Below are 57,671 nucleotides of genomic sequence, written 5' to 3' on the forward strand. Positions count from 1 at the left end.
CCCGAATAGTCGCATCGCACGCAGCAGCGCACGCGCTGGGAGCGAATTGCGATGTCCTGGCAGGTCGATCATCGGCGCCGACAGCACGATGCGGTCGAACCAGCGCTTGCCGGCATGCGCCACCCGCAGCAGCACTGCGCCCCCCATCGAATGCCCCAGTGCAAAGTATGGCGGCGGACAATCCGGCAGCACCACCTGTTTTACGAAGGCACGAACGTCGATTTCGTAGTCGGAGAAACGGCGCACGTATCCCTTGCGCGGATCGAGCAACTGCCGCGACGAAAGCCCCTGCCCGCGCCAGTCGATCATCGCCACCGCGAATCCCCGGTCGCGCAGGTCGCGTACGGTCTCGAAGTATTTTTCGATCTGCTCGCCGCGTCCGGCAAACACGCAGACGGTCCCCTTACGCCCTTGCGTCGGCGGCCAGCGCGCGAAGCGCAACTCGACCCCGTCAGAGGTTCTTACGGTGCCGCTAACGCAATTCTCCGGAACCGGATTTGCAGGGATTGAAACAAGCCTCATGACCGAACCGGCTGGAGGAGAAAGAGCGGGGCGCCTGGAAGCAGGCGTATCCCCGCTCTTGAACGTGCCTGAATTCCCTCCCATATCACTTTCGTGCAGGCCGCTACCAGTGGTCCGAAAACGGATCATCAGGCTGCACACAGACGAAAGCCCGGCCCGATTGGCGGGCGGGTTCTTTACATGTCGCTCGATGGAGGACTGAACCATGCGTACTTTCGATCTCGCCCCGTTTTACCGTTCCACTGTCGGATTTGACCGGCTCTTCAATCTGCTCGATCAGGTCAATGGCGACGCGCCAGGCTATCCGCCCTACAACATCGAGCGTACCGGCGAGAATGCGTACCGTATCAGCGTCGCTGTCTCCGGCTTTGCCCCGAACGAGCTCTCCATCGTCGCGAAGGAAAACACGCTGACGATCAAAGGCGAGAAGGTCGCCAATGAGAATGGCAAGGAAAAATCCGAGGTGCTGTATCGCGGCATCGCGGCCCGCGCCTTCGAACGCGCATTCCAGCTGGCCGATTACGTTCAGGTGAAGAACGCCTCGCTGGAGAACGGGTTGCTGCATGTCGATCTCGTTCGCGAGATTCCGGAGGCCAAGAAGCCCCGCAGCATTCCGATCTCGACCAGCACGCCCGCCGCACCGGCGGTCGAAAAGGCGGCAGCTTGATCGTTTCGACCCTCGGGTCATTAGAAACCGCAGCGCCCCGGCAAGACCGGGGCGTTTTTTTGCGCGGCCCCGGCATTTTGCCGATGGTGGACAACCCGTTCAATGGCCGCTCCAGCGCAACTTCACCGCGGAGCGATCTCGGCACCGATCGGGCGGTCCTTGAGCTGGAGCAGGGCGTGTTCGCTACAAATCCAGGGCGCCGTGCCGCATATCCGCCACGCAATCAGGGACTTTCAGACGCTTGTGTGTTAGAGAAAAATTTGGCAATGTCACAGTTAGGACAGCAACACTGTCTTAATTCTTGACTTTTGGCGTATCGGCGATCGGCTTGGCAGAGCTTTTGCCGCGAAATGCGGTCCTCCGAAGCCGGTCGGGCAGGACGGCCATAGTTGCCGGGGATTTGAGCGCCCTGGTTTGAACTCTAAAACTTCGGCTCTCGGCGTATGGGTGTTGCTCCAAAGTTGTCGATCGGTGCCACGACCGTCGACGGGCGCCAAGACGCGGATGACGTTTCGGAATGGAAAAATCCCGGCCGGGAAAGGGTACTGGAGTTAAGATGAGCGCGCCATCGTTCGAGCGGGAGAACACCGGACTGGAACCATTGACAGCGGCTTCGGTCACGAAACCGCTTGAACCTGCGCATCAGCAGGCCGTCTATGAACATACCTGGCGGCCGCCGGCGGAAGGCTTCTACGACCTCGCCCTGGAAAAGGATTCCTGCGGCGTCGGTTTCATCGCCAACATCAAAGGCAGGAAGTCGCATCAGATCGTCTCCGACGCGATCAGTATTCTCTGCAACCTCGAACATCGCGGCGCAGTCGGCGCCGATCCGCGCGCCGGAGACGGAGCGGGCATACTCGTACAGATTCCGCACGTCTTTTTTGCACGAAAGGCAACGGAGCTTGGTTTCACGCTGCCAAGGGCCGGAGAATACGCCGTCGGCGCACTGTTCATGCCGCGCGAGACCGCCTGGCGCGAGATCATCCGGAGCATCATCGCCGATCAGATCAAGGCCGAAGGCCTGACCCTGCTCGGCTGGCGCGAGGTGCCCACCGACAACTCCTCGCTCGGTGACACCGTGAAGCCGACCGAACCTGCCAACATGCAGGTGTTCATTGGCCGCAACGGCACCGCCGCGACCGAGGACGAGTTCGAACGACGGCTCTACATCCTGCGCAAGTCAATCTCGCAGGCGATCTTCGAACGCCGCGAGCGCGGTCTCGCCGGCTATTATCCGGTGTCGATGTCGTGCCGCACAGTGATCTACAAGGGAATGTTTCTCGCCGACCAGCTCGGCAGCTACTATCCCGACCTGCACGAGCCGGATTTCGAATCAGCATTGGCGCTTGTACATCAGCGCTTCTCCACCAACACCTTCCCTACCTGGTCGTTGGCCCATCCCTATCGCATGGTCGCGCACAACGGCGAGATCAACACGTTGCGCGGCAACGTCAACTGGATGGCGGCGCGGCAGGCGTCGGTACATTCCAATTTGTACGGCAAGGACATCAGCCGACTATGGCCGATCTCCTATGAAGGCCAGTCCGACACGGCCTGTTTCGACAATAGCCTCGAATTCCTGGTGCAGGGCGGCTATTCGCTCGTGCATGCGGTCATGATGATGATCCCCGAGGCGTGGGCGGGCAATCCCCTGATGGATGAAGAGCGACGCGCCTTCTACGAATATCATGCGGCACTGATGGAGCCGTGGGACGGTCCGGCGGCGATCGCCTTCACCGACGGCCGCCAGATCGGCGCGACGCTCGACCGCAATGGCCTGCGTCCGGCGCGCTATCTGGTCACCAGCGATGACCGCATCGTGATGGCGTCCGAGATGGGCGTGCTCAAGATTCCGGAAGATCAGATCATCACCAAGTGGCGGCTACAGCCGGGCAAAATGCTGCTGGTAGACCTCGAGCAGGGACGCCTTATTCCTGACGATGAGATCAAGGCCACATTGGCGAACAGCCATCCATACAGGGCGTGGCTTGGCCGCACCCAAATACAGGTCGAGAACCTGCCGGACGCGCCAGCAAAAACCGCCCGTTCGAACCTGCCGTTGCTGGATCGTCAGCAGGCATTCGGCTATTCGCAGGAAGACATCAACATCCTTTTGACGCCGATGGCGTCCATCGGCGAGGAAGCGTCGGGCTCGATGGGCAACGACACGCCGATCTCGGCGCTGTCCGACCGTCCCAAGCAGCTTTTTACCTACTTCAAGCAGAACTTTGCACAGGTCACCAACCCTCCGATCGACCCCATTCGCGAGGAACTGGTGATGAGTCTCGTCTCGATCATCGGACCGCGGCCGAACCTGTTCGATATCGAAGGTCTCGCCTCGACCAAACGGCTCGAGGTACGGCAGCCGATCCTCACTGACGCCGACCTTGAGAAGATCCGCTCGATCTCCGATGTCGCGGAATCGCACTTCGTCTCGCGCACCCTCGATATCACCTTCCACGCCAGCGTTGGCGCCGACGGCTTGGAGCAGGTGCTGGGCGCACTTTGCGCGTGCGCAGAAGCCGCAGTCCGCGAAGGCGTCAACATCATCATCCTGTCCGACCGACTGATTGGCATCGACCGGATTCCGATTCCCTCGCTGCTCGCCTGCGCCGCTGTGCATCATCATCTGATCCGCGTCGGCTTGCGCACCTCGGTCGGCCTCGTCATCGAATCCGGCGAACCGCGCGAAGTTCACCACTTCGCCTGTCTCGCCGGTTACGGTGCGGAGGCGATCAACCCCTATTTGGCGTTCGAGACCATCATAGCGATGAGGGAACGCCTGCCAGGCAGCCTTGACGACAAGGAAATCGTCAAGCGTTACATCAAGTCCATCGGCAAGGGCATGCTCAAGGTGATGTCAAAGATGGGCATCTCGACCTATCAATCCTATTGCGGCGCGCAGATCTTCGACGCCGTGGGGTTGAAGGCCGAATTCATCGCAAAGTATTTCGCCGGCACGCACAGCCGCATCGAAGGCGTAGGCCTCAGCGAAATCGCGGAAGAAACCGTGCGCCGTCATGCCGATGCGTTCGGTGACGTGCAAATCTATAAGACCGCACTCGATGTCGGTGGCGAATACGCCTACCGCACCCGGGGCGAGGATCACGCATGGACTGCCGAGTCGGTATCCAACCTGCAGCACGCAGTGCGCGGCAATTCGCAGGAGCGCTATCGCGCGTTCGCAAAGACACTCAATGAACAGTCCGAGCGCCTGCTGACGCTGCGCGGTCTGTTCCGGTTCAAAACCGCGGAAGATGACCAGCGCAAGCCCGTCGCCCTCGACGAGGTCGAGCCGGCGAAGGAGATCGTCAAGCGCTTTGCGACCGGCGCCATGAGCTTCGGCTCGATCTCGCGCGAAGCTCATACCACGCTCGCGATCGCGATGAACCGGATCGGCGGCAGGTCGAATACTGGCGAAGGAGGCGAGGAAGCCGACCGCTTCAAGCCGATGCCAAACGGCGACTCGATGCGCTCGGCGATCAAGCAGGTCGCCTCGGGGCGCTTCGGCGTCACCACGGAGTATCTGGTCAACTCGGATATGATGCAGATCAAGATGGCGCAGGGCGCAAAGCCCGGCGAAGGCGGACAGTTGCCCGGCCACAAGGTCAACGCGACCATCGCGCGCGTGCGTCATTCAACGCCGGGCGTCGGCCTGATCTCGCCGCCGCCGCATCACGACATCTATTCGATCGAGGACCTCGCACAGCTCATCTACGACCTGAAGAACGTCAATCCGGACAGTCTGGTTTCGGTGAAGCTCGTTTCCGAGATCGGCGTCGGCACGGTCGCCGCCGGCGTCGCCAAGGCCCGCGCCGATCATGTCACCATCGCCGGCTTCGAGGGCGGCACCGGCGCCTCGCCGCTAACTTCGATCAAGCACGCCGGTTCGCCGTGGGAGATCGGGCTTGCCGAAACCCACCAGACACTGGTGCGGGAGAAGCTACGCTCGCGCGTCGCCGTACAGGTCGACGGCGGCTTCCGCACCGGCCGCGACGTCGTGATCGGCGCGCTGCTCGGAGCCGACGAATTCGGTTTCGCCACTGCGCCGCTGATCGCCGCCGGCTGCATCATGATGCGTAAGTGTCATCTCAACACCTGTCCGGTCGGCGTCGCGACTCAGGATCCGGTGCTGCGCAAGCGCTTCACCGGCCAGCCCGAGCACGTTATCAACTTCTTCTTCTTTGTCGCCGAGGAGGTGCGCGAGATCATGGCCGAGCTCGGCTATCGCACCTTCAACGAAATGATCGGCCAGGTGCAAATGCTCGACCAGAGCGCGCTGGTGACGCACTGGAAAGCCAAGGGGCTCGACTTCTCGAAGCTGTTTTACCGGCAGAAGGAAGCGCCGGGTCAGAAGGTCTATCACGCCGAGGAGCAGAACCATCACCTCGACAAGGTGCTGGACCGCAAGCTGATCGCGCAGGCGAAGCCGGCGCTTGACCGTGGCGCACCAGTGACGATCGAGACCACGATCAACAACACCGACCGTTCAGCCGGCGCGATGCTGTCGGGCACTGTCGCGAAGATTTATGGCCATGCCGGCCTGCCGCTCGACACCATCCAGGTCCATCTCAAGGGCACAGCCGGGCAAGCGTTTGGAGCCTGGCTCGGGCGCGGAATCACCTTCGACCTCGAGGGCGAAGGCAACGACTATGTCGGCAAGGGCCTTTCCGGCGGACGAATCATCGTGCGGCCGCCTGCAAACTCCGGCATCGTCCCGGAAGAGTCGATCATCGTCGGCAACACCGTGATGTACGGCGCGATCGAGGGCGAGTGCTACTTCCGAGGCGTCGCCGGCGAGCGCTTCGCCGTGCGCAACTCCGGCGCGGTCGCGGTCGTCGAGGGCGCCGGCGATCATTGCTGCGAATACATGACCGGCGGCATCGTCGTCGTGCTGGGCAAGACCGGACGCAACTTCGCGGCCGGCATGTCCGGCGGCGTCGCCTATGTGCTCGACGAGGCGGGCGATTTCCCGAAGCTCTGCAATCTCGCGATGGTCGATCTCGAGCCGGTGCTGTCGGAAGAGATGATCAATGCCGGCACCTATCATCACACCGGCGACCTCGAGGCGCACGGACGCGTCGATGTGTTCCAGAATCTGCTGAGCTCCGATGTCGAGCGGCTGCACGTTCTGGTCATGCGCCACGCCAAGCTCACCGGCTCGAAACGCGCCGAAGATATTCTCGCGAACTGGAAGGCCTACTTGCCGAAATTCCGCAAAGTGATGCCAGTGGAATACCGCCGCGCGCTGAAGGAAATGAAGACCGACGCCGACGCCGAACCGAAGATCGCGATCGGTGCGTAAGAATTGATGACACGGGATCGGTTGTGGATTGTGTTTTCGACCCTAGTCGGACTTTCCGTGCCTCTCGCGATCTATCTGGTCAACGGGGCTCTAGCGCCCTGGGTGTTCATCCTCGGTGCCACGATCGGTTTCAGTTTGTGGTACTATAAGATTCCTCTGCTGTGAGTACAAAACGCCGTGGGTAAGATTACCGGTTTTCTCGAGATTGACCGCAACGACCGCAAATATGCGCCGGTCAGCGAGCGTGTGACGAACTTCAAGGAGTTCGTGATCCCGCTATCCGAGAAGGAGACGCGCGACCAGGCTGCGCGCTGCATGAACTGCGGCATCCCCTATTGTCACGGCACCGGCTCGGTCGCGCCGGGCACATCCGGCTGCCCGGTCAACAACCAGATCCCGGACTGGAACGACCTCGTCTACCAGGGCAACTGGGAAGAGGCCTCGCGCTCGCTGCACTCGACCAACAACTTTCCGGAGTTCACCGGCCGCATCTGTCCTGCGCCGTGCGAAGCCTCCTGCACGCTGAACATCGACGACAACCCGGTCACCATCAAGACGATCGAATGCGCCATCGTTGACCGCGCCTGGGACAACGGCTGGCTGAAACCGGAGGTCGCGACGCAAAAGACCGGTAAGAAAGTCGCCGTGGTCGGGTCCGGCCCCGCCGGCCTTGCTTGCGCGCAGCAGCTCGCGCGCGCCGGCCACGAGGTGCATGTCTACGAGAAGAACGCGAAGGCCGGCGGGCTGCTGCGCTACGGCATTCCCGACTTCAAGATGGAGAAGAACGTCATCGACCGCCGCCTCGCGCAAATGCAGGTCGAAGGCGTGATCTTCCACTACGGCAAGCCGGTCGGTGGTGCCGCAGCAGACGCGATCGATCCGGCGCAGCTCGTCGGAGATTATGACGCGGTGGCTTTGACTGGCGGCGCGGAAGCGCCACGCGATCTGCCGATCCCCGGCCGCGAACTCGCCGGCATTCACTTCGCGATGGATTTCCTGCCGCAGCAGAATCGCCGCAACGGCAACGAAAAATTCGACGCGGCGGACATCTTCGCGACCGGAAAGAACGTTGTGGTGATTGGCGGCGGCGACACCGGCTCGGACTGCATCGGCACCTCGTTCCGGCAGGGCGCTAAATCGGTGACCCAGCTCGAAATCATGCCGGCGCCGCCGGAGCATGAGAACAAGGCGCTGACGTGGCCCAACTGGCCCTTGAAGATGCGCACATCGTCGAGTCAGGCCGAGGGCGCCAAGCGCGACTACGCGGTATTGACACAGAAGTTTTCCGGCATCGACGGCAAGGTGACCAAGCTGCACTGCGCACATGTCGACAGCAAGTTTCAGCCGATCGCAGGCAGTGACTTCGCGCTGGAAGCCGATCTCGTGCTGCTGGCGATGGGCTTTGTGCATCCGGTGCACGAGGGTCTGCTCAAGACGCTCGGCCTCGACCTCGACCAGCGTGGCAACGTCTGCGCCAATACGCAGGACTTTCAAACCTCGCTACCAAAAGTGTTCTCGGCCGGCGACATGCGCCGCGGCCAATCGCTGGTCGTATGGGCGATCCGCGAGGGACGCCTCTGTGCTCGCGCCATCGACCAGATGCTTATGGGATCTACCACGCTGCCACGATGAGCCGCGCGGCTTGTTATTCGGCGGCATCATTTCTGGTCGTTATCAAGGCCACCCCGGCAACCGATCTCATCTTGGAATTGGCCAATTTGTAGGCACGCATCGCCAGTCATCCACACGCCGAACGTAAACCGTGCACAGTGACAATCTGTGAATTGATCACCGTCCTCCGCACGTTACTGTCATGACAAAGTGGGGGGCGACGAAGTGGCGACATCGCGTTGGGTGGTTTTCTTGATCGTCATCCTTCCGATCGCACCTGCACAGGCAATGTCCCGTTACGTCGCCGTTAGCGCCGGCTCATTCTTCGCCGCTGCCGCGCGCTGCGAGGAACAGAACCTGATTACGCCCGGTCAAGCTGAGTATCTTCTGAAAGCGCTCGATCCCTATCTTTCGAAATCCGACAAGGAAAACATGGCGACCGGCGACGCGCACGGCAAAAAGAATTCGCAGGTGTTCGTTGAGGCTGAGAAAAAATGGGTGAGATTCACGCCTGACGCAACGAGTTGCTACCGCGTGCAAGGCGTGCTCGACGACTACAGGGCACAGCTAGGAGAATAAGACCGCAGCGAACCTATCGTGCCCGCATGAAGCGAATGTGCGCGAAACAAACGCATCAAACAAAAATATAGTTGCCTTCTGATTGCTGTCCTTTTGTCAGCGCAGTTCATGAATCGAAACGTCGGGCCGATTCGGCAACTATCGCGAGAACAGATCCGAAAAGAATCCTGGTAGTCCGAAAGCAGCAGGCGGACGTGACGGCGCTTGCGATCTTCCCGCCTGCGCAGGCTGGAAGGCGCGGGGTCCCGACGATCCGTTCGACTGCGCTTGCTGAGCGGAAGAAACGGGTCGCGGCTTGTTCGGCTTCGTGACGGAAGCGGCGTTGTTACCCTCCGGTGCCCCCGCAACCGGCACATCGCCCTTGGCTGGTTCAAGGCCGACCTCGCGCCGCGGCCAGACGAAATCGTCGGCACGCCCGGCGGGCGCGGATAACGGTTCGCCCCTCACCAGCGTTCGCGCAGCCAGCGCGTCGATTGCCGCGGGGCGGCTGCCGGGACCACCGAGCAACTGGTCGGTCCCGAATGAAGAGGCCACCAACGGCACGATCGGACCAGCCAGCGGACGCGGCGTCGGCTGCCCCGGTTTGATGTCGGTATCGGGCGTGCCAGGCTCAGTGGGGATTGCGACCGGCCCCGACCGCGCCGCCAGCACGCGCGTGATCTCACGCTCGACATAATGGGCGAGCTTGCGCGCGCCCGCCCTGGTGAAGAATACGCCGTCGTATGAGCGCAGACGGCGGGTCTGACCTTCGAAATCCGGCCCCTGTTGGATATAACGGCCAGCCTCGTCGACGAACCCGTCCCAGATATCGACGTACGTGATACCCGCCTTACCCGCGGCATCCCGATAAAGCGAGTTGAGGAACAGCATCTCGGCCGTTGATTTTGTACCGCGCAAAGCAGGCAAGGCGACCCAGAACACCGGCACGCCCTTCGACTTGAGCACCGTGATCATTTCGTCGATCTTTTTGCTGTAGAGGTCCGCCCAGCGATCGCTGCGGAACTCGGCAACCCCGTTGGGCGAACGCGCGCTTTTCTCCTTGGCAATGGCGGACTGATCGCCGACGGCCTCGTCCGGAGATAGTTCGGAATCGGTCGGCTTTCCGTCGGACTCGGTGGCGGCTTCATCCGTCTTGTCGTTCTTAGCTCCCTCCTTCTTGTTAGCATCGGCCTTTTTCTTGTCGTCCGTTTTGTCGTCCGCCTTGCCGCTCTTGTCCTTTTCCGGCGCTTCGCGAATCGCCGTGCGATCGTGCAACCCGAGCATCACCACGATGGCGTCCGGTCTTTCGGTCGCAAGAATGGCTTTCGCCGCGGCCGCCCAATCCGCGGGCTCGCCCTTCGGCTGATAGTGAATGAGGCCGGAAACCGTCTTATGCTTGCGGATCACGCCCATGTCGGGCGTTTCGCTGAGAGCATCCTCGATGCCATAAGCAAGCCAGTCGGCCATGGCGTCACCGAGCACCAGCACATTACGCTCGGCCACCGTGTCCCGCTTTTCAGGCGGTGGCGCGTGTGAATTATTTTCGGCTGGCCGCTGCTGCTGCTGTTGTTGCCTTGGCGGCGGTTGTTGAAAGGGTGCGAAGAAAGGATTGTCCGAACCGAACCAGCCTCCGCCTCCGCCCCCACCTCCGCCGCGACGCGCCGGGGCTGACGCCGGGCGGTCAAAACCGAAGTTGAAAAACTGCGCCGACGCGGGCGCGGTGGCCAGCGTCGCAACAACAACCGCCAGCGCGATCCATGGTCCACGTTGGGTTAGTCGGCGAAGCAACGATTTGGGTCCGGACATACGCTCAATCGCAAAGGAAAACCTGACAATGCCATAATAACGAAATCGGGCCGCAAGCGGGCGATTTTCACGCCAAAATCGGGGTGTAAGCTTGCGGCCTCAAGTATGCAGTACCCCATTCCCTTGGCATTACCTTGATGCCCAGGCCGCCCTACCGCCGCCGCAGCCGTTCCAGCGCGTCGGACGACGCAAAACCATCGGCAGGCGCCCCGACAGAAGCCTGAAAGCCGCGCAGTGCCTCCCGCGTCTGGCTACCGATCTGGCCGTCGGGAGTTCCGCGATAAAAGCCCTGCCGGACCAATAGCTGCTGTAACTCGAGCCGCTCGGCACGGGATAGCACCCGCTCCTGCCGTGGCCACGGCTGCACGAAGGGTTCCCCGCCGCGCAACCGATCGGCAAAGTGGCCGATCGCCAGCGCATAGGCCTCCGCCGGGTTGTACTTCATGAAGACCCGGAAATTCTGCAACATCAGAAAACATGGTCCCCCAGCACCAGCGGGCGCAAGCAGATAGGCGCGGTCGGAGGAATATGGGAACGCCTTGTTGCCGGCACGCCGGATGCCGAGATGCTCCCACTGTGCAAGCGTCATCGCTTTGGCGCTGTCCGCCAGCATGTAGTCGAAGTTTTTGGGAACGACCACCTCGTAACCCCAAGCCCTGCCGGTCTGCCAACCGTCTTTCTTCAGGTTGTTGGCGGTGGATGCGATCAGGTCGGCGGGATCGTCGACCACGTCGCGTCGGCCATCGCCGTCGCCATCAACCGCGTAACGTTTGAATGCAGTCGGCATGAACTGCGTAGGGCCGAACGCGCCCGCCCATGAGCCGTGCATCTGCTCCGGCCGCAGATCGCCCCGATTGAGGATCTCAAGCGCGGCCAGAAACTCGTCCCGGAAATATGTCTGGCGGCGGCCGACGCATGCCAGCGTCGCAGTCGCTTGCAGCACGCTGCGATCGCCTATCCGCGTCGAATAATTCGACTCGATGCCCCAGATCGCCGCGATGGCGTAACGGTCAACACCATAGGCCTTCTCCGCCGCGTCGAACTGGCGCTTGTAGCTCGCGAGGACTTCGCGGCCACGCGCGAGCCGCGCATCGTTGACCAGGATATCGAGATAATCCCAGATCGCCTTGGTGAATTCCGGCTGCGAGTCCATCAGGTCCATGATGCGGAGATCTGGCGACAATCCCGCAGTGAAGCGCTCGAAATTTTCGCGCGTAACGTGACGTCGCGCCGCGTCAGGCCACATGGCCGCAACGCAGTTCTGGAAATTCGCCGCGGCTTGACGAATCGCGCTCGCAGTCATCAGCGGATGACCAGACGCACCGTCCTCGCCGCTCCAGGGTAACGCCTCCGAACCTGCGGCCTGCTTCGGGGCGGGCTGAAGCTGCTCCGATCCGCCGCGCGGCGGCAGGGACGCGCCCTGCCCGCCATTCTCGACCGACCCGGTGAAAAGGTTGTCAAGGAAACCCTGGATGCCGTTGCCATTCGATGCCTGGGCGCGCGCCTCGCCTGGCGGCACAAGCACTGCAAGCGCTAAAACGGCCGCCATACCTATTCCGCGCATCCATCCTTGCATCACAGTCGCAACCATTCCGGACCTTTATCTGACCTATATTTGATGGAGTATCCTGATCTCAGGAGGGCCTGTCACGGTTTCCATCGGCTTAACAGCGAATCTTTTTCCTGCCTGCCGGGGACAGTCGGCCGCAGCTTGAACCTAACCGGTTCATGCGCCGACGGAACTCCGCTTGAAGCGGCAGGGCACCTGACCGGGAATAGAGGAACACATTCACCGCATCTTATGATGCTTCCCCACAGGGTCACCGGCAGCAACCACATATCCATCTTTGTTCCCGGCTGCAAAACCGGCTAACAACGTACCAACTGATCGTATCATCCCGCCTGCAAAACAACCCACAGAATCGATATGAAAATCCGCAAAGCCGTTTTTCCGGTTGCCGGCCTCGGCACCCGCGTTCTTCCTGCCACCAAGGCCATGCCGAAGGAAATGCTCACGATTGTCGATCGGCCGTTGATCCAATACGTGTTCGACGAAGCCAAGGAAGCCGGCATCGAGCATTTCGTGTTCGTTACCGGCCGCAACAAGAGCGCAATCGAGGATCATTTCGACCGCCAGTTCGAACTGGACGAAACGCTGAAGGCGCGCGGCAAAAAGACCGAGATGGATCTGCTGGCTCAATTCCAGGCCGAAGCGGGCGCGGTGAGTTTTACCCGACAACAGGCGCCGCTCGGGCTTGGCCACGCGGTGTGGTGCGCCCGCGACATCGTAGGCCACGAGCCTTTCGCGGTGGTGCTGCCGGACGAACTGGTGCTGAACACGCCGGGCTGCCTCAAGCAGATGATGCAGGCCGCGGAGAATCTCGGACCGAAATCCAACATTGTCGCGGTGGAAGCGGTGCCCGACGACATGACCCACAATTACGGGATCTGCGGAGTCGGCAAGCGCAACGGCAATACCTTCGAGATCGAGGGCATGGTGGAGAAGCCGCCGAAGGGCACAGCCCCCTCTAACCTTTCCATCACCGGGCGCTACATTCTCCAGCCCGAGATCTTCGAAATTCTCGGAAGCCAAGAACGCGGCGCCGGCGGCGAAATCCAACTCACCGACGCCATGATCGGCCTGTCGAAATCGCAAGCCTTCCATGGTCTCGAATTCGCTGGCGAGCGCCACGACTGCGGCTCGCGAGCGGGTTTCCTGCGCGCCAATATCGCTTACGGGATGGCGCGCCCCGACCTTCGCGAGGGCCTGCGCGCGGAAATGAAGAAATATCTCAGGACGTAATAAGGTGCCGAACTACGATGCGTTGCGCGATTACCTGAAACAACAGACGCAGATCGAATTCGTCCTGAGCTTCGCGCAGATCGAGCAAATTATCGACGACGATCTTCCGCGAGCGGCGCAGCGCGCGTCGTGGTGGGATACGACACGTGCGGAGAAGGAACGGATGCCGCAACGTGAAGCCTGCATCGAAGCCGGCTACGTCGCAACGCGTCTTGGCGACAAGGAGGGGGTGCGTTTCCGCCGAGCCGATGCAAAACGGCCGCGCTTCAAGTAGCTGTGGCGGAGAAGCGAGTCGTGCCTGCTTCCCGCGTTGGAGCCTTTCACGCGAACCGGTATCCACTTCGCTCGAAAACGCTATACCGCCGGCCATCGCCCAAAGGACGCTGCTCACGGATTCGTGGCCTGCCACGACATAACGACCGGTAACCAAACCGGCCATCTCCGCGTATCTTGAACACGTACGCTGCAAAAACGGCGCTGTTGTGCGGCATACCTTTCAACCGTGCCAAGGACTCACGCATGACCCGCAATCCGTTCTGCCGCAGGGCCTTCGCCGTCGCTACTGTCGTTGGCGCAGTTGCGCTGTCGTGGCTCCTTTCCGGAGCATCCCGCGCCGAAGACGCCGTGATCATTCCGCCGCCGGCTCTGGATGTGAAGGCTGCCGACGGCATCCAGACCGCGGTCATCGCCGGCGGCTGCTTCTGGGGTGTGCAGGGGGTGTTCCAGCACACCGCCGGCGTGGTCAACGCGGTCTCGGGTTATGCCGGCGGCGCGAAGAAAACCGCCGAATACGAACTGGTGAGCACCGGCGCCACGGGACACGCGGAGTCGGTCGAGATCAAGTTCGATCCAAAGCGGATCAGCTACGGAAAAATACTGCAAATATTCTTCTCGGTGGCGCACGATCCGACCCAGCTCAACCGCCAGGGGCCGGACACCGGCACACAATATCGCTCGGAGATTTTCGCGCTCAACGACGAGCAGAAGAAAGTCGCCGATACCTATATCGCCCAACTCAACGCCGCCAGGGTCTACAACAAGCCGATCGTGACCAGGGTTGGAACGCTGCAGGGATTTTTTCCAGCCGAGACCTATCATCAGGATTACCTGACGCTGCATCCCGACCAACCCTATATTGCATATCATGACCTTCCGAAGGTCCGGAATTTGCAGAAGGTTTTCGCACCCGACTATCTCCAGAAGCCGACGCTGGTCGGCAGCGCCAGGAACACGAACTGAAGAATAGAGGAGGAGTCATGCCAGACAGCAGGACAATGCCAGCCAAAATCACGAAGAGCGACAGCGAGTGGCGCAAGGAACTGACACCAATGCAATATGCGGTCTTGCGCGAGAAGGCGACCGAGCAGCCGTTCTCCGGCGAATACGAGCACGAGCGCCGCACGGGTACCTATGTCTGCGCCGGATGCGGGCAGACGCTGTTCGAATCCGACACCAAGTTCGATTCGGGGTGCGGCTGGCCGAGCTTCACCGCGCCTGCGGTCAAAAGTCACATTGATGAGGAGCACGACACCAGCCACGGCATGATCCGAACCGAGGTGCTCTGCTCGAGATGCAGCGGTCATCTCGGCCATGTCTTCAATGACGGTCCGGGGCCCACCGGTTTGCGTTACTGCATCAATTCAGCTGCCGTTAAACTCGAGCCCAAATAACGGCGGCGGGCCACCTCGAATTCCGCCCTTCTCGCGCCACGATGGTCCCGGCTGTGGGTGGACACTCCAATCTGACCCGACGGGGCGAGAGTAAACGGCTCACCCCGGGGCCATCTTAGTAGATTGCCGAACTTTTTATCGAAATTCTGGTTTTGGACCCCGGATTCATTATCCCGGCCCTAAAAGGTCGCAATTTCTGCCCCGCGCACCTATATAACTGTTCATCATGACATGCCGATGCTCAGCGGCCAGGGGTGGCCGGTGCCAGTGCATTGATCCGTTGCGTACACGAATTTGTAGAGGTTCCGCCATGGCCTTCAGCTTCAAGAAATCCGCCGAACTGTTTCCCGCCGCGGTTCGCAAGAAAAGGCGTGCCGGTTTTACCTACCGCCGTTTCGATACCGCGGCCGACGCCGTGCGTTTCGCAATCGAGGAACTACCGGCCGACTCACTGAACGGCGCGTATCTTCAGGTGGACGAAGCTCGCTTCGATCAGAACGGCATCCGCTCGCTCTATGACAGCCACGATTTTCCGCTGCCTCGCCGCAAATCCGAGACGGCATCCGCGGAAACAAGAGCTTCGAAGGACGCTGCTTGATGATTCCGGGTCTGATTCACCTGACTCCAACGGAATTGAATCGGACTCTCGCTTTGATGTTTTGATTAAGCACGGATCTTATCAGAACCGGTTTCTTCTGTGCGTTCGCGCGGCGCTTCGAGTCGGGCTCGTGCTCTAACGTGGCTGCCGCTCGAGCCAGCGCCTGAACATCCGCACGTTGCGCACGTTAGCGCGAAACATCACGTCGAAGGCATCGCCAGCCACGGGCACCAATCCGACCACCCCGTCAACCGCAACGTTGCTCAACATCCGTGCGGTGATGTGCCAGGGCGCACCAAGCGCCCGCGCTTCTCGCACAAGCCATAGTGAGAACGCCGTGGTTATGACGTCGCCGATCACCGGCACCAGCCCGATCAAGCCATCGATGCCGTAGCGGATGTTCGTTCCTGGAACGACGAAAGCAACGTCAAGCAGCTTCGCGATCGCGTCCAACCGTGCCAACCGCTGCTCGCGGGTGAGCGGCTGAAATGCCGCGATGAATTCAAAACCGCCGGATGCCGAGGCGCCTTGCTTAAATGCCCCGAATGCGCCGGCCTCGAAACCATCGGGGCCCGCAGGAATTTCACGACCGTCCTGATCGATGATCTTTGCGCGTGCCGATCCCCGGGATCGGGAGGTATCGCGGAAATACAAATCGTCGTTCGGCATGGATCTCATGGCGTTCACATGGGCTCTCCCGGCAATTTTCGCAAGCTACGTCACGCGGCCGCGCACGATCGTGATGAGGTCTCCTGTTCCATCGTGGCGCCTTCGCACATCATTCCATCATTCGTTGCTCACATGTAATCATCAGTGGCTTCGCATCGGAATAACGCTGCGGTCTGCCCTGACATCTCCCTGCCCAAGACGCAACTCCGCCCCATTGCGCCGCCACTTTCTCTGCTCAAGCGTCTTGCATGATCGCATCGGAAACTGGTTTTACTTTGGAGATCATGTCGATGGGGAGGGGCATTGCATGAGTCAGATTCCGCCGCAGAAGTTTGGCGCCGAATATGTCGCGCACTTGCGCGAGTTGCTCGACAACGCAGCCGAGCAGATCGGGCCAGAGCATCGCACGTTGGCGAGCCAAGCAGAGACCGCCGAGGCCAAGTCGCATCATGTCACGAGCACGGCCTCGCCCGCAGGCGAGGACCGCACCGCATAAAGGTACGTTTTCGATATCTGCTGGTCATGCGGGAGTGGTGCGGAGTATTCCCTGAGTCCGTCACCTCTGGTTCTCAGAAGCGACTCTCTACTCGCCCCACGCCGTGAAAGCCTCGTTGAACGCACGATCCCCCGGCGCGCCCTTCTCGATGGCGATGATCGCGCGACGTTGATTCGTATAGACCAGTGGCACGTCAAACCACGAGCGCTCTTTCAAGAGCTGAAGATTACGCGCCCGATCGGACTCGACGTTCGATAGCCCGACCAGGAAGAAGCCGTCGGTAACCTTGACGGCAAGTCCCGCCAGCGGCGTACCGCGGGACTGTTCGTTGGACTTCATCAGGATGCCGGGGACGTTGGAGACTCCGCCGCCGTCGAAATCCTGCGGCAACACAAAGGTCAGCTCCGCAGTATGACTGGCGGGCAGCGAGGTGTCGGTGTTGCGACGGAACGACATCGTCATCTTGAACTTACGTTCGGGAATTTCGATCTCGGCGCGCACCGCGATCTCCGGCGTGTTACCAGCCGCGCCCTTCACTTCTTCGGTGCGCCACACCACCGAGCCGACATACTGCTTGCCCTTGGGATCCGACGGATCCTCGTCATACAGCACGACGCGCTGCGCCACCGGCGCAATCGTTTCGGATATGGAAGGCTGACCGACCCGATCAGCGATCTTCGGCTTCAGTCCCGGCGTGGCCGGCTTCGCAACCTCGGCAGTTTGGTTTGAGGAATCGAACAGCCCGCGCACGGCCGAAACCGCATTCGGACCCCAGACAATTCCAGCTCCGGCGAGGATCAACACCAGGCCGACCGCGATCGCAGTCTTCAGCGGAAAGCTGCCGCCGAACACGCGCTTCGGTCTGTCGCGACCAGGCTGCGGCCACGAACGCGGCAGGGGCGGCGGTTGGTCGTCCACGGCACCGCCGAAGGACGATCCATTGGAAGGGTACGCTCCCTCGAACGCACCGCGATCCTCAAGGCTCGGTTCAAGCCGGTCGAATTCGGGTGACTGTGATCGCACATTGGCATAGGTGCGGCGGGCCGAGCGATTGGCTTGCGCCGCGGCGCGGCCGAGATCGTCAGCATCCGCGGTAACGTCTCGAAAACCCGGAACCGGCGGCGGCGGGCGATCGGGCTCGAGATTGCGGCGCGGCTGCCCCTGGCTTTGCCGCTCGCGGGCAGGCGGTGGCGGCTCATCCTGTATTGGGATTGGTGGCCCGGAAGGTCGCCAAGACGGCGGCGGATTGGCGGATGAGGGTGGATCAGATGGGGGTGAGTCAGCGCGCAGATTGCGCGGTTGCGGTGTCGCGTTGACGCGCGAGCGGGCTGACGGCGGGGCAGCCGGGTCCTGCGACTTCATCGCAGCGCGCGTCGCGGCACGGAAAGCATCGCCGGAGCGCGAACCACCGCTACGCGAGGCCTCGCGGGCGCGCTGGGCAGCCTCGGACTCGACCTTGCGCACAGCCTCTTCCAGCGCCAACCGTTCGCGGGTGATCTCGGACTCGCTTAAAGGCGGCTCGACGCCGCGGAGCTGAGCGATCAGAGCCGTCCTTGCCCGCTCATAGAGCGCGCGCCGCTGCTCGCCGGGCGCGTTGACGTCCAGTCCAGAGATAGCGCGTGCGATCAGCGGGTAATAATCAGCCATGTCTCCTCAATGCACGAATATTAACCTTGAACGCATTCCCGTAACACCCCGTTAAGTCTCGAAAGGGTTCTGAACTAAAATGGTGTCTTCGCGCTCGGGGCTGGTAGACAACAGGGCGACCGGACACCCCACCAGTTCCTCAATCCGGCGAACATATTTGATGGCCTGAGCCGGCAAGGCCGCCCATGAACGCGCGTTGGCCGTTGGCTCCTTCCAGCCCTCGATCGTTTCATAAATTGGCTCGATGCGAGCCTGCGCCCCCTCTCCGGCCGGCAGATGGTCGATGTCCTTGCCGTCGAGACGGTAGCCGGTACAGACTTGGATGGTGTCAAAGCCATCGAGAATATCGAGTTTGGTCAGTGCAAGGCCATGTATGCCGCTGGTACGCACGGTCTGCCGTACCAGCATGGCGTCGAACCAGCCGCAACGCCGTTTGCGCCCGGTGTTGACGCCGAATTCCTTGCCGCGCTGACCGATCGTTTCGCCGATTTCGTCCGTGAGTTCGGTCGGGAACGGCCCCTGGCCGACACGCGTCGTGTAGGCCTTGCAGATACCGAGTACGTAGCCGAGCGCGCTCGGTCCCATGCCGGTGCCGGTGGCCGCCTGGGCTGCAACGGTGTTGGAGGAGGTGACGTAAGGGTAGGTGCCGTGATCGACGTCCAGCAACGCGCCCTGCGCGCCTTCAAACAGGATGCGCTTGCCTTCGCTGCGCTTGTGATCGAGCAGATTCCACACGCTGTCAGCATAAGGCAGCACACGCGGCGCAATTGCGGCGAGCTCCTTCAACAGCGCGCCGCTATCCACTTCCGCGATACCGTGGCCGCGGCGCAGCGCGTTGTGATGGGTGAGCAGCCGCTCGATCTTGTGCGGCAGCGTCTGCGGGTCGGCGAGGTCCATCAGGCGGATGGCGCGGCGGCCGACCTTATCCTCATAGGCCGGACCGATGCCGCGCTGGGTGGTGCCGATCGCTGTCGCCGCGCTTGCATTCTCGCGCAGGCTGTCCAGTTCGCGATGCAGCGGCAGGATCAGCGTGACGTTCTCGGCAACGCGCAGGTTGTCGGGGCCGATTTTGACGCCCTGCCCCTTCAGCTTCTCGACCTCGCTGACGAAGGCTTGCGGATCGAACACGACGCCATTGCCGATGATCGACAGCTTCGACGAGCGGACAACCCCCGAGGGCAGCAATGCCAGCTTGTAGGTATTTCCGTCGATAACGAGCGTATGACCCGCATTATGGCCGCCCTGGAAGCGAACGACGATATCCGCCTGCTCCGACAGCCAGTCGACGATCTTGCCCTTTCCCTCGTCGCCCCATTGGGCGCCGACGACGACAACGTTGGTCATTTCCGCGGAAATTCCTTGCAAAAGTGGGGCGCGTCTCTACAGCGCCTTCGGTAACGAACCTCGAATTCGAAGGGCACCGGCAACTCGTGATTGTCGTAAATGGTGTGGGTTCGGAAACTCGCTTGAAACAAAGATCGCAGCGAAAATGAAGCGATCTTCCGGACCACCCCGCCAGCCGAAACACGACAGACGCAATACAAAGCCGCCAGCACGCGAGGCGTCTCATCGGATAAAGGATGCGTGCGGTTGACGCAAGCCGGAACGGCCCCGAACTGCCCCTCCAAGCCGTTGATTCATCCTGACAAACGTGGCGCTCTGCGGCTTCCGTGCGGTCCCGTGCCCGCCACAGTTTTCAAGGACGCTCGATAATCAATGTTCGGCTTACCGCTCAATCGCCGAGACAGGAGGAGAGATGCGCCGTCTGATAACCCGCGAGTTATGCGCGGGAGCGATGTTGCTGGCGATACTGGCTCCTTCTGCCGCTTACGCGCGCGAGGGGGCATCCGGCGCGCCATCGCCCCATGCAGAAACCACGCCTGCCGACCCGCGGGACGGCGGCGACCAGCCTGCCGCAACCGCCGACAATCGCCGCCGGCTTCCGCCGGATTCGACTACCAGGCACAAGCTCGTCCTACCGGGCCGGACGTTGGCCTTCGCCGCAACGGCGGGCACGATTCATATTTTTAACGACAAAGGCGAACCGCAAGCGGACATCGCCACCACAGCCTATCAACTCGACGGCGCCGATCCCCGTAGCCGCCCGGTGACCTTTGTTTTCAACGGTGGTCCCGGCGCCTCTTCGGCGTGGCTGCAATTCGGCAGCAACGGCCCCTGGCGCATCCCGATGGACCGCGCGATCACCAGCCCTTCCATTCCAATGCCGCTGGAGCCGAACGCGGAAACCTGGCTCGACTTCACCGATCTCGTTTTCATCGATCCGTTGGGCACCGGCTACAGCCGCATGGTGACGCACGGGGACGACGCACGAAAACGCTTCCTCACAGTCGATGGCGACGTGGACTCGATTGCTCTGGTGATCCGGCGCTGGCTGGAGAAAGCCGACCGGATGCAGTCGCCGAAATTCATCACCGGCGAAAGCTATGGCGGCATTCGTGGACCGAAGATCGCCCGTAACCTGCAGACCCGGCAGGGCGTCGCCGTCAAGGGGCTGATCCTGATTTCCCCGGCGCTTGACTTCGGCGACGTGCTGGGCGCGGGGTTGACCCGGTTCGTGGCAAGCCTGCCGAGCATGGCGGCGGTTGCACGGGAAAAGGAGAAGGACGGAACGCTGACCCGCGCGGACATGGCAGACGTTGAAGCCTATGCGCGGGGCGACTTCCTGATCGACCTCGTCAAGGGACAGGCCGATGCGGAAGCCACGCGACGGCTTGCCGACCGCTTCGCGTCGCTGACGGGAATCAATCAGGCGGAGAGCCGCCGCCTCGCCGGACGATTCGACGTCAGCGAATTCCGTCGCGCCTTCGACCGCAGCGGCGGCAAGGTAACCGGACGCTATGATGCCTCGGTGCTGGGGTTCGACCCCTACCCGGAATCAGGCGCCAGCGACTTCAACGACCCTTCGGAGGAGCCACTGCTGTCCGCGCTGACATCGGCGGCGTTCGAACTCTACGCACACAAGCTGAACTGGCGGCCGGCAGGCTCCTATGAACTGCTCAGCCGCAGCGTCAACCGGGAATGGGATTTCGGCAAGAGCCGGTCGTCCGTCGAGTCGGTGTCGGACATCCGCGAACTGCTTGCTGCGGACGGAAAATTCAAGCTGCTTGTCGCACATGGATTGTTTGATCTGGCGACACCATATCTCGCCTCCCAGATCCGCCTCGATCAATTGCCGACCTTCGGCTCACGCGATCGGGTCAAGTTTGTGGTCTATCCCGGCGGCCATATGTTCTATTCGCACGACGGCTCGCGTCAGTCGTTGCGCGACGAGGTTCGCGCGCTGATGAAGTGATGAAACGTCGGGCTAACTTTATAGTGTTTTTAGCGAAGTGGATGCCGGGTTTGCGTGACGCGTCAGATCAAAATCATAGAGCACCGCTTCTGATTTCATCAGAAGCGGAAAGGCTCTAGCCGTAGATCCATCATGATCGGGCTTCGGTCGGTCAGAAGGTCAGCACCTTGGCCTGCTTGACCTGCGGCAGCGCCTGCACCTTGGCGAGAACGTTCTCCGGCACGCTGCCGTCAACCTCGACCAGCGCGATGGCGTCGCCGCCTTGCTTGTTACGACCGAGATTGAACGTCGCGATGTTGACGCCCGCGTCACCGAGCAGAGAGGCGAACTTGCCGATGAAGCCCGGCTTGTCCTCGTTGGTGACGTAGATCATCGACTTGCCGAACTCGGCATCGACGCGGATGCCCTTAACGTCGACGAGGCGCGGCTGACCGTCGGCGTAAACCGTTCCCGACACCGAACGCTCCTGCCGTTCGGTTGCGACCGTTACCGTGATGAGGCTTTCATAATCGCTCTGCGCGGCGCGCACGACCTCGTCCACCACCATGCCGCGCTCTTTAGCGACGACCGGCGCGGACACGACGTTGACATCGCCCAGCATCGGCCGCAGCAGGCCCGACAGCGCCGCCGAGGTCAGCGCTTTGATCTTCATTTCGGCGACGTGCCCCTCATAAGTGATGGTCACCTTTGAGATTCCGGTCTCCGTGAGTTGACCGGCGAACGAGCCGAGCTTTTCCGCAAGCTCGACAAACGGCTTCAGCTTCGGCGCTTCCTCCGCCGTGATCGAGGGAAAATTGATGGCGTTGGTGATCGCACCGGTGAGCAGATAGTCCGACATCTGCTCGGCGACTTGCAATGCCACGTTCTCCTGCGCTTCGGTGGTGGAGGCGCCGAGATGCGGCGTGCAGATCACGTTGGGATGGCCGAACAGCACGTTCTTGGTGGCGGGCTCCTCGACAAACACGTCGAAGGCCGCGCCGGCAACATGCTTGGAATTCAGCGCGTCGGCCAACGCCTGCTCATCCACCAGGCCGCCACGCGCACAGTTGATGATGCGCACGCCCTTCTTCATCTTGGCGATGGCGGCAGCGTCGATGATGTTGCGAGTCTTATCGGTCAGTGGCGTATGCAGCGTGATAAAGTCGGCGCGTGTAAACAGATCGTCGAGTTCGACCTTCTCCACGCCAAGATCCTTGGCCCGCTCCGGAGACAGGAACGGATCGAACGCAATCACCTTCATCCTTAAGCCGAGCGCGCGGTCGGCGGCGATCGAGCCGATGTTACCGCAGCCGATCACGCCCAGCGTCTTGCCGGTGATCTCGACGCCCATGAAGCGGTTCTTCTCCCACTTGCCGGCCTGGGTCGAAGCATCGGCGGCGGGAATTTCGCGCGCCAGCGCCAGCATCAGGGTGATCGCATGTTCGGCGGTCGTGATCGAGTTGCCGAACGGCGTGTTCATGACGATGACGCCCTTGGCCGTCGCCGCCGGAATCTCGACGTTGTCGACGCCGATGCCGGCGCGGCCGATCACCTTCAGCTTCCTGGCATTGGCGAGAATTTTCGCGGTCGCCTTGGTGGCGGAGCGGATGGCAAGGCCGTCATAGTTGCCGATGATCTCGGCGAGCTTGTCCTTGTCCTTGCCGAGCGCAGGCTGGAAATCGACCTCGATGCCGCGATCCTTGAAGATCTGCACGGCGGCGGGGCTAAGCGCATCGGAAATGAGAACCTTGGGTTTGGTCATGATGTTGTCCTCTATCCTCCCCTTGAGGGAGAGGGACGGCGCGCTGCGCCGGGGTGAGTTGTGAGACCGTTTCTTCCCTCTCCCCTTGTGGGAGCCGAGACGAGCGAAGTTCGCTCATAGGGTGACGAAATCGAGTGAAACGAGATTGAGCGGGTGAGGGTTGAAGCGGCGACGGGAAACACCCCTCACCCGCTCTCCCTTCGTTCGGGCACCTCTCCCACAGGGGGAGAGGGAAACAAGGCATCGAGCCTAGAGACTACGCCGCCTTCGCAAGCGAAGCCTTGGCCTCGGCGAAGGCCCAATCAATCCATTGCGTCAGCAGTGCGACGTCGCTCGCCTCCACCGTGGCACCGCACCAGATGCGCAGACCCGGTGGCGCATCGCGGTAGTACCCGAAATCGTAGCCCGCGCCTTCTTTCTCAATTGCACCAACGAGTTTCTTGGCGAAATCGGCTTGCGATTCTGGCGGCAACGACGTGATCGTGGAGTCGACGACTTTCAGGCAGACCGATGTGTTGGACCGGATCGCCGGATCCTGGGCCAGAAAATCGATCCACGGCGTCTTCGCCACCCAATCACTCAACACCTTGGTGTTGGCGTCGGCGCGCGCAATCATGCCTTTGAGGCCGCCAACCGACTTGCCCCAGTTCAGCGCATCGAGATAATCCTCGACGCACAGCATCGACGGCGTGTTGATGGTCTCGCCAGCGAATATGCCGTCGATCAGCTTGCCGCCCTTGGTCATGCGGAAAATCTTCGGCATCGGCCACGGCGGAGTGTAGCTCTCAAGCCGCGCCACGGCGCGTGGGCTGAGAATCAGCATGCCATGCGCCGCCTCGCCGCCTAGCGCCTTCTGCCAGGAGAAGGTGACGACATCGAGCTTGGCCCAATCGAGCGGCTGCGCAAAAGCGGCTGACGTCGCATCACAGATCGTGAGACCTTCGCGCGTGGCGCTGATCCAGTCCGCGTTCGGCACACGCACGCCGGAGGTCGTCCCGTTCCAGGTGAAAACGATATCTGAGGCCGGATCGGCCTTGGCAAGATCGGGAAGCTCACCATAACCCGCAGTGAGCTTGGTGACATCCTTCAGCTTCAACTGCTTGAGGATATCCGTGATCCAGCCCTCGCCGAAAGACTCCCAGGCGATTGCTGTTACCGGACGCGCACCGAGCAGCGACCACAAAGCCATCTCGACCGCGCCGGTATCGGACGCCGGCACGATGCCGATCTTGTAGTCAGCCGGAATTTCCAGAACCTCACGCGTCAGATCGATGGCGAGCTTGAGCCTGGTCTTGCCGATCTTCGCGCGATGCGAACGGCCGAGGGCTGCGTCCTTGAGATTTTGGGGGGTCCAGCCGGGGCGCTTGGCGCATGGGCCGGAAGAGAAATGCGGCACGTTCGGCCGCGAAGCAGGCTTCGCAACGGTCATGATCTATCCTTCCAGATAGCAAGCCTCCCGTTGGGGGGAGGTGTCCCGCCGCTGTGGATATGGGAATCAGCCGATCCCGTCAAGGACATTCCCGGCAGTTACGCTGGATGACAACCGCGATGAACCGAACGATCAGAACCTGTAGCCCACACCAGCGCGCACTGTGTTGATGCTGGTATCGATCGGAGTGGCTAAGCGCATGTATTCCCATTCGGCGCGAAGGAACAATCCGGCAATCAGATTGAAGTCAACCCCGAGACCCGCAGAGTAGCCAACCAGAAGCCTGCTGCGCCTTACGTCGGTTGCGCTATCGTCAAACGGTACGACGTCAAAAGGTGGCGCCACATTGGGATTATTTTGAGTCCCAAACACCCGCGCCGTCTTGACGATATTCGCTTGGCCAAGTGCCAATCCACCGAACATGTAAGGCAGGAAGCTTCCAACCGCGTAGCCGGCGCGTGCGCGCAATGTTCCAATGTCCGAAATCGACATGCTTGCGCTAGCTTGGTTGGTCACCGAATCCGTATAACCCGAAGGTAGCGTGAAAAACCGGGTCATCGATCCGGTTTGCGAACCGCCAAACGAGCCGTGCATGTAATTGGCTTCGACACCGATCACGACATCGTCCCATTGGCTATTGTAGCCTACGAAGCCGCCCCAGCCATCGCCACGCGAGGAGCCCTTGCCAAGCACCGGCCACGAGGAGATATTTTGCTGCTGCTCCATTTCCGTTCCTGACAGTAGTCGCGCCACAATGTCACGCGTTGCACCGGTGAATTTCATGTCGGATTCACCGACGCCGGCCTGCCCGCCGATGTAATAGCCCTGCCACACCGTCCGCACCGTGCTGAGGCCCTCGGAATACGATCCACGCAGAACCGGAAGGTCGGGCATATCGGCTGCATATGCGCCCTGCGCCGCTCCGCAAATGACCGCCGCCAGCAGAAGTCTACGCATCGTGAACGCTCCATCGACCACAACTTGAGTGGTGTCGATTATCAGCTGTTAACCTTAACCAATCGTTGTTGCTCAGCGTGATTGCTTCATATTGTCGACAAACCATCGACGTGCCCGACCCTTCGCAACCGTCGGGGATCGACCGCACAAAAGCAAAACGGCGCGGGACATTTCCCACGCCGTTAAGAGCCGTTAAGAGGTGATAGAGCTCAGCCCTTGGTGATCAGCGGCGGCGGGGCATAGACCGGCGGTGTGTTGAAATACCAGCGCACGCCGAGTTTCACGTCATGCGACGTGATGTCGTTAAACTGCATCGGAACGCCCCGCGTGAATCCGGTGTAATCGGAAACCGCGCCCGTCGTCCCAGAACCGAGATTCACATAGCTGTAAGCCAGTTCAATCGTGAGGCCCGGATTGACCATGTAGGCCAAACCACCATGAAGTGCCCACGCAAAATTCCACCTCGACGCAGCCGGCGCGTTTGCGAAGCTTGGGAAGGCGCCGAAGCCAAATCCGTTATTGTTGACCATGCCGGTATCGGTGTAATTGGCAATCGTCACGCGCGCCGCGCCGACACCTGCACCGATGAATGGCGTGACGCCCCACCAGGTGCCGAGATCGGCATAACCGTTTGCCAACACAAGCCATTCCGATTTGGTGGCGTTGTAGTTGTTGATACCGTTTCCGACGATCCCGCCGCCTGCCGGATAGGTCAGAAGATCGGTGCCTTTGAAATTCGAATTCCCGCGATACTGGCCTGTGAAGTCGCCGCGGAACCAGTTGTTGAACTGATAGCCGACACCGACGCCGTAGATGCCGGCGGCATCGAACGCAGTCGTCTGTTGCAACGACAGCAGTTGCGCGTTGCGGCCATCCGCCATTGCGATGTTGTTCACACGCTGGTTGCTGAATCCGATATCGCCTCGCAGATACCAGCCGCCGAAACCCACGACCGGCGGGGCGTAATAGGGCGGAGGCGCGATGGGCAGGTCGGCGGCGAGTGCGGCAGATGATAATAGTGATGCCGCTCCGGCGGCTACGAGCAATTTTACACCACGCATCGGCTTCGTCCCTTTGTGCCGTGAGGCAAGTGCGGCCCCACTCCAATTCGGAGGAACGATGACACCAAATCCTTAAGAGTCGCTTAACCCTAATTTTTAAGGTTGATTTTCGGTAAGTTTATTCTGGCGTGATCGGCACGGCGAACCGTCACGATGGATGCTGCCACACGAGTCCGTGGACGAGCGATCCTACAGCGGCGACTAAGAGTGCTGGATTTTCGGCATCTTCGGCAGGAACATTGCCAGCAGACCCATCGCCGGCAGGAACGCACAGGCTTGATAGACAAACTCGATACCCTTGGCATCCGCGACCTCGCCCAGCAGCGCGGCACCAAGTCCCGCCGCGCCGAATGCAAAGCCGAAAAACATGCCTGAGATCATGCCGAGACGGTGCGGCATCAGTTCCTGCGCAAACACAATGATCGCCGGCATCGCGGATGAGAGGATGACACCGATGACGACCGTCAGCACCACTGTGCCAGCAAGATTTGCAAACGGCAGCAATAGCGTGAATGGCAGCACCCCGAGGATCGACAGCCAGATCACATAGCGGCGTCCGAAGCGATCGCCGATTGGACCGCCGAAATACGTGCCTATGGCAACCGCGCCGAGAAACACGAACAGCAAAAGCTGAGCTGTCTGCGTTGAGACGTGAAACTTCTCAATCAGATAGAAGGTGTAATAACTCGTCAGGCTCGACATATAGATGTATTTCGAGAACACCAGCACGATCAGAATCGTCAGTGCGAGCGCCGTCCGCGCGGGCGCCGGTGTCTCCGACGACCGGCGCGGCGAGGCGCTCTCGTGCGGCGAGATCCGCAGCTTGTACCACCGCCCTATTTGAAGCAGGACGACGATCGCTATGAATGCGATCGACGAAAACCACGCGATGCTGGGCTGCCCGAACGGCACGATGATCAGAGCCGCCAGGAGCGGCCCCATCGCCGAGCCGAAATTCCCGCCAACCTGAAAAACCGATTGCGCGAAGCCATAACGACCGCCGGACGCCATTCGCGCGATACGCGCGGACTCCGGATGAAACACAGCAGAGCCAAGGCCGATCAGTGCAGCGGAAACAAGGATCATTCCGTAGACATGAGCAACACTCAGCAGCAGCAACCCCACGAAAGTAAAGCCCATGCCGACGGCAAGTGAGAACGGCTGGGCTTTCTTGTCGGTGACATAGCCGACCACGGGTTGCAGCAGCGAGGCGGTCACCTGAAACGCCAGCGTGATCATTCCAATCTGCGCAAAGTCGAGCGCGTAGTTTTCCTTCAGGATCGGATAAACCGAGGGGATCAGCGACTGCATGGTGTCGTTGAGAAAATGCGAAAAGCTGATGCCGCCGAGCACCAGATAGGCGGGACCTGCAGCGGCGGCCTTATCCGTGATCCTGGAAACCACGACCGGCGTAACCAGCGTTTCCTCGGAGATGACAGGCTTGTCCACGGACGGCTTTCCGGTTGTTACAACCGGAGCCTGTTACGACGCGGGCGCCCGGCCGTCCACCAATCGTTATAGCTGGGATGCATCAGGATATTCGCCAACGCGGCCCGACGGCTCAAGGTTCTGGCTGCGGTTTCACGCCGCCGCCGGGTTTCCCAATGCAGAAACGATCGTGTCCACGACTTCCTCGACCAAGATACGGTCATCGCCCTCACCCATGACGCGAATGACAGGCTCGGTTCCCGAAGAACGGACTAACAGACGACCATGGCCATTGAGACGCTTCTCGCCCGCTGTAATGGCCGACTTCACCTCCGCGCGATCCAACGGCTTGCCGTTGCGATAACGGAAGTTCTTCAATATCTGCGGAAGCGGCTCGAACTTGTGACAGACTTCGGAGACCGGGCGTCCCAGCTTCTGGACGACGGCAAGCACCTGAAGCGCAGACACGAATCCGTCTCCAGTGGTCGCATAGTCCGACAAGATGATGTGCCCTGATTGCTCGCCGCCGAGATTGTAGCCATGCTTTAGCATCTGCTCGAGCACGTAGCGGTCGCCGACAGGTGTCCGCACCATCGACAACTCGCGATCCTTCAGGAATCGCTCAAGGCCGAGATTGGACATCACGGTAGCGACAATCCCCGGCCTGGTCAGCCGGCCGTCTTCCTTCCAACTCTCGGCAATCACTGCGAGAAGCTGATCGCCGTCGACCACATGGCCGCGCTCGTCGACGATGATGACTCGGTCGGCGTCTCCGTCGAGCGCGATGCCGATATCGGCGCGCATCTCGCGAACCTTGCGGCACAGCGCCTCCGGCGCGGTGGAGCCGCATTCCTTATTGATATTGAAGCCGTCGGGCTCGACGCCGATCGGAATGACGTCCGCGCCCAGTTCCCACAGCGCCTCCGGCACCACCTTGTAGGCTGCGCCGTGGGCGCAATCGACCACGACCCGCAGCCCCTCAAGGCTAAGTTCGCGCGGCAGCGTGCGCTTGGCGAATTCAATGTAGCGATCATGCACGCCGTCGATACGACGGGCGCGGCCAAGGTTCCCGCTCTGCGCGAGTTTCTTGTCGAGGTTTTCATCGAGCAACTGCTCGATCTTCTTTTCGACCTCGTCGGACAGCTTGAAGCCGCGCGGGCCGAACATTTTGATGCCGTTGTCCTCGAAAAGGTTGTGCGAAGCTGAAATCATGACGCCGAGGTCAGCGCGCATGGACTTGGTCAGCATCGCTACTGCGGGCGTCGGCATCGGACCGAGCAACAGTACATCCATGCCAACCGACGTAAAGCCAGCGACCAGCGCGTATTCGATCATATAGCCGGAGAGGCGCGTATCCTTGCCAATCACGACGCGATGACGGTACTCGCCGCGCTGGAACACCAACCCAGCGGCCTGTCCAACTTTCATCGCCAGTTCCGGCGTGATCAAGCCGTTAGCTCGGCCGCGAATGCCGTCGGTTCCAAAATATTTGCGGCTCATTTTCCCCCCATGACCCGCTCTTTGCTCACCGCTACGCTTGAGCTCGGCTCATCGAATCGTTGGATGTCGAGCATATCGCAAGGCCGCTTATAACGCCCCTAAAGATAAAACGACTTCAAAAAATATAATGAACCGTTACCGGAATTTGGGGGAAATGGCCAGATCGCTATTCTCTGGCATGTCAGGACGAGGCAGCCACTCTCCACCTCCGTCCTCTCAATGATCCTTGGCGGGTTTTTCCTCGGCAGGTTTTTCAGGAGCCGGCTGGGTGACGCTCAACGGGTCCGAACCGGGAAACGACTCTTTCAAGGCGCGATCGAGTTCCTTGTCCAGTTCTTCCTTGGTTTTTTGGTTCCGGTCGTCCGTCTCACCGTCATGCCGCGCCATAGCTTTCTCCCGGTGTGGGCAGCCAATGTAACGCCATCATGTAAGCGTCGGTTCCGGCGAATGTGGGATTCAGGGTCCAGCTTCGACCTGCTGTGGCCAAAAACGCCGAAGGCGCGCGCCGGACCGGCGGTCAGCCCCAACCTAAAGCCAGCGCGGTGCGATAGGTGACGAACGCCGCCAGATAAGCCATCGACAGCATGTAGAAGAATGTGATCATCACCCAGCGCCACCCGCCGGTCTCGCGCTTGATAACGGCGAGCGTTGAGGCGCATTGCGGCGCAAAGACATACCAGGCGAGAAACGCCAGCGCGGTCGCGAGACTCCATTTTCCGGCCAGCATATGACCGATCTGTTCCGCCGCCTCGTTGCCTCCTTCAATCGCATAGACGGTGCCAAGTGAAGCCACCGCCACCTCGCGCGCAGCCATGCCGGGAATAAGCGCAACGCTTATCTGCCAGTTGAACCCGATCGGCGCGAGCACAGGTTCGATCCAGCGGCCGATCATGGCTGCAAGGCTGAAATCGATCGCAGGCTCGGTGGCGCCAGCCGGCGGACGGGGGAACGACGCCAGGAACCAGATCAGAACCATCATGGAAAAAATCGTGGTGCCGGCACGCTTCAGAAACGCCATCGCGCGCTGGTAAAGATTCATCAGCACGCTGCGCAGTTGCGGCAACTTGTAATCCGGCAGTTCCAGCATGAAGGGCGGCGTCGCGCTGTCACGCCAGAAGAAGCGGTTGGCCACGAATGACACCGCGAGCGCGCTGAAGATCCCCACCGCATAGAGCCCGAACATCACGAGCCCCTGCAATCCGAGAATGCCGAGCACCGGCCGGTTTGGCACGAACGCCGCGATGATCAGCGTATAAACCGGGATGCGCGCCGAGCAGGTCATCAGCGGCGCGACCATGATCGTGGTCAGCCTGTCGCGCTTGTTATCGATCACCCGCGTCGCCATGATCCCCGGGATCGCGCAGGCGAAGCTCGACAACAGCGGGATAAAAGCGCGGCCGTGCAGTCCGGCGCCACCCATGATGCGGTCCATTAGGAACGCCGCACGCGCCATGTAGCCGAGGTCTTCAAGAAGCAGAATAAACAGAAACAGAATGAGGATTTGTGGCAGGAACACGATGACGCTGCCGACGCCAGAGATGATGCCGTTCTGGATGAAACTCTGCAGCAATCCTTCCGGCAGCACAGTCGCTGAAAAGGCGCCGAGCGCATCGAAGCCGCCGGAGATCAATTCCATCGCCGGTTGGGCCCAGGCGAACACGGCCTGAAACACCACGAACAGAAGCAGGAGCAGCGCGATCATGCCCGACATCGGATGCAGCAGCACGGCGTCTACGCGCGTGGTCCATGTATCGGGCTTAGCCGGTTCGCTGACCGCAGCGCCGATCACGCGATCAGCCTCGCGCTGCGCCGCGCGAAGATCTGATACGCCCGGCGTAGTCCAGTCGCTCCCGACGATGGCGCCTGCCGGCTTGCCGGCGATGTCGTCAATCCTGTGCAGGAGATCGTCAATGCCGCCTCGCCGCACGGCGGTCGATGTGACGACCGGCACGTCAAGTTCGGCGGAAAGCTTGTCGAGATCAATGCCGACGCCGCGACGCCGCGCGATGTCGATCATGTTCAGCACCAGAAGCATCGGCCGGTGAACACGCTTCAATTCGATCACCAGGCGCAACGCCACACGAAGATTGGTGGCGTCGGCGACGCAGAGCAAAAAGTCCGGCGGGCTTTCGCTCGCAAGTTTGCCGAGAATGACGTCGCGGGTAATGTCCTCGTCCGGGCTGCGGCCCCGCAATGAATAAGTCCCCGGCAGGTCGATCAGATCGACCCGGTGGCCGGATGCTGTGCGCAAAACCCCGGACTTCCGCTCCACGGTGACGCCAGCGTAGTTGGCCACCTTCTGCCGGCTGCCGGTAAGCGCATTGAACAAGGCGGTTTTGCCGCTATTCGGCGTCCCAACCAGGGCGATACGCCAGTCATTCACATCGATTGCGGTCATGCGATGGTTTTCGCTAGCCCGCCGACCATGACCGCCATGGCTTCGCGCCGGCGCAGCGCGATCGTCGTGCCGTTAACCCGAACCGCTATCGGATCCCGGCCAATCGGCCCTTCATGCAGGATCTGAACCGACGCGCCCTCGACGATGCCAAACTCAAGAAGACGCCTCTCGATCTCCATTGCAGACACCCCCAGGTGGTCGCCGTCGACCATGATGGCGGTCACCCGCCCGCGAAAGCCTCGCCGAGCGAGGCCGAGCGGCGTGGTTTCCATAGCTTCAGGGATGCTGGGATCGAGATTGGACATGACGTTCGCTTTGGATCAAGCGCTCCCGGGGGTCAAGACAAAGAGAGGCGATTGCGGCAAAATGGAACAATTGAAAATACCGGGCCAATCGTAAATCTCAAGTCGCGGGATGAGGGATCCGGAGATCGGCCTCGACCAGCGTGCGTAGATCCCGCGTCACCACGGGACGCTCTCCGAACCACAGCTCGAATCCGCGTACGGCCTGATGCAGCAGCATCCCGAGGCCGTCTGCGGTCCTGAGGCCCCGCGCCGTCGCCGCAGCCAGCAATGGCGTTTCCAGAGGAACATAGACCAGATCGGCGACCACCGCATCCTGCGGCAGCAGCGGCAGCTCGATGTCCAGTGGCGGCTGCCCGTTCATGCCGAGCGAGGTTGTATTCACGAGCAGACCAGTGCGCGGCAGCACGTCGCCAAGCGTGTTCCAAGCCGCTGGCATGACCGTGGGTCCGAATTGATCCGCAAGCACTTGCGCCCTTTCCATCGTACGGTTCACGAGATGGATGCGCTTGATCCCGCGTTCGATCAGACCGAACACCACGGCCCGCGACGACCCGCCGGCGCCAAGCACCAGCGCATCCTCGATGCGATCCCAGCCCGGTGCGACGGCATCGAGATTGCCGATGAAACCCTCGACGTCCGTATTGGTGGACCGCAGGATAGCACCATCATAATAGAGGGTGTTGGCTGCGCCGACGGCTCGCGCGCGCTCGTCTGGCTCCGTCAATTGCAACGCCCGCTCCTTGTGCGGGATCGTGACATTGGCGCCCACGAAGCCGTGCGTCGAAAGATGCATGACGAATTCGGCGAATCCTTCGGGCGGAATCGCTTCAATGCTGTAGCCACCCGTTATTCCGTGCACGCGCAGCCAATAGTGATGGATCAGCGGCGAGCGCGAATGCGCCGCGGGCCATCCGATCAGGCAGGCGGCCCGGCCTGTTGTCCCGGCTGTCATCATGCATCCCGTCGTGTGACGCGCCAACCATCAGGCGGCACCCGATGAAATCATGCAAGCTGACGCGCCTGTCAATGCCGCCGGTGCGGTCGCCGTGCAGCCGCACCGACCCAACCCTAAGCCGCCACCCGACGCGCAGCGATGATCTGGTCGGCGGTCCGGCCGGTGACTTCGGCCATGCGATCGAACTCCCGGGTAAAACTGCCCGCTCCCGCCGTCGCCGACCTCAGTTCGACGATGAGATCGCCGATCTCGGCTTCCGGCATCATCGCTCGCACACAGTCCCAGCCGGCCCAACTCTCGCGACTGTCGAAACCAAGAATCTGGCCGCGACGCGCCGACAGGATAGCGTTGACCTTCGCGGTCGCGTCACTCGGGCAAACGATCTCGACCACATCAATCGGCTCCAGCAGCACCGGCTGACATTTCGGCAAGGCTTCGGCTACCCCGATGCGGGCGGCGGTGCGGAACGCCTGATCCGAGGAGTCGACGCTATGGTAGGATCCATCGGTCAGCGTCACCTGCACGTCAATCACCGGAAAGCCAAGGGGACCGCGGGCGAGTCCGTCCACGACGCCGTCCTCGACTGCACCGATATAATTACGCGGCACCGCGCCGCCGACAATCTTGTCGACAAAGACGAAACCCGCGCCGCGTGCCAAGGGCTGAACCTCCAGCACCACGTCGCCGAACTGGCCATGCCCTCCGGACTGCTTCTTATGGCGTCCCCGCTGGCTGACAGGCTTGCGGATCGTTTCCCGATAGCTGATCGCGGGCGGATGTGAATCCGCATTGACCCCAAAGCGACCGTGCAACCGTTCGAGCGCAACGCGTAGATGCATCTCGCCTTGTCCCCACAGCACGGTGTCGTGAGTCTGCGTATTGTGAACGACGGCAAGCGAGGGGTCTTCCTCGTTGAGCTTGATGAGAGCCTGTCCGAGCTTGACGTCGTCCTTGCGGTCGCGGGCGGCAAGCGCCCTTGCAAGCACAGGCGCGGACGGCGCGATGCTGACCAACGAGGGCGGCGCGATCCGGGCGGTCGTTAACGTATCGCCGGTCTTGACGGCCTCGAGCTTGCCCAACGCCACCACCTCACCCGCGCACGCCGATGCGCGCTTGGTCTCCTGCGCGCCGGTAGCTGCGAGAATGCCGGAGATTTTTCCTGTTTCGCCTGACGACGCATGCACCGTCGCGGCATCGTCGAAGCGACCTGTCAGCACCCTCGCCAGCGACAGCTTGCCGCCGTGCTGGAGGTGCATGGTCTTGAACACGTAGGCCAGCGCCTCCTCGCTATCAGCCACGCCCATGCGCTTCGCCGTCTCGCTAATGCCAGGCGCTTCGTGGCGCAGCGCTTTCATCAACCGCAACACGCCGTTCTCGCGCGCAGCCGAGCCGAGCAATACAGGGCAAATCTGGCCATCGCGCAGCTCGCGTGCGAGATCGTCGAACACCGCATCCCGCGGCGGCGCAATATCCTCGAGCAGTTGCTCCATCAGCGCGTCGTCGTGATCGGCGAGTGTCTCCAGCATCGAGAACCGCGCTTCCTTCTCGCGGTCGAGATCGCCGGCGTTCAGTTGGACAACTTCGGAAGCCATATGCTCGCGGTAGACGAAGGCGCGCTCCAGCGCGAGATCGACAAATCCGGCGATCAAATCGCCGTTCCAGATCGGGATCTGCCGTAGCAACAGCGGAGTCCGCGACGCCGGCTGCAACATTGCCAAGGTTTGGCGAACGCCCTTGTTCGCCTTGTCGATCTTGTTGAGGAACAAGAAACGGGGAATGCCCAAATCTTCCAGTTCGCGCAGGATAATCTGCAACTGCGGCAACTTGCGCTCGTCCGCCTCGCACACGACCACCGCCGCATCGACCGCGGGAATCGCAGCGCGCATGTCGTGTGCGAATTCGATCGAACCCGGACAGTCGATAAAAGTATAGGCTTCGCCCATGAAGCAGGCGGTGGCCGGAGTGAGTCCGACTCCCATTTTGTGCTGGCGAGCTTCGTCGCTGGCGTCGCCGACGCTGGTTCCTTGATCGACGCTGCCTGCTTTGGGGATTGCGCCCGTTCGGGCAAGGATGGATTCGAGAAGTGTGGTTTTACCGCTCTGGAACGGGCCCACCAGCGCAATGCACCGGGGACCCGACGTTTGAGTGCCTTGAGATCCCCCTTGGGGACTTCTGAGGTCTTGTCCCATTGCCGCCTCCTGGTCTGGAAGTCGGCCCATGATTGGGTCGGCGATAGCCGATGCTCCTCCCGCAGACGGAATTTGGCAAGCAGGAAAACGCGTCGGGACATCCGCGCCGACGGTTCAGCCAACGCGCAGCCCGGCTCAATGGGGCGAAACGCCGGACGGATTCGGCGAAGCCTGCTAGAGCGTTTTCGAGCGAAGTGGCTGCCGGTTCGCGTGAAGAAAACGCGTCAGATCAAAAAGCTAGAGTCTTTCACCGTTTCCGTGAAGCGGTGAAAGATTCTAGCGGCCCGGACGCAATTCCAGCGCAGCGAGACCCGCCGCCACGTTGAGGCCGACCTGACCCTGCACGCTGAGCGGTTGCAGCGCGATCGAATTGGCGGAGCCGCCGATCAGAACGTTGCCGCCGAGACCAACGCCGACCGAAGCGCTGCCCTGCGCGCCCGCGTAGTTACCCGAGAGATCGCCAGGCCCGAGCCGCGCCACCGGAGCGTAAACGCCCCAGGCCAGCGCCGATTCCTGGGTAATGCCGAGATCGACCCCAACCTTGCGGATCGTAGCCACATAACGGTCTTCCGGCAGGCCGTCGGCGTGAAACACGCAGCCAAGATGGGTAACGGAGCCGACGACAAACCCAACGCTCGCTCCGCCGCGGCATTCGAGAACGCCGACCTTGACAGGTTGCCAGGGCTGCTGCGCAACGGCGCCCGCATACAACGCGATCAGCGCCGCCGCCGCGCCCGCCAGAGCTGAAAAACCGCGCATGGCAAAACTCCGGATGAATTTGGTGGTGTGATGCAAAAACGGCCACTCAATGAGTTGCGAAACGTGCTTTTTTATCGCACCTGCCTGCCGCTCACCAGACGCGCCCCGCCGTCATGAACGCCTCAACCATAAGCCATAAAAATGAGGCCCGCTTTCGCGGGCCTCATTGGTCGTCCGATCCGATCAGTGATGATGATGGTGGTGATGATGATGATGGTGGTGGTGCCGATGCCGCCTGTAGCGTGGCGCCGGGCGCAGATCCACCGGGCGCAGATCAACATCGACGATGCCAGCCACGGCGCTAAGGCCGGTCTGGCCCTGCAGGCTCAGCGGCTGCAGCGAGATCGAATTGTTGGAACCGCCGGCCAGCAGGTTCGCGCCGATCCCAACTCCGACCGTCGCGTTAGCGCCGACCCCGCCGAAGTGACCGGCAAGTGCTCCGCGGCCCAGCCGCCCACCCGGCGCGTGGACCATCCATGCCAAACCGGTCTGCTGAGTAATGCCAAGGTCAAGACCAAAGCGCTGAATGCGCGCGATATATGGTTCAGGCGGCGCTCCGCTGTTGCTGCGGAAGATGCATTGCAGCTCGGTTGTCGAACCAACGACATAGCTCACGTTCTGGCCGCCCGCACATTCGAGGACACCGGCCTGGACGGTATTATACTGAGCATGGGCGCTCGCAACTGACGCGACGAGCGTCACGGCGGCCACGGCGAGAAGTCTCGGGAAGTTCATGGAATAATCTCCGCTTGGAATCGGGAAAGGGGGAAAGGCGTGGAATCGGTAAAGGTGTGGGACATGATGGAATCGCCGTGTCCAAAACAAGGCAATCGCCACATTGCGGCATCAACATGCCGACACGTTGCTAAAACTTAATGAATATCAGGACATAGCTACTCCAGACTTGGGCAGGTATTGGGCAATGTATTGCTGCCGCGAAGGCGATCAGCGCAGATTGCCGCAGAACTGCTGGATGCGCTTGCAGGCCTCTTCGAGATCCGCCGTTTTAGTCGCATAAGAGATACGGAAGGCCGGTCCTAAGCCGAACGCGGACCCCTGCACCACCGCAACTCCCTCGGCCTCCAGTAACTCGGTAACGAAATCCTCATCCGTCTGGAGCTTCCTGCCCGACGGCGTGGTCTTGCCGATGGCGCCAGCGCAGGACGGATAGACGTAGAACGCGCCTTCCGGCCGTGGGCAATCAATGCCGTTGGCCTGGTTCAGCATCGCCACTACGAGGTCGCGACGCTCCTTGAATATCTTGTTATTCGCTTCGATAAACCCTTGCGGGCCACTCAGGGCTTCCACCGCCGCCCATTGCGAGACGGACGACGGGTTAGACGTCGATTGCGACTGGATCGTTGCCATCGCCTTGATCAGTTGAACGGGACCCCCGGCATAGCCAATACGCCAACCCGTCATACAGTAGGCCTTTGACACTCCGTTCACTGTGAGTGTGCGATCGAACAATTTTGGTTCAACCTGCGCAGGAGTGGTAAATTCGAACTCGTCATAGATCAGATGCTCGTACATATCGTCGGTCATCACCCAGACCTGCGGGTGCTTCACCAGCACATCGGTCAGCGCCTTCAATTCGGCCCGCGTATAGGCCGCGCCGGTCGGGTTCGACGGCGAGTTGAGGATGATCCACTTGGTCTTCGGCGTGATCGCTCTTTCCAGCGCCTGGGGCTGCAACTTGAACCCGAACTCCGCCGTGCAAACCACGGGCACGGGCTCGCCTCCCGCCAACGCCACCATTTCGGGATAGCTGACCCAGTACGGCGCAGGGATGACGACCTCATCACCCGGATTGATGGTCGCCATCAGCGCGTTGTAGAGCACCTGCTTGCCGCCGGTGCCGACAATGATCTGGTTCGGCTTGTAGGTCAGCTCGTTCTCGCGTTGAAACTTGGCGATAATCGCCTGCTTCAGTTCGGGGATACCATCGACCGCCGTATACTTGGTCTTGCCCGCCTCGATGGCATGAACCGCGGCCAATTTGATATTGGCCGGTGTATCGAAATCCGGCTCACCCGCGCCGAGACCGATCACGTTCCGCCCCTCCGCTTTGAGCCGACGTGCTTTATCCGTGACCGCGATGGTCGCGGACGGCTTCACACGATCGAGCGCAGTAGACAGGAACGACATCGTCATCTCCTAGCAAGCGTGGTCGGTCACCATTTCCACGCCATTTCAGTGATTGGGATCGCAAACACATTAGTGTGCGTTACGTTGCACCGCAAGAACAATGCTGACCGGCGCACATCTGATAGGTTTCAGAGAACCTTAAATACCAACGATTAGTGTCCGCCGGACCTCCGCATGCAGCGATTGGGACATGACCCGTTTTTGGCAAAAGATTCGAACCGGACAATGGCTGACTGCGGAGCGTCTGCAAGGCTACAGCATCATTTTGCTGGTTCTCTGCGCCATCGCGATCGTCGTGTGGGTCGCAGCGTCGGACGGGCTCATCGACCGGCGCGGCGAGCCGATCGGAACGGACTTCTCCAATGTCTACGCCGCCGGCGCCCTGGCTTGGCAGGGGTTGGCGCCTGACGCCTACGATCCCAGACTACAGCATGCCGCCGAACAGGCCATCTTCGGCGGCCGGCCGGTGCCCTTCTACGGATGGCATTATCCGCCATTTTTCTTTGCCATCGCGATGGCCATCGCCGCCTTTCCTTACGGTTGGGGCCTGCTGTTATGGCTGGTGACCAGTCTGACAGGTTACCTCGTGACGGTCTGCGCCATCGTCCGGCGTCCCGGGACCTGGCTGCCGGCGCTGGCTTTTCCGGCTGTCTTCATCAATATCGGCCACGGACAAAACGCATTTTTCACCGCGACGCTTATCGGCGGCGCGCTGGTGCTACTCGATCGCCGGCCGTGGGTTTCAGGCATCCTCATCGGCCTCCTGATCTACAAGCCACAGTTTGGCGTGCTGATCCCCATCGCATTGCTTGCCGGCGGGCGCTGGACGACCTTTGCCGCGGCGCCTCTCACCGCATCGGCACTCACGGTCGCCAGCTTCGCGATATCCGGCGCCGAAATCTGGCACGCCTTCGCGGTATCGACGACGTTTACGCGAACGGTGATCCTGGAACAGGGCGCCACCGGCTGGCACAAAATCCAATCGCTGTTTTCAGCGGTCAGGATGTGGGATGGCGGAATCCATCTTGCCTATGCAGCTCAGGCAATGCTGGCCGCCGCGCTCGCAATCAGCATTGCATGGCTATGGCGCTCGCGAGTTTCGTATGATTTGAAAGCCGCCGCACTCTGCACCGCATCGCTGCTCGTCACGCCATATGTACTGGACTACGATCTCGTCGTTCTCGGCATTGCGATCGCGTTTCTCGCCCGTCACGGTCTGGCGCACGGTTTCATATCCTACGAACTTTCGCTGCTGGCGCTGGCGTGGATCACGCCGCTTCTTACACGCATCATTGCCGGCGCGAGCGGTCTTCCCCTTGGTCTCATCGTGATGATGATGCTCTACGTCGTCATCCTGCGCCGGGCGGCTATGGAAGCCGGCATTATCTTCAGGAGTGATGTCCTTGCCAAGGCTTGACCGGATCCGCGACGAAATCGACGGCATGTTCGCGCAGAGCAGCATGGTGCGAAATCGAACGATCGCCGTGCTTCTCCCTTGCTACAATGAGGAAGTCACCATCGGCGGTGTAGTCCGCGGATTCCTTCGCGCGCTGCCCGGCGCCAGGGTCTACGTCTACGACAACAATTCCACTGACGGCACCTACGACGCAGCGCTCGCGGCCGGTGCTGTCGTTCGCCGTGAACTGCTGCAGGGCAAGGGAAATGTCGTCCGCCGCATGCTGGCGGATATCGACGCCGACATCTACGTTCTGGCGGATGGCGATGGCACTTATAAACCGGACGCCGCCGGCGCGCTGATCGAGGCGCTTGTCGTGCGCAACCTCGACATGATGATCGGAACCCGTAACGGCGACGATAAGGCTTTTCCGTCAGGCCATCGGTTTGGCAACCTCTTCTTCAATCGCGTCATGGCGCACATGTTTGGTGACGGCTTCACCGACATTCTCTCGGGTTATCGAGTTCTCTCCCGCCGCTTCGCCAAATCATTTCCGGTGTCGTCGGCAGGCTTTGAGATCGAGGTCGAGCTCTCGGTCCATGCCCTCGACCTGAAGATCGCGACCGGTGAAATGGCGCTGCCTTACGGCACACGCCCCGATGGATCGACCAGCAAGCTGCGCACCTATCGCGATGGCCTGCGCATCCTGCTGATGCTTTTCAAGCTGTACAAGGAAACGCAGCCGCTACGATTCTTCGGTGCTGCAGGCACCATGCTTCTGCTCGTTTGTCTTGGGCTCGGCATCCCGCTCATCGCGACCTATCTGGAAACCGGCCTTGTGCCCCGAATACCAACTGCGGTACTCGCCGCGGCGATTGCCCAGCTTGGATTCCTCAGCCTGGCAATCGGACTCGTGCTCGATGCCGTCGCGCGAGGTCGCCGTGAAGCCAAACGGATGCGCTATCTCGATCTTGACGCAGTTGCAAACAAGCCTTGATGCTAATCGGGTCGTTGATCGCGCAATAAAATCTCCCGCACGACTTTGCGGCAGTTCAATTTTACTTTTCCAAACGGCAAGACCTTGCGGCGAGCGGCGTGCGACCACTATTCTTGCACTGCGTTGCAGGCGAGTGGGCCGGACGCTCCAGCGATCAGGCGAAGCTCCGTAATGTACAAGCTCTATTCAATGCAGCGCTCGGGAAACAGCTACAAGGTTCGCCTCGCGCTGACTTTCCTTGACGTGCCTTATCATGCCATCGAAATCGATATCCTGCGCGGCGAAAGCCGCACGCCGGATTTTCTCGCCAAGAACCCGAGCGGACAGGTACCGTTACTGGAGGTAGCAGAAGGGCGTTACCTCGCCGAGTCCAATGCCATCTTGTGGTATGTCACGATCGGAACCGCATTGGCTCCGAATTCACCGATCGAGCGCGCCGAAGCCCTGCAGTGGATGTTCTTTGAACAGCACGCGCTGGAGCCGAACATTGGCGCCGCGTATTTCTGGTTGTCGCTGGTCAAGGGAGGCCGCGAGCTGCAGACTCACGCGCTGGAAGACTGGATGGAGCGCGGCTATGCGGCCCTCCAGGTCATGGAAAACCATCTCAGAACCAATGACTTTTTCGCTGCCGGGCAACTGACCATCGCCGACATCGCACTTTATGCCTACACCCATGTCGCCGACCAATGCGATTTCGACCTCGCGACGTTCCCGTCGATCCGCGCCTGGTTACGGCGGGTTGAACAGCAGCCCGGCTTTGTAACCATGGACGGCAGCGCGGCTTTCTCGGACGATGCCGCAATCAGAATCGCAAGGGCTTGATCCGTGCGGCCGACACCGGGCTAAGGGCTTCGATATCACAAGGCAGGAACCACTTCGCCTCATTCAACTTGCCCCAATCCTGCCCGTGCTTGGTGAAAGATTGTCCAGGCTGGTGATTCGCCAGTGCTTGTGGAGATCCGACAATGATGCGGTCGCGAGGTTCGAGCGGATGGTTTGGAGGGCGCTTCGCACCCGTCGCGTCCTCGCGTCTGACCAATGCTGTTGCGGCCTCACTCGCAATCTCTGCTTTTGCAGTCGTCGTTTCGGTCGCCTTCGCGATGATGTCGATCAAGGTTGCGATGGCTATGCCAATCGGGATCTGAACCGCACTCCTTGCAATGTACATTGGTTCCTCACAATTTTGTGACGGCCAACCATGTCTCTCCGTGTGACCATCGCTCGCCGCCAGGAGCGTTCGATGAAAAGACCAATCGTGCGGGTTACGGCCATTCTGGGCGCGGCCACCGTCCTCGCGGCTTTCTTCGCCGCCAACGCGCGCAGCGAAAGCAAATCGTTCCGGTCGTCAGCCGGACCGATCGAGGTCTCAACCATTGCCCGCGGCCTCGTCCATCCTTGGGGGCTCGCCTTGCTGCCGGACGGGCGGATACTGGTCACGGAACGGCCCGGGCGCTTTCGCATCGTCAGCCGCGACGGTGATCTGTCGCCGCCGCTCAAGAACGTGCCCGAAGTCTGGGCCTCCGGTCAGGGCGGGCTGCTGGACGTTGTGCTGGACAAGTCGTTCGTGACCAACAAAACCCTCTATTTCTGTTTCGCAGAGCCGGCGGAAGGTGGCGGACGAACCGCCGTTGCACGCGCCACATTGGGTGAGGATCGGCTTCAAGACGTCGAGATCACCTTCCGGCAGGAGGGCCCGCTGTCGTCGGGCAATCACTATGGCTGCCGCATCGCGCAAGCTGACGACGGCAATCTTTTCGTGACGCTTGGCGAGCATTTCAACCATCGCGACGAGGCGCAAAATCTTGCGAACCACCTCGGCAAAGTGATCCGCATCGCGCCCGATGGCTCAGTGCCGGCGGACAATCCGTTCGTCGGCCGCGCAGACGCCAAGCCGGAAATCTGGAGCTACGGCCACCGTAACGAACAGGGGCTCGCCATCAATCCGGCGACCGGCGACCTTTGGGAGGTCGAGCACGGCCCTCGTGGCGGCGACGAGGTCAACATCATCGGCAAGGGTAAAAACTACGGCTGGCCGGTGATCGGCTACGGCATCGACTACAACGGCGCGAAAATCCATGCCAGCACCGCAAAGGAAGGCATGGAGCAGCCCGTGAAATATTGGGTGCCTTCGATCTCCCCATCCGGCATGGCCTTCTATACCGGCACGCTGTTTCCGTCGTGGAAAGGAAGCCTTTTCACCGGCGCGCTGTCTGGCAAGATGCTGGTGCGGCTCTCGCTCAGTGGCAATGAGGTGACCGGTGAGGAACGCCTGCTGGAAGACCTCAACGAGCGCATCCGCGACATTCGCCAAGGGCCGGACGGCGCGTTGTGGCTTTTGACCGATAGCACTGCCGGACGCCTCTTGCGGGTGTCGCCAGCCGGGAAATGACTCCTAGAGTCTTTGCACCGTGTCACGAAAACGGTGAAAGACTCTAGGTTTTTGATTTGACGCGTTTCCTTCACGCGAACCGGATTTCACTTCGCTCGAAACGTTCTAGCACCGCGAGCGCCGTGCCTCGCGTCACGGAGTCCTGAGCGCCGCGAATAGCGCGAAGCCGAACAGCACGATGACACCGGCTATAAATCCGAACGCGAATGTCCAAAGCCCGCGCGGCGGCTTCCTCGCCTCCGCTTGCTCCCACAGCGACGGCGCCGATAGCGCACGCTCGCGCTCGATCATGCGGCGAGCGACATAATCCGTGACAGCTTTGACGATCGCGGCCGAGTCGTGAGATTCCGCGAGTACAATCCGGCCGTGCCGGGTATCCTGGACGAAACGGTACAAGCGTTTGTCGCGTCCCATCAGGACGTGGGCCACAATGTCGATCCACAGCCGCGGCGTGTCTCCCTTGCTGAGGCCCCGATCGAATAGATCGATCTGATCCGGCACTTGCGCGAACAGCGGATCGAGCGCCTCGTTCAAGATCTCAAGCCGCGCCACTTCCGCGTCGCGCAGATCAACGACGACGCCGGTTCGATCCGCGGCCTCGATCCGAGCCTGCCACAGTGCCTCGCGCAACCGCAGCGGCTTCGCCGTTTCCGCCACACTCCTTCCAATGTTCGGTCCGTCCGACATCGGTAGCCTTTCCCGCAGATGCTGCCGCCTTTTTAACCTGACGGTAACTATATAATTTAGCAGGTACTCCATTTCTGGCAAAGGCCGTTTAGTTCCAAAGGCTTAGGCGCGCAGCCGGCTTAAACGGCCACGATCCCCTTTCTGAACGAACAAACGGCCCTGCCCGGTATACCAGGCAGGGCCGTTGCTCCCTTGGACGCTTCTTCTTCTACGATGGATTCAACATCAGCTCGCCATGCGATTCGGCTCTTCCACGATGGAGAACCGCACGCCGGCGCGGTGACGGTTTTCCTCAGACACGACCCTCCAGGCGTCCTCCGCTTCCTTCCGCGTTTTGAACGGTCCTTGCACCTGAGCCGAGCCTTCCACCAGCTTGTGGAAGTTCATGGAACCAAATTCGCCGCCAATCACCCAGAAATTGCTGCCGGTCATGAGAACCTCCTTCTGTTCCGCCGTCTACTCAGCAGCCTGGACCTTGATCTGCGAACCTTGCGACTTGAACTGCGCGGTTTCGGTGGAGTCGTGAAGCGCAGTGGTCGACGACTGGCCTCCCGTGATCGTGGTCGAGACCAGATCGAAGTAACCGGTGCCGACCTCGCGCTGATGGCGCGTCGCCGAATAGCCGAACTTCTCCGAGGCGAACTCGGCCTGCTGGAGACGGGAATATGCCGCCATGCCCTCGGCCTTGTAGCCGCGCGCCAGTTCGAACATGCCGTGGTTGAGCGAATGGAAGCCCGCCAGCGTGACGAACTGAAACTTGTAGCCCATCGCTGCAATTTCCTTCTGGAACTTGGCAATGGTGTCCTTGTCGAGGTTGGCTTCCCAGTTGAACGACGGCGAACAGTTGTAAGCCAGCATCTTGTTCGGATAGACCTTCCTGACAGCTTCCGCGAACTTGCGCGCGCCCTCCAGATCCGGCTTTGAAGTCTCCCACCACAGCAGGTCAGCGTATTTCGCAAACGACAGTCCGCGCTTGATGCAGTGATCGAGGCCAGTGCCAGGCTTCAGGCGATAGAAGCCTTCCGCCGTGCGTTCGCCGGTGATGAACTCGTGATCGCGCTCATCGATGTCTGAGGTGATGAGCTTCGCGCTCTCCGCGTCGGTGCGCGCCAACACGAAGGTCGGCACCCCACAGACATCGGCGGCAAGCCGTGCCGCGATCAGATTGCGTTCATGCGCGGCGGTCGGGATCAGCACCTTGCCGCCCATGTGGCCGCACTTCTTTTCCGATGCGAGCTGGTCCTCGAAGTGAACGCCAGCCGCGCCCGCCTCGATATAGGCCTTCATGATCTCGAACGAGTTCAGCGGTCCGCCGAAGCCCGCTTCCGCGTCGGCCACGATCGGCACGAACCAGTCGATCTTGGCACCGCCTTCAGCATGCTCGATCTGGTCGGCGCGCTGGAAGGTTCGGTTGATGCGACGGCACAGTTCAGGACCGGCGTTGGCCGGATAGAGGCTCTGGTCCGGATACATCGCGCCCGCGGTATTGGCGTCAGCGGCGACCTGCCAGCCGGAGAGATAAATCGCGGGCAAACCGGCGCGCGCCTGCTGCATCGCCTGGTTGCCGGTGACGGCGCCGAGCGAATTCACATAAGGCATGTCGTTAAGCTGCTTCCACAGCCGGTTCGCGCCCTTCTCGGCGAGCGTGTACTTGATCTCCACCGAGCCGCGCAGCTTTTCGACGTCCGCCGGGCTGTAGGAACGGCTGATCCCCTCAAAACGACCGTTCGGGGCCGGAACGAGCTGCTCAAAGGTCTTGGCCATTTTTATCTCCAGCACCACATTTATGACATTGCACCGCAACTGCACTGCAATCGTGGTTCTAAATAACACCAAACAGACGAATTCGTATAGATAGCTTGATCTCAATTGATGATGTCATGTAACATATATACATGTCATAAATGTTATTTTGTAATTATTGTCATAAACGAGCGTAAGGATGGCTACAGATCCCGGCAAAAAACTCTTCGTCGGTCCGCGATTCCGGCGCATCCGCCAACAGCTCGGGTTATCGCAGACCCAGTTCGCGGAGGGCCTCGGCATCTCGCCCAGCTACGTCAACCTGATCGAGCGCAACCAGCGACCCGTCACCGCGCAAATCCTTCTTCGCCTCGCGGAGACCTACGATCTCGACCTGCGCGACCTCGCCACCGCCGACGAAGACCGCTTCTTCGCTGAGTTGAACGAGGTCTTTTCCGATCCGCTATTTCGCCAGATCGACATTCCGAAGCAGGAATTGCGAGATCTCGCGGAGCTGTGTCCCGGCGTGACCCACGCATTGCAGCGCCTCTATGCCGCCTATGCCGAGGCGCGGCGCGGCGAAACGCTGGCGGCGGCACAGTTCGCAGGGCGCGACGAAAGCATGGGCGGACGCTTCGACGCGAACCCGATCGAGCAGGTTCGCGACCTGATCGAGGCCAATCGCAACTACTTCCCCGAGCTTGAACAAGCAGCGGAAGCCCTGCGCGACGAGATCAACGTTCCCGCACAGGACTTGTTCGCGGCTTTGAGCACGCGGTTGCGTGAAAAGCATTCGATTCAGACCCGCATCATGCCGGTCGATGTGATGCGCGAGACGCTGCGCCGCTTCGACCGCCACCGCCGGCAGCTCTTGATCTCAGAACTGGTGGACGGCCCCGGCTGCGCTTTCCAGCTTGCGTTTCAGATCGCGCTTTCCGAATGCACGCCCGCGTTTGATACGATCATCGCCCGCGCTGGCGCACTCGACGACACATCGCGTCATCTCTACCGCATCACGCTTGCGAACTACTTCGCGGGCTGCACGCTGATGCCCTATCAGCCCTTCCTTGCCGCAGCGGAATCGCTCGGTTACGACATCCACGTGCTGGCGCAACGCTTCAACACCGGCTTCGAGCAGGTGTGTCACCGCCTGACGACGCTGCAGCGGCCGAACGCGCGCGGCGTGCCGTTCTTCATGCTGCGCGTCGACAACGCCGGTAATGTCTCCAAGCGATTTTCATCCGGCACGTTCCCGTTCTCGAAGTTTGGCGGTACCTGTCCGCTGTGGAATGTGCACTCCACGTTTGACACCCCGGATCGTCTCTTGAAGCAGGTGATCGAGTTGCCGGACGGCAGCCGCTACTTCTCGGTTGCGCAGATGGTGCGCCGGCCGGTCGCGCCGCATCCGCTGGCGCAACCACGCTTCGCTATCGGCCTGGGTTGCGAAATCCGCCACGCCGCAAGGCTTGTCTATGCGTCCGGGATGGATCTGGACAAGTCCGAGGGCACGCCGATCGGTATCAACTGTCGCCTCTGCGAGCGCGAGAACTGCGCCCAGCGCGCCGAGCCGCCGCTCACGCGGACCTTGATTTTGGATGAGAACACGCGACGCGTGACGAGCTTTGCGTTTTCAAATGCGCGGGAGGTGTGAGAATGTGGCACATGGCCGGGACTTCTCCGTCATTCCGGATGCCGCGCAGCAACAATCCAGCGTCAAATGGAACGCGCGAGATGGGATAATAGATTCCAGGTTCGTTCACTCGCGCCCGGAATGACGCAGGTCAAAGTCTGTCTTTGCTGTTTGCCACAGCGCTTGAAGACTCGAGCGCCGTCGCTCCACATTGTTTGGCTTCGCCGGGCTCGATACTTGCATTCAGAACAGTTTCGTCGGATGGGCGAATAAAGTGAATTTGATCCACCAGACACGCTACGCGGACTGGGTCGGTTTCAGAGAATTCCGGTGAGCAAACGTAACCCTTCACAAACACAAGATTTCTGAGGGGCTTATGAAAGCCAAGACAATACTTTCGGATGCCATCGGCGTTGACGTCAAACCTCACGCCGCGGAGTTCGCCAAACCGCGTGTTAAGTGCGTAATATCCCGGCCTGTAGGTGTGCTGCACCATTCGAAGTTCAGCAATGTGTTCAAGATTTCGGATCAAGCTGAAGGTCAACGGTTTGGCTTTGGTCTGTCTCACAATCGAGAAAGTGAGATTGGACGAATTCAGCGGGAATGTCCCGGCGCGGATCCAATCGTTTCGGCTGCCATCCTGGTGAACATAGGTTACCGACTCAGCCCGTTGACCCGCGAAGGAAGTTTTCTCAAGTGAGAGCGCGGCCTTTTCGTTTTTAATTTCAACCCATGTCTCAGGCGTTCCTGCGCGTGACGATGTCGAGCCAAGTTGTAAAAACACGAACTTAAAAGCGACCGCCAGCAGAACCAAGACGCAACCCAACGCTATGCGGCGCACAAGGGTCGGGCGCTGCCGGTCAGTTTTCCCATCAGAGACCACGGCATTTTTGCTCACGACAGCCTCCCTCAAACCGTAAGCTAGTTATCGGTTCGCTGCTGAAATACGGTTCCGAAATTCCTTAAAGTTAGACGTAATCTGGACCAGCATTTATCCGAGAAGATTCGTTCAGGTCCTTTTTTGGAGTGGAAGCAACATGCTGGTGCGCGGCTTCGACCAGAGTATGTTCAACGAGCAGCCCGGCGGCGATCGCGAAGATCGTTGTGGCTGATAATTCGGCGAGGACCGAGAGGTTGCAGCTTGTGACGTGAGCCCCCATGTGCAAGCGGCAGCGCATTCTGCTGTCTCACCATCGCGTTCGCACACCAGAACAGACAAAGGCATTCCATGTCATTTTACGATTCCGTCCCGCCAGCCTTCCTGCAATCGCTCGGCGCCCTCTCCGACATTCTCAGGAAAGCCGAAGGCTACGCCACCGCTCGGAAGATCGCGCCCGACACGCTGCTCGCCGCGCGGCTCTATCCGGACATGCTGCCGCTAACACGCCAGATCCAGATCGCTTGCGATTTCGCCGTAAAGACCTGCGCGCGGCTGACCGGTTCAGAGGTGCCGAGCACCCCGGATACCGAAAAGACCTTTGACGAGTTGCAGCAGCGGATCGTCAAGGCAACGGATTACGTCAAGAACGCAGCGCCCGGAAAATTCGATGGCGCGGAAAGCCGCGATGTCACCTTCCCGGCAGGTCCCGACAAAACAATGACTCTGAAGGGCCAGCAATATCTCAGCCATTTCGCCTTGCCGAACTTCTATTTCCATGTGACGACCGCATACGACATCCTGCGTCACAACGGCGTCGAGCTCGGCAAGCGAGATTTCATGGGCGTGAAATAAGGCTTGAGGCGAGACTTATGGCCGTGCTTCCGCTTCCCTCGAGCGGCCGGCCTCCGTCCGCTCCGCGAACCAGGATTCAAGCTCCGCTATGTCGGCCGCTGACATGCGCAAGCCGAGCTTGGAGCGTCGCCAGATGATATCCTCCACGGTGCATGCCCATTCGTCGGAAATCAGATAGCAGACCTCGCGTTCAGTGAGCGTGGCTCCGAATTCCCGGCCAAGATCCGTCGTCGTCTTCGCCACACCCAGCATCTTGGCCGCGCGGGTGCCATAGGCGAGCGCGAGACGTTTCGCGTGTCCTTCCGTTAGAAAAGGATAGTCGCGCAGCAGATTAGCCGTCAGCGCCGCGACTGCAGACACCTCCATGTCTCCGCCGGGCAGCGCCGCCTTCGCAGTCCAGCCCTCGCGCGCTTTTGTCCCTTTCAGATATGGCGACAGCTTTTCCAGCGCCTCTTCGGCCAGCCGGCGATAGGTTGTGATTTTGCCGCCGTAAACCGAAAGCAGCGGCGCGCCGCCGGGCGTATCGAGTTCAAAGACGTATTCACGGGTGGCGGCCTTGGCTTCGCTGGCGCCATCATCGTAAAGCGGCCGCACCCCGGCATAGGACCAGACCACATCCTGCAGCTTCACCGGCTTCGCCAGATACTCGCTGACCGACGCGCAGAGATAAGCGATTTCCTCGCTTGAGGCCTTTACCTTGGCGGGGTCCCCCTCATAGTCGCGATCCGTGGTGCCGATCAGGGTGAAGTCATCCCGATAGGGAATGGCGAACACGATTCGGCCGTCACTGTTCTGGAAGATGTAAGCCCGGTCGTGATCGTAGAGTTTCCTGACCACGATATGCGATCCTTGCACCAGCCGCACTCTCGCACGGGTGTTGATGCCCGCGCCCAATGTCAGCACCTGTTCGACCCAGGGGCCGCCCGCATTAACCAGCATCCGCGCGGCGATCGTGCTGCGTTCGCCGCTTAGCGTATCCTCGACCGTGATACGCCAGAGGCCGTCGGACTGACGGGTCTCGACCGCGCGCGTTCGGGTCCGGATATCCGCTCCGCGGTCGGCCGCATCGCGCGCGGTAAGGATAACGAGACGGGCATCGTCGACAACGCAGTCAGAATATTCGAACCCCTTGCGGTAGCGGCCGGGGCTCAGCGGCTTGCCGACACTGTCGCGCGCCAGATCGACCGATCGCGTCGGCGGCAACAGCTTCCGGCCGCCGATATGATCATAAAGGAAGAGGCCGAGCCGCAGCAGCCATGCCGGCCTCAGGCCGGCGTGATGAGGCAGCACGAAGCGCACCGGATGAATGATGTGAGGCGCGATCCGCCAGAGAATTTCGCGCTCGATCAGCGCCTCGCGAACCAGATGAAACTCGTAATACTCCAGATATCGCAGCCCCCCGTGCACCAGCTTGGTCGACCACGACGACGTGCCGCTGGCGAGGTCGTTCATTTCACACAGGAAGACCGAGTTGCCCCGCCCAGCCGCGTCGCGCGCGATCCCGCACCCGTTGATGCCGCCGCCGATGATAGCGAGGTCGAAAACCTGACCCACGGACGCGCCCCCTCCATCACCTTAACGCGAGATGAGATCGTCGAACCGGCACACGACCGACGATCACCTCGATGCGAGGAGGGCGATAGTCGTTACAGCAACAGCACCCAGGACCCGCAGGACATGCCATGGTGCTGATGTTGGACGAAGCCGTCAACGCAGTTTCCTGCGTCGGCCAGCATCTCCGTCAAAAGGGAAGTTTCGGCAAAGCGCGCCGCAGCGATTTCACAAACTCGGGACACGTGGATTTCTTGGGCAACGCACGGTTTTTCGCCGCGCGCTCCGCTTCCCGGGCGCTGCGAAACAGCTTGCCGTCGAGGCAGCTGAACCGCCGAGAGGCCGAAAAGAACCGGAACCCGGCGCGATCACGCACCACGATCCCGGCAGATTCAGAACCGACTTCGATAATATAGGTCTTCGACATGTCCCACTCGCATTTTTCCGGCCCTAAAGGCCGCGCCAATAACGGGCAATGGCGGGAAACGTTCCCTGTCGTACCGACAAGATATGGACATGGTTCTGACGTTCGCAACTAGAATCGGTCGAGGCTGGGTACCGAAAGCATTTTTGCTTCTGACGCGTTTTCTTCAGGCAAACCGCATCCACTTCGCTCGAAAACGCTATGTCGGATCGACGAATGCGGCTGGCGGCGTAAACCGTTCCGGTTCAGCAAACAGGCTTGCTGGGAGTGCCGGCTATGCCGTAGCTGGCCGCCCGGCCTGGGGGATTTCCCGCGGGAGGCCCTGATCGTCGATCGCGACGTAGGTAAATTTGCCGTCGGTAACGAGGATGAACTGCTTTTCCTTGCGGCGCATCACCCAGGCTTCCAGATGCACAGCAATCGAAGTCCTGCCGATACGGATCAATGTGGCATGAACGGAGACCAGATCGCCGACAAAGACAGGTTTGCGGAAATTCATGGCGTCGATTGCAACCGTCACGGTGCGGGACTTCGCGAGCTTGGAGGCGAAGACGCCGCCGCCGATGTCCATCTGGCTCAGCAGCCAACCGCCGAAAATGTCACCATTCTGATTGGTGTCGGCGGGCATTGCCAGCGTGCGGGTGCAGAGTTCGCCGAGCGGCGTGGTTTCACTGATCGCCGGGGCGTGAACGGCTGTTAGGTCGGTCATGATGTCCGTCATTCGTTGGTCTGAGGCAACATCACGCACCGCCTCACTTGAACGTATCCCAGCCCGGGTCCGGCGCGAAACGAGCGCCGTATTTTGCCGCGAGCTCGCGCAAATTGGCGGCGACATTCTCTGGGCCACGGGTGCGCGCATACTTCAGCGGACCGCCGCGGAACGGAGCGTAGCCGGTTCCGAAGATCATGGCCCCGTCGACAAGGTCGGGATCGTCGACGATGCCTTCGCGCAGGCATGCGACGCAAACGTTCGAGATCGGCAGCATCAGGCGGTCGATCAATTCCGGCTGAACCTGCGAATTCCCGGCACCGCCCTTCTCAGCCTTACCTTCGCGCCAAGTATAAAAGCCCTGGCCGGTCTTGCGGCCGAGTTCGCCTTTCGCAACTTTCTCACGCAGCCAGTCCGGCGGCTGCGGAAGAGCTTCGCCGAACTTCGCGCGCAACTCGTCGCCAACGGCGAGGCAGATGTCCAGCCCGACCTGGTCGGCGAGTTCGATCGGTCCCACCGGCATGCCGAATTTTTCCGCCGCGGCATCGATTACCGTCTTGTCGATCTTTTCATCGAGCATGACCATGGCTTCGAGCATATACGGCGTCAGTGCACGGTTGACCAGGAACCCTGACGAGCTCTGCACGGGCAGCGGCAGCCGGTCTATTGCCCCGACGAATGCCATGGCCTGTTTCAGCACCTGCGGGTCGGCGGCATCGTGGCTGACCACTTCCACCAGTTGCAACCGCGACACCGGATTGAAGAAATGCAGGCCCACCAGGCGCTCAGGACGCTGCAATGTGGTTCGTAGCTCCTGCAGCGGAATGCTCGAGGTGTTGGTGGCGAGGATCGCACCCGGCTTCATTCTTGGCTCGATTGCGGCATAGACTTTCTGCTTCAGTTCGAGCTTTTCGGAAACCGCCTCGATGATGAGATCGGCGTGGCGCACCCCTTCGCCAACCAGATCGGGTATCAAACGGTCGAGCGTGTCGCGGATACCGGTCCGCTTGCGGACGATCTTGCTGTAAAGATCGGCTGCGCGCCTGATCGCGGCGGCGATCGGCTCCGGCTTCATGTCCGCGAGCGTGACCCGGATATTCTGATGCGCGCACCACGCGGCGATGTCGCCGCCCATGGCGCCGGCGCCGATGACGTGCAGATGCTTCACGACGTTGTCGCCGGCCGCGAGCTTCTTCATCTCCTCGCGGAGGAAGAACACCCGGATCAGGTTCTGCGCCGTCGATGTCACCATCAGCTCGGCGAAGGACCGCTTTTCGGCCGCCAGCATCGCCGTCCTGCTGCCGCCATGCCTCTCCCAGAGATCGATCAGTGCATAGGGAGCGGGATAATGCTCCTGCGGCGCCGCCTTCGCGGCCTCCTGGCGCATCCGCTTGGCTAGAAAGCCGCGGACGGGGCCGAGATTAAGCAGCTGATTGAGCACGCTTGGCCGGCCACGCTTCAGCCGGCCGGCCATCACATCCTTCACAGCGTTGCGGACGTGGCGCTCCTGGGTCACGGCATCGACAAGACCAAGCGATTTCGCTTTCCGCGCATCGATGGTCTTGCCGGTGAGCATCAACGTCATCGCCTGCATCGGATTGACAAGCCTGGTAAAGCGAACGGTGCCGCCGAGGCCGGGATGCAGGCCGAGCATCACTTCGGGGAAACCGAACCGCGCATTGTCGATGGCGATTCGTGTCCGACATGCCAGTGCCACCTCGAGTCCTCCGCCGAGGCAGAAACCATGGATCACGGCGACGGTCGGAATCTTCAGCGCCTCCAGCCGGCCGATAATGCCGTCGGCGCGACTGAGCGTCATTTCGACCGCGCCCGGATCGGCGGCGCCGCGGAATTCGTTGACGTCGGCGCCTGCTATGAAGCCGGACGTCTTGGCCGAACGGAGCACGACGCCTGCGGGCGGATGGTTTTCCAGCGCGGTAACGATTGCGCCAAACTCCTCCATCACGTCCGACGACAGCGTGTTGGCGCTGGAATCGGCGCGGTCAAACAGAACCCAAGCCACACCATCGCTATCGCGGGTCAGCTTGAAGTTGCGATAGGGACCGCTTGCGTCGGGCGTTGGCCCAAGCTCCAGCACGCGATCCTTGAGAGCGTCCAATACCTTTGATTTCATGACGCCCTCATACCATCTCAACCAGCATCGCACCGCCCAGCCCGCCGCCAATGCATTCGGTGGCAATCCCGCGCTTCGTGCCGAGCCGCTTCATAGCGTTGACGAGGTGCAACACGATGCGGTTGCCCGAGGTGCCGACGGGATGGCCGAGGCTGACCGCGCCGCCATCGACATTGAGCCTGGCGCGATCGATCGTGCCGGCGGCGCCCTCAAGTCCGAGCACCTCGCGGCAGAACTTCTCGTCCTCCCACGCGGCGAGGCAGCCGAGCACCTGCGTCGCGAATGCTTCATTGAGCTCCCAGGTTTCGATGTCGTGAAGCGACAGCTTGTTGCGCTTCAACAGTTCGGTCGCCGACAGCACCGGCCCCAATCCCATGACTGAAGGATCCAGCCCCGACCACTGGCTGTCGATGATCATCGCCTTCGGCTTGAGACCGTGTTTGATGACGGCGTCTTCCGATGCGAGAATCGTCCAGCAAGCGCCGTCAGTGATCTGTGAGGAATTGCCGGCGGTGACCTGACCCCATGGCCGCTCGAACACCGGCTTCAACCTCGCCAGCGACTCCATCGAGGAGTCGGGGCGCACGCCGTCGTCGTGATCATAGAATTTGCCGTCGCGCGCGAAAGTGGTTTCCAACTCGCCTTTCAGCCAGCCTTCGGCCTGCGCCTTGGCCAGGCGTTTGTGGCTCTCGACCGCGTAGGCATCGGACTGTTCGCGCGTGATGCCGAAAAGATGGCCGACCACCTCCGCGGTCTGGCCCATGTTGAGTTCGGTGATCGGATCGGTCAGCCCTCGCTCAAGCCCGATGATCGGCTTGAAATAGGGCGGCCGTGCTTTGGCGATCGCCTTGATTTTTTCAACGATGCCCTTGGCGGCGGCGACGCCTGCGAACCAGCGCACGCCCTGCTGCGGCCATACCAGCGGTGCATGGCTCAGCGCCTCCGCTCCGCCAGTCAGGATCAAATTAGCGTCGCCGTCCCGGATGTAGCGGTAGCCGGTGTCGATCGACTGCATGCCCGAGCCACAGTTGATCTGCACCGTGAACGCGACCATCGCCTCGCCCATGCCGAGCCGCAATGCCGCGACGCGGGCCGGGTTCATTTCATCGGCAATGACGTTGACACAGCCGAGGATGACCTGATCGAAGGCGTCAGGCGCGAACGGCTGGCGCGCCAGCAACGGCCGGCCGCATTGCACGGCCAAATCGACCGGCGTGAACGGCCCCGGACCGCTGCGCGCTTTCAGGAACGGAGTTCGGCTGCCGTCGATGATATAGACTGGGCGCACCATCAGCCTGCCACCCTCGTCTCAGTCCGCTCCTGCACGACTTGCACGCTGACGGCCTTCTCGTGGGGCGACAATGCCTCCGGCGCAAAGTCGTCGACCTCAATGACCCGGGCCACTGCCTCTTGCGCTGCCTTGTACTGCTCGGCTTCGACCTGGGTGATGGTGCCTTGCCTGACGGCGGCATCCGCATCGCGCAGGCGCGCAGCGTGCATCCGCTTAAACACGTCCTCGGCGGCGGTAACCAGCAGGAATGCCTTCTCCAGCCGGGCTGGCCCACCGTCATCATCGACATGCGACAGTCCCTGCGTCAGGCGATCGCGCGCGACGGAAGGCTCCAACACCAGTTGCGCGCAGGCGTGGATGACCTTGTCGCTGGGTCCGCGCGCTTGCGCGCCGAGCGGCTGGATCATGAATTTGAGCATGATCGCGACAAAGCGGTTCGGCAGATTCGCCAGGATATCCGCAAACCGCTGCTCGATGGTGCGGAAGCCGGTCGCCATGCACCATTCGACCACTGCGAGATCGGCCTCCTGACGGCCCTCCTCGTGCCAACGCTTGAGTACAGCCGACAAGAGATACAGCTCGGAAAGAATGTCGCCAAACCGTGCGGACAGCATCTCCTTCCGCTTCAACTTGCCGCCGAGCGTTAGGAGCGCCATATCGGCGCATAATGCGAAGGCCGCCGAATACCTCGAGAGTTGACGGTAGAAGCCGGTCACCGCGCCAGCGTTATCCGGCGCGGGCGCAAAGACTCCGCCGCTCCAGCTTCGGCCCCAGGCACGGAACAAAGTCTTGAAGCTGTGGACGATGTGAACCCAGAACGTCTTGTCAAAAGCATCAAGGCCTCGGGCCTTGTTCGTGTCGCCGAGCGCATTCATCTCCTGCAGCAAATAGGGATGCGCACGAATCGCACCCTGCCCGAAGATGATAAGATTGCGCGTCAGGATGTTGGCACCTTCCACGGTGATCGAAACCGGTACGCCCCGATAGAGGTTACCGAGATAATTTTGAGGTCCATCGATGACCGCCTTGCCGCCATGGATATCCATTGCGTCATCGATCACGGTGCGCAGCCGCTCGGTGGCGTGCAGTTTCATGATGCCGGAGATGACCGCGGGATGGTGGCCCTCGTTCAGCGCAGCGCAAGTCAGCCGCCGCGCCGCATCGATCAGATAGGCCGTGGCAGCAATCCGCGCCAACGGCTCCTCGATACCCTCGAACTTTCCGATCGGAATGCCGAATTGTTCGCGGATGCGCGCATAAGCGCCGGTCGTCCGCGCCGAAAAAGCCGCGCCCGCAGCCGACAACGAGGGCAACGAGATGCCGCGCCCGGCAGCCAGCGCGGTCATCAGCATCTTCCAGCCCTGACCGAGACGCTCCTTTCCGCCGATGACGTAGTCGAGAGGAACGAAGACATCCTTGCCCCAGGTTGGGCCGTTCTGAAACACCTGCATCGCAGGAAGATGGCGACGGCCGATCGAAACTCCAGGCAGGCTGGTTGGGATCAGCGCCACGGTGATGCCGAGATCCTCCTGCGAGCCAACCAGATGATCCGGATCGTAGGCTTTGAAGGCGAGGCCGAGAAGTGTCGCCACCGGACCAAGCGTGATGTAGCGCTTGTGCCAGTTCAGCCTGATCCCAATGACCTCGTGGCCCTCGAACATTCCCTTGCAGATGATGCCGCTGTCGGTCATCGCCGCAGCGTCGGAGCCGGCTTCCGGGCTGGTGAGGCCGAAGCATGGAATATCGCGACCGTCAGCCAGACATGGCAGCCATTTGCTCTGCTGATCCCTGGTACCGAAACGCATCAGCAATTCGCCGGGGCCGAGTGAATTCGGCACCATCACCGTGACCGCAGCGACCAGCGAGCGCGATGAAATCTTGCGCACGACTTCCGAATGCGCATAGGGCGAAAAGCCGAGTCCGCCATGCTCGGTCGGAATGATCATACCGAGAAATTTTTTCTGCTTGATGAAATTCCAGACCTCCGGCGGCAGATCGCGCAATTCCCAATTGATCTTCCATTCGTCGAGCATGGCGCACAGTTCGTCCACGGGCCCGTTGAGGAATGCCTGCTCTTCTGCTGTCAAAGTTGCGGGCGGGGTGTCCAGGAGCTTCGCCCACTCTGGATCGCCGGTGAACAGGTCGGCATCCCACCAGACGTCCCCGGCTTCCAGCGCCTCGCGCTCGGTATCGGACACCGAGGGCAGCACACGGCGCGCCCAGGAGAAGATCAGCTTGGAGATCACGTCACGGCGAAAGCTCATCGCAATGTCCTCTTGTTCGGGTACTCGACGCCGTCGGTCCGATTCGGGATTACTACAGGCAATGATCTTACCGCTATAAGGAAAATATCTTTAAAATAGGGAAAGGCCGGCTTCATTTCATATTTTTCATAATCGAAAACCAAACGGAAAAACGCGGTTAGAGCCTGAACCGAACGCAAGGTTTGGTTG

47 protein-coding genes and 1 pseudogene (1 of these 48 running past the window's edge) are annotated in these 57,671 nt (G+C 61.0%); 17 read left to right on the top strand and 31 right to left on the bottom strand.

The genetic code is table 11. The features are described from left to right. Nucleotides 1-522: the 5' portion of an alpha/beta hydrolase gene (locus tag ACZ5IL_RS20315; RefSeq protein ID WP_425906826.1), read on the bottom strand. 423 nt of this gene lie to the left of the window's left edge; 522 of the gene's 945 nt are visible here — the first part of the coding sequence; it begins with the start codon at nucleotides 520-522; its stop codon lies beyond the left edge, outside the window. A 205-nt stretch (nucleotides 523-727) separates the two neighbouring features. On the opposite strand from ACZ5IL_RS20315, the gene ACZ5IL_RS20320 reads away from it, so the two are divergent. The 4 genes from ACZ5IL_RS20320 to ACZ5IL_RS20335 all read left to right on the top strand — a co-directional run bounded on the left by ACZ5IL_RS20320 (nucleotide 728) and on the right by ACZ5IL_RS20335 (nucleotide 8,684). Beyond that, nucleotides 728-1,189 (top strand): Hsp20 family protein, encoded by a 462-nt coding sequence (locus ACZ5IL_RS20320; protein ID WP_079445907.1) that lies wholly within the window; start codon nucleotides 728-730, stop codon nucleotides 1,187-1,189. Nucleotides 1,190-1,745: 556 nt separating this feature from the next. After that, on the top strand, nucleotides 1,746-6,494 hold the full coding sequence (gene gltB / locus ACZ5IL_RS20325) for a glutamate synthase large subunit (protein ID WP_464594250.1): 4,749 nt from the start codon (nucleotides 1,746-1,748) through the stop codon (nucleotides 6,492-6,494). Nucleotides 6,495-6,671: 177 nt separating this feature from the next. Continuing rightward, on the top strand, nucleotides 6,672-8,126 hold the full coding sequence (locus ACZ5IL_RS20330) for a glutamate synthase subunit beta (RefSeq protein WP_464594251.1): 1,455 nt from the start codon (nucleotides 6,672-6,674) through the stop codon (nucleotides 8,124-8,126). A gap of 204 nt (nucleotides 8,127-8,330) precedes the next feature. Continuing rightward, nucleotides 8,331-8,684 carry a hypothetical protein gene (locus ACZ5IL_RS20335; protein WP_464594252.1) on the top strand — a complete coding sequence of 118 codons (354 nt, stop codon included), beginning with the start codon at nucleotides 8,331-8,333 and terminating at the stop codon, nucleotides 8,682-8,684. A 138-nt stretch (nucleotides 8,685-8,822) separates the two neighbouring features. Here ACZ5IL_RS20335 and ACZ5IL_RS20340 read toward each other — a convergent pair whose 3' ends face one another. Further along, nucleotides 8,823-10,469: an SGNH/GDSL hydrolase family protein gene (locus tag ACZ5IL_RS20340; RefSeq protein WP_464594253.1), complete on the bottom strand. Its 1,647-nt coding sequence runs from the start codon at nucleotides 10,467-10,469 to the stop codon at nucleotides 8,823-8,825. Nucleotides 10,470-10,620: 151 nt separating this feature from the next. Further along, a complete protein-coding gene (locus ACZ5IL_RS20345; protein WP_464594254.1) occupies nucleotides 10,621-12,060 on the bottom strand; it encodes a lytic murein transglycosylase in 1,440 nt (479 codons plus the stop codon). Between the two features lie 336 nt (nucleotides 12,061-12,396). On the opposite strand from ACZ5IL_RS20345, the gene galU reads away from it, so the two are divergent. From galU to ACZ5IL_RS20370, 5 genes are all read left to right on the top strand, one after another. Next, nucleotides 12,397-13,272 carry a UTP--glucose-1-phosphate uridylyltransferase GalU gene (gene galU, locus ACZ5IL_RS20350; protein WP_464594255.1) on the top strand — a complete coding sequence of 292 codons (876 nt, stop codon included), beginning with the start codon at nucleotides 12,397-12,399 and terminating at the stop codon, nucleotides 13,270-13,272. A gap of 4 nt (nucleotides 13,273-13,276) precedes the next feature. Next, complete coding sequence (locus ACZ5IL_RS20355) at nucleotides 13,277-13,546, top strand: DUF7662 domain-containing protein (RefSeq protein WP_464594256.1); 270 nt, start codon at nucleotides 13,277-13,279, stop codon at nucleotides 13,544-13,546. 245 nt (nucleotides 13,547-13,791) lie between these two features. Next, nucleotides 13,792-14,511, top strand: a complete 720-nt coding sequence (msrA, locus tag ACZ5IL_RS20360) for a peptide-methionine (S)-S-oxide reductase MsrA (protein ID WP_464594257.1) — start codon at nucleotides 13,792-13,794, stop codon at nucleotides 14,509-14,511. Between the two features lie 17 nt (nucleotides 14,512-14,528). Then, entirely contained in the window at nucleotides 14,529-14,942 is a 414-nt protein-coding gene (msrB, locus tag ACZ5IL_RS20365) for a peptide-methionine (R)-S-oxide reductase MsrB (protein WP_464594258.1), read from the top strand. A 310-nt stretch (nucleotides 14,943-15,252) separates the two neighbouring features. Next, nucleotides 15,253-15,540 (top strand): hypothetical protein, encoded by a 288-nt coding sequence (locus ACZ5IL_RS20370; RefSeq protein WP_464594259.1) that lies wholly within the window; start codon nucleotides 15,253-15,255, stop codon nucleotides 15,538-15,540. A gap of 135 nt (nucleotides 15,541-15,675) precedes the next feature. On the opposite strand, the gene ACZ5IL_RS20375 is transcribed toward ACZ5IL_RS20370, so the two are convergent. Continuing rightward, nucleotides 15,676-16,218, bottom strand: coding sequence for a DUF4112 domain-containing protein (locus ACZ5IL_RS20375; protein WP_464596951.1), 543 nt, complete (start codon nucleotides 16,216-16,218; stop codon nucleotides 15,676-15,678). A 298-nt stretch (nucleotides 16,219-16,516) separates the two neighbouring features. On the opposite strand from ACZ5IL_RS20375, the gene ACZ5IL_RS20380 reads away from it, so the two are divergent. After that, a complete protein-coding gene (locus ACZ5IL_RS20380; protein ID WP_464594260.1) occupies nucleotides 16,517-16,705 on the top strand; it encodes a hypothetical protein in 189 nt (62 codons plus the stop codon). Between the two features lie 87 nt (nucleotides 16,706-16,792). Here ACZ5IL_RS20380 and ACZ5IL_RS20385 read toward each other — a convergent pair whose 3' ends face one another. Both ACZ5IL_RS20385 and ACZ5IL_RS20390 read right to left on the bottom strand, forming a co-directional pair. Then, a complete protein-coding gene (locus ACZ5IL_RS20385; RefSeq protein WP_464594261.1) occupies nucleotides 16,793-18,352 on the bottom strand; it encodes a hypothetical protein in 1,560 nt (519 codons plus the stop codon). A gap of 51 nt (nucleotides 18,353-18,403) precedes the next feature. Further along, nucleotides 18,404-19,696 (bottom strand): adenylosuccinate synthase, encoded by a 1,293-nt coding sequence (locus ACZ5IL_RS20390; protein ID WP_464594262.1) that lies wholly within the window; start codon nucleotides 19,694-19,696, stop codon nucleotides 18,404-18,406. 412 nt (nucleotides 19,697-20,108) lie between these two features. Here ACZ5IL_RS20390 and ACZ5IL_RS20395 point away from each other — a divergent pair, with 412 nt between their 5' ends. Further along, on the top strand, nucleotides 20,109-21,665 hold the full coding sequence (locus tag ACZ5IL_RS20395; RefSeq protein WP_464594263.1) for a S10 family peptidase: 1,557 nt from the start codon (nucleotides 20,109-20,111) through the stop codon (nucleotides 21,663-21,665). A gap of 151 nt (nucleotides 21,666-21,816) precedes the next feature. On the opposite strand, the gene serA is transcribed toward ACZ5IL_RS20395, so the two are convergent. From serA to ACZ5IL_RS20465, 14 genes and pseudogenes are all read right to left on the bottom strand, one after another. Then, nucleotides 21,817-23,406 (bottom strand): phosphoglycerate dehydrogenase, encoded by a 1,590-nt coding sequence (gene serA, locus ACZ5IL_RS20400; protein WP_464594264.1) that lies wholly within the window; start codon nucleotides 23,404-23,406, stop codon nucleotides 21,817-21,819. 256 nt (nucleotides 23,407-23,662) lie between these two features. Next, nucleotides 23,663-24,835, bottom strand: a complete 1,173-nt coding sequence (locus tag ACZ5IL_RS20405) for a phosphoserine transaminase (protein ID WP_464594265.1) — start codon at nucleotides 24,833-24,835, stop codon at nucleotides 23,663-23,665. Between the two features lie 132 nt (nucleotides 24,836-24,967). Beyond that, nucleotides 24,968-25,792: an outer membrane protein gene (locus ACZ5IL_RS20410; RefSeq protein WP_464594266.1), complete on the bottom strand. Its 825-nt coding sequence runs from the start codon at nucleotides 25,790-25,792 to the stop codon at nucleotides 24,968-24,970. A 209-nt stretch (nucleotides 25,793-26,001) separates the two neighbouring features. Next, nucleotides 26,002-26,853 (bottom strand): outer membrane protein, encoded by an 852-nt coding sequence (locus ACZ5IL_RS20415; RefSeq protein ID WP_464594267.1) that lies wholly within the window; start codon nucleotides 26,851-26,853, stop codon nucleotides 26,002-26,004. Between the two features lie 201 nt (nucleotides 26,854-27,054). Continuing rightward, nucleotides 27,055-28,227 (bottom strand): annotated as a pseudogene (locus ACZ5IL_RS20420) (MFS transporter); the annotation flags it as partial. Between the two features lie 207 nt (nucleotides 28,228-28,434). Beyond that, nucleotides 28,435-29,781, bottom strand: a complete 1,347-nt coding sequence (glmM, locus tag ACZ5IL_RS20425; protein WP_464594268.1) for a phosphoglucosamine mutase — start codon at nucleotides 29,779-29,781, stop codon at nucleotides 28,435-28,437. Nucleotides 29,782-29,997: 216 nt separating this feature from the next. After that, on the bottom strand, nucleotides 29,998-30,168 hold the full coding sequence (locus ACZ5IL_RS20430; RefSeq protein ID WP_464594269.1) for a hypothetical protein: 171 nt from the start codon (nucleotides 30,166-30,168) through the stop codon (nucleotides 29,998-30,000). 130 nt (nucleotides 30,169-30,298) lie between these two features. Continuing rightward, a complete protein-coding gene (gene feoB, locus ACZ5IL_RS20435) occupies nucleotides 30,299-32,179 on the bottom strand; it encodes a ferrous iron transporter B (protein WP_464594270.1) in 1,881 nt (626 codons plus the stop codon). Then, nucleotides 32,176-32,484 carry a FeoA family protein gene (locus ACZ5IL_RS20440; RefSeq protein ID WP_374708861.1) on the bottom strand — a complete coding sequence of 103 codons (309 nt, stop codon included), beginning with the start codon at nucleotides 32,482-32,484 and terminating at the stop codon, nucleotides 32,176-32,178. The genes feoB and ACZ5IL_RS20440 overlap by 4 nt, the downstream gene beginning before the upstream one ends. 97 nt (nucleotides 32,485-32,581) lie before the next feature. Then, a complete protein-coding gene (locus ACZ5IL_RS20445) occupies nucleotides 32,582-33,439 on the bottom strand; it encodes a shikimate dehydrogenase (protein WP_464594271.1) in 858 nt (285 codons plus the stop codon). A 113-nt stretch (nucleotides 33,440-33,552) separates the two neighbouring features. Next, nucleotides 33,553-35,628, bottom strand: coding sequence for an elongation factor G (locus tag ACZ5IL_RS20450; RefSeq protein WP_464594272.1), 2,076 nt, complete (start codon nucleotides 35,626-35,628; stop codon nucleotides 33,553-33,555). Between the two features lie 276 nt (nucleotides 35,629-35,904). After that, nucleotides 35,905-36,387, bottom strand: a complete 483-nt coding sequence (locus tag ACZ5IL_RS20455) for a DUF992 domain-containing protein (protein WP_464594273.1) — start codon at nucleotides 36,385-36,387, stop codon at nucleotides 35,905-35,907. A 183-nt stretch (nucleotides 36,388-36,570) separates the two neighbouring features. Continuing rightward, nucleotides 36,571-37,122 (bottom strand): DUF992 domain-containing protein, encoded by a 552-nt coding sequence (locus ACZ5IL_RS20460; RefSeq protein WP_464594274.1) that lies wholly within the window; start codon nucleotides 37,120-37,122, stop codon nucleotides 36,571-36,573. Between the two features lie 210 nt (nucleotides 37,123-37,332). Next, entirely contained in the window at nucleotides 37,333-38,535 is a 1,203-nt protein-coding gene (locus tag ACZ5IL_RS20465; protein ID WP_464594275.1) for a pyridoxal phosphate-dependent aminotransferase, read from the bottom strand. A 190-nt stretch (nucleotides 38,536-38,725) separates the two neighbouring features. On the opposite strand from ACZ5IL_RS20465, the gene ACZ5IL_RS20470 reads away from it, so the two are divergent. From ACZ5IL_RS20470 to ACZ5IL_RS20480, 3 genes are all read left to right on the top strand, one after another. After that, a complete protein-coding gene (locus tag ACZ5IL_RS20470) occupies nucleotides 38,726-39,952 on the top strand; it encodes a glycosyltransferase family 87 protein (protein ID WP_464594276.1) in 1,227 nt (408 codons plus the stop codon). Next, nucleotides 39,933-40,928: a glycosyltransferase gene (locus ACZ5IL_RS20475; protein ID WP_464594277.1), complete on the top strand. Its 996-nt coding sequence runs from the start codon at nucleotides 39,933-39,935 to the stop codon at nucleotides 40,926-40,928. Before ACZ5IL_RS20470 ends, ACZ5IL_RS20475 begins: the two co-directional genes overlap by 20 nt. 171 nt (nucleotides 40,929-41,099) lie before the next feature. Next, complete coding sequence (locus ACZ5IL_RS20480; protein ID WP_464594278.1) at nucleotides 41,100-41,750, top strand: glutathione S-transferase family protein; 651 nt, start codon at nucleotides 41,100-41,102, stop codon at nucleotides 41,748-41,750. Here ACZ5IL_RS20480 and ACZ5IL_RS20485 read toward each other — a convergent pair. Continuing rightward, nucleotides 41,731-42,096 carry a hypothetical protein gene (locus ACZ5IL_RS20485; protein WP_464594279.1) on the bottom strand — a complete coding sequence of 122 codons (366 nt, stop codon included), beginning with the start codon at nucleotides 42,094-42,096 and terminating at the stop codon, nucleotides 41,731-41,733. The genes ACZ5IL_RS20480 and ACZ5IL_RS20485 overlap by 20 nt on opposite strands. Before the next feature lie 72 nt (nucleotides 42,097-42,168). On the opposite strand from ACZ5IL_RS20485, the gene ACZ5IL_RS20490 reads away from it, so the two are divergent. After that, entirely contained in the window at nucleotides 42,169-43,317 is a 1,149-nt protein-coding gene (locus ACZ5IL_RS20490) for a PQQ-dependent sugar dehydrogenase (RefSeq protein ID WP_464594280.1), read from the top strand. 132 nt (nucleotides 43,318-43,449) lie between these two features. Here the strand turns inward: ACZ5IL_RS20490 and ACZ5IL_RS20495 are convergent, their stop codons facing one another. From ACZ5IL_RS20495 to aceA, 3 genes are all read right to left on the bottom strand, one after another. After that, the gene (locus tag ACZ5IL_RS20495) at nucleotides 43,450-44,004 is read right to left on the bottom strand and encodes a hypothetical protein (protein ID WP_464594281.1); all 555 of its coding nucleotides are present in this window, start codon (nucleotides 44,002-44,004) and stop codon (nucleotides 43,450-43,452) included. Nucleotides 44,005-44,229: 225 nt separating this feature from the next. Then, nucleotides 44,230-44,436: a DUF4170 domain-containing protein gene (locus tag ACZ5IL_RS20500; protein ID WP_011509641.1), complete on the bottom strand. Its 207-nt coding sequence runs from the start codon at nucleotides 44,434-44,436 to the stop codon at nucleotides 44,230-44,232. 24 nt (nucleotides 44,437-44,460) lie between these two features. Beyond that, nucleotides 44,461-45,768 (bottom strand): isocitrate lyase, encoded by a 1,308-nt coding sequence (aceA, locus tag ACZ5IL_RS20505; protein WP_464594282.1) that lies wholly within the window; start codon nucleotides 45,766-45,768, stop codon nucleotides 44,461-44,463. A gap of 178 nt (nucleotides 45,769-45,946) precedes the next feature. On the opposite strand from aceA, the gene ACZ5IL_RS20510 reads away from it, so the two are divergent. Continuing rightward, nucleotides 45,947-47,398, top strand: coding sequence for a helix-turn-helix domain-containing protein (locus ACZ5IL_RS20510; RefSeq protein ID WP_464594283.1), 1,452 nt, complete (start codon nucleotides 45,947-45,949; stop codon nucleotides 47,396-47,398). Nucleotides 47,399-47,528: 130 nt separating this feature from the next. Here the strand turns inward: ACZ5IL_RS20510 and ACZ5IL_RS20515 are convergent, their stop codons facing one another. Beyond that, nucleotides 47,529-48,275: a hypothetical protein gene (locus ACZ5IL_RS20515; protein ID WP_464594284.1), complete on the bottom strand. Its 747-nt coding sequence runs from the start codon at nucleotides 48,273-48,275 to the stop codon at nucleotides 47,529-47,531. A gap of 330 nt (nucleotides 48,276-48,605) precedes the next feature. Here ACZ5IL_RS20515 and ACZ5IL_RS20520 point away from each other — a divergent pair, with 330 nt between their 5' ends. After that, on the top strand, nucleotides 48,606-49,109 hold the full coding sequence (locus ACZ5IL_RS20520) for a DUF1993 domain-containing protein (RefSeq protein ID WP_464594285.1): 504 nt from the start codon (nucleotides 48,606-48,608) through the stop codon (nucleotides 49,107-49,109). 15 nt (nucleotides 49,110-49,124) lie between these two features. Here the strand turns inward: ACZ5IL_RS20520 and glpD are convergent, their stop codons facing one another. From glpD to ACZ5IL_RS20550, 6 genes are all read right to left on the bottom strand, one after another. Further along, nucleotides 49,125-50,663, bottom strand: coding sequence for a glycerol-3-phosphate dehydrogenase (glpD, locus tag ACZ5IL_RS20525; RefSeq protein WP_464594286.1), 1,539 nt, complete (start codon nucleotides 50,661-50,663; stop codon nucleotides 49,125-49,127). A 187-nt stretch (nucleotides 50,664-50,850) separates the two neighbouring features. After that, entirely contained in the window at nucleotides 50,851-51,087 is a 237-nt protein-coding gene (locus tag ACZ5IL_RS20530; RefSeq protein WP_425906900.1) for a hypothetical protein, read from the bottom strand. Between the two features lie 271 nt (nucleotides 51,088-51,358). Further along, on the bottom strand, nucleotides 51,359-51,793 hold the full coding sequence (locus ACZ5IL_RS20535) for an acyl-CoA thioesterase (protein WP_464594287.1): 435 nt from the start codon (nucleotides 51,791-51,793) through the stop codon (nucleotides 51,359-51,361). Nucleotides 51,794-51,836: 43 nt separating this feature from the next. Beyond that, entirely contained in the window at nucleotides 51,837-53,927 is a 2,091-nt protein-coding gene (locus ACZ5IL_RS20540; RefSeq protein ID WP_464594288.1) for a 3-hydroxyacyl-CoA dehydrogenase NAD-binding domain-containing protein, read from the bottom strand. A 7-nt stretch (nucleotides 53,928-53,934) separates the two neighbouring features. Continuing rightward, the gene (locus ACZ5IL_RS20545) at nucleotides 53,935-55,218 is read right to left on the bottom strand and encodes an acetyl-CoA C-acetyltransferase (protein ID WP_464594289.1); all 1,284 of its coding nucleotides are present in this window, start codon (nucleotides 55,216-55,218) and stop codon (nucleotides 53,935-53,937) included. Further along, nucleotides 55,218-57,482, bottom strand: coding sequence for an acyl-CoA dehydrogenase (locus tag ACZ5IL_RS20550; protein WP_464594290.1), 2,265 nt, complete (start codon nucleotides 57,480-57,482; stop codon nucleotides 55,218-55,220). The genes ACZ5IL_RS20545 and ACZ5IL_RS20550 overlap by 1 nt, the downstream gene beginning before the upstream one ends. Nucleotides 57,483-57,671 lie beyond the last annotated feature (189 nt).

It is taken from the genome of Nitrobacter sp. CN101 (genome assembly GCF_055390255.1).

What these genes read in the sequence shown, in the direction of transcription:
- ACZ5IL_RS20320 (WP_079445907.1), top strand. Translation starts at nt 728, where the DNA reads ATGCGTACTTTCGATCTCGCCCCGTTTTACCGTTCCACTGTCGGATTT.
- gltB (WP_464594250.1), top strand. Translation starts at nt 1,746, where the DNA reads ATGAGCGCGCCATCGTTCGAGCGGGAGAACACCGGACTGGAACCATTG.
- ACZ5IL_RS20340 (WP_464594253.1), bottom strand. Translation starts at nt 10,469, where the DNA reads ATGTCCGGACCCAAATCGTTGCTTCGCCGACTAACCCAACGTGGACCA.
- ACZ5IL_RS20345 (WP_464594254.1), bottom strand. Translation starts at nt 12,060, where the DNA reads ATGGTTGCGACTGTGATGCAAGGATGGATGCGCGGAATAGGTATGGCG.
- galU (WP_464594255.1), top strand. Translation starts at nt 12,397, where the DNA reads ATGAAAATCCGCAAAGCCGTTTTTCCGGTTGCCGGCCTCGGCACCCGC.
- msrA (WP_464594257.1), top strand. Translation starts at nt 13,792, where the DNA reads ATGACCCGCAATCCGTTCTGCCGCAGGGCCTTCGCCGTCGCTACTGTC.
- msrB (WP_464594258.1), top strand. Translation starts at nt 14,529, where the DNA reads ATGCCAGACAGCAGGACAATGCCAGCCAAAATCACGAAGAGCGACAGC.
- ACZ5IL_RS20370 (WP_464594259.1), top strand. Translation starts at nt 15,253, where the DNA reads ATGGCCTTCAGCTTCAAGAAATCCGCCGAACTGTTTCCCGCCGCGGTT.
- ACZ5IL_RS20375 (WP_464596951.1), bottom strand. Translation starts at nt 16,218, where the DNA reads ATGAGATCCATGCCGAACGACGATTTGTATTTCCGCGATACCTCCCGA.
- ACZ5IL_RS20380 (WP_464594260.1), top strand. Translation starts at nt 16,517, where the DNA reads ATGAGTCAGATTCCGCCGCAGAAGTTTGGCGCCGAATATGTCGCGCAC.
- ACZ5IL_RS20385 (WP_464594261.1), bottom strand. Translation starts at nt 18,352, where the DNA reads ATGGCTGATTATTACCCGCTGATCGCACGCGCTATCTCTGGACTGGAC.
- ACZ5IL_RS20390 (WP_464594262.1), bottom strand. Translation starts at nt 19,696, where the DNA reads ATGACCAACGTTGTCGTCGTCGGCGCCCAATGGGGCGACGAGGGAAAG.
- ACZ5IL_RS20395 (WP_464594263.1), top strand. Translation starts at nt 20,109, where the DNA reads ATGCGCCGTCTGATAACCCGCGAGTTATGCGCGGGAGCGATGTTGCTG.
- serA (WP_464594264.1), bottom strand. Translation starts at nt 23,406, where the DNA reads ATGACCAAACCCAAGGTTCTCATTTCCGATGCGCTTAGCCCCGCCGCC.
- ACZ5IL_RS20405 (WP_464594265.1), bottom strand. Translation starts at nt 24,835, where the DNA reads ATGACCGTTGCGAAGCCTGCTTCGCGGCCGAACGTGCCGCATTTCTCT.
- ACZ5IL_RS20410 (WP_464594266.1), bottom strand. Translation starts at nt 25,792, where the DNA reads ATGCGTAGACTTCTGCTGGCGGCGGTCATTTGCGGAGCGGCGCAGGGC.
- ACZ5IL_RS20415 (WP_464594267.1), bottom strand. Translation starts at nt 26,853, where the DNA reads ATGCGTGGTGTAAAATTGCTCGTAGCCGCCGGAGCGGCATCACTATTA.
- glmM (WP_464594268.1), bottom strand. Translation starts at nt 29,781, where the DNA reads ATGAGCCGCAAATATTTTGGAACCGACGGCATTCGCGGCCGAGCTAAC.
- ACZ5IL_RS20430 (WP_464594269.1), bottom strand. Translation starts at nt 30,168, where the DNA reads ATGGCGCGGCATGACGGTGAGACGGACGACCGGAACCAAAAAACCAAG.
- feoB (WP_464594270.1), bottom strand. Translation starts at nt 32,179, where the DNA reads ATGACCGCAATCGATGTGAATGACTGGCGTATCGCCCTGGTTGGGACG.
- ACZ5IL_RS20440 (WP_374708861.1), bottom strand. Translation starts at nt 32,484, where the DNA reads ATGTCCAATCTCGATCCCAGCATCCCTGAAGCTATGGAAACCACGCCG.
- ACZ5IL_RS20445 (WP_464594271.1), bottom strand. Translation starts at nt 33,439, where the DNA reads ATGATGACAGCCGGGACAACAGGCCGGGCCGCCTGCCTGATCGGATGG.
- ACZ5IL_RS20450 (WP_464594272.1), bottom strand. Translation starts at nt 35,628, where the DNA reads ATGGGACAAGACCTCAGAAGTCCCCAAGGGGGATCTCAAGGCACTCAA.
- ACZ5IL_RS20455 (WP_464594273.1), bottom strand. Translation starts at nt 36,387, where the DNA reads ATGCGCGGTTTTTCAGCTCTGGCGGGCGCGGCGGCGGCGCTGATCGCG.
- ACZ5IL_RS20460 (WP_464594274.1), bottom strand. Translation starts at nt 37,122, where the DNA reads ATGAACTTCCCGAGACTTCTCGCCGTGGCCGCCGTGACGCTCGTCGCG.
- ACZ5IL_RS20465 (WP_464594275.1), bottom strand. Translation starts at nt 38,535, where the DNA reads ATGTCGTTCCTGTCTACTGCGCTCGATCGTGTGAAGCCGTCCGCGACC.
- ACZ5IL_RS20470 (WP_464594276.1), top strand. Translation starts at nt 38,726, where the DNA reads ATGACCCGTTTTTGGCAAAAGATTCGAACCGGACAATGGCTGACTGCG.
- ACZ5IL_RS20475 (WP_464594277.1), top strand. Translation starts at nt 39,933, where the DNA reads ATGTCCTTGCCAAGGCTTGACCGGATCCGCGACGAAATCGACGGCATG.
- ACZ5IL_RS20480 (WP_464594278.1), top strand. Translation starts at nt 41,100, where the DNA reads ATGTACAAGCTCTATTCAATGCAGCGCTCGGGAAACAGCTACAAGGTT.
- ACZ5IL_RS20485 (WP_464594279.1), bottom strand. Translation starts at nt 42,096, where the DNA reads ATGTACATTGCAAGGAGTGCGGTTCAGATCCCGATTGGCATAGCCATC.
- ACZ5IL_RS20490 (WP_464594280.1), top strand. Translation starts at nt 42,169, where the DNA reads ATGAAAAGACCAATCGTGCGGGTTACGGCCATTCTGGGCGCGGCCACC.
- ACZ5IL_RS20495 (WP_464594281.1), bottom strand. Translation starts at nt 44,004, where the DNA reads ATGTCGGACGGACCGAACATTGGAAGGAGTGTGGCGGAAACGGCGAAG.
- ACZ5IL_RS20500 (WP_011509641.1), bottom strand. Translation starts at nt 44,436, where the DNA reads ATGACCGGCAGCAATTTCTGGGTGATTGGCGGCGAATTTGGTTCCATG.
- aceA (WP_464594282.1), bottom strand. Translation starts at nt 45,768, where the DNA reads ATGGCCAAGACCTTTGAGCAGCTCGTTCCGGCCCCGAACGGTCGTTTT.
- ACZ5IL_RS20510 (WP_464594283.1), top strand. Translation starts at nt 45,947, where the DNA reads ATGGCTACAGATCCCGGCAAAAAACTCTTCGTCGGTCCGCGATTCCGG.
- ACZ5IL_RS20520 (WP_464594285.1), top strand. Translation starts at nt 48,606, where the DNA reads ATGTCATTTTACGATTCCGTCCCGCCAGCCTTCCTGCAATCGCTCGGC.
- ACZ5IL_RS20530 (WP_425906900.1), bottom strand. Translation starts at nt 51,087, where the DNA reads ATGTCGAAGACCTATATTATCGAAGTCGGTTCTGAATCTGCCGGGATC.
- ACZ5IL_RS20535 (WP_464594287.1), bottom strand. Translation starts at nt 51,793, where the DNA reads ATGACCGACCTAACAGCCGTTCACGCCCCGGCGATCAGTGAAACCACG.
- ACZ5IL_RS20540 (WP_464594288.1), bottom strand. Translation starts at nt 53,927, where the DNA reads ATGAAATCAAAGGTATTGGACGCTCTCAAGGATCGCGTGCTGGAGCTT.
- ACZ5IL_RS20545 (WP_464594289.1), bottom strand. Translation starts at nt 55,218, where the DNA reads ATGGTGCGCCCAGTCTATATCATCGACGGCAGCCGAACTCCGTTCCTG.
- ACZ5IL_RS20550 (WP_464594290.1), bottom strand. Translation starts at nt 57,482, where the DNA reads ATGAGCTTTCGCCGTGACGTGATCTCCAAGCTGATCTTCTCCTGGGCG.